General features: G+C 68.6%; 53 protein-coding genes (1 of these 53 running past the window's edge). 36 read left to right on the top strand and 17 right to left on the bottom strand.

Annotated elements, in window-relative coordinates; translation table 11 throughout:
• Both V6R91_RS02660 and V6R91_RS02665 read right to left on the bottom strand, forming a co-directional pair.
• Positions 1–567: chaplin family protein (locus V6R91_RS02660; RefSeq protein WP_336394037.1), on the bottom strand; the 567-nt coding region annotated here is incomplete at its 3' end.
• Positions 568–684: 117 nt separating this feature from the next.
• Positions 685–1,674, bottom strand: coding sequence for a hypothetical protein (locus V6R91_RS02665; protein ID WP_336394038.1), 990 nt, complete (start codon positions 1,672–1,674; stop codon positions 685–687).
• A 588-nt stretch (positions 1,675–2,262) separates the two neighbouring features.
• Here V6R91_RS02665 and dnaB point away from each other — a divergent pair.
• Positions 2,263–3,636: a replicative DNA helicase gene (gene dnaB, locus V6R91_RS02670; RefSeq protein ID WP_336394039.1), complete on the top strand. Its 1,374-nt coding sequence runs from the start codon at positions 2,263–2,265 to the stop codon at positions 3,634–3,636.
• 62 nt (positions 3,637–3,698) lie between these two features.
• Here the strand turns inward: dnaB and V6R91_RS02675 are convergent, their stop codons facing one another.
• Both V6R91_RS02675 and V6R91_RS02680 read right to left on the bottom strand, forming a co-directional pair.
• The gene (locus V6R91_RS02675) at positions 3,699–4,211 is read right to left on the bottom strand and encodes a putative immunity protein (protein ID WP_336394040.1); all 513 of its coding nucleotides are present in this window, start codon (positions 4,209–4,211) and stop codon (positions 3,699–3,701) included.
• A 17-nt stretch (positions 4,212–4,228) separates the two neighbouring features.
• Entirely contained in the window at positions 4,229–4,669 is a 441-nt protein-coding gene (locus V6R91_RS02680; RefSeq protein ID WP_336394041.1) for a DUF6194 family protein, read from the bottom strand.
• Positions 4,670–4,703: 34 nt separating this feature from the next.
• Here V6R91_RS02680 and V6R91_RS02685 point away from each other — a divergent pair, with 34 nt between their 5' ends.
• From V6R91_RS02685 to V6R91_RS02695, 3 genes are all read left to right on the top strand, one after another.
• The gene (locus V6R91_RS02685) at positions 4,704–5,465 is read left to right on the top strand and encodes a MerR family transcriptional regulator (protein ID WP_336394042.1); all 762 of its coding nucleotides are present in this window, start codon (positions 4,704–4,706) and stop codon (positions 5,463–5,465) included.
• A gap of 231 nt (positions 5,466–5,696) precedes the next feature.
• Positions 5,697–5,921 carry a hypothetical protein gene (locus V6R91_RS02690; protein WP_336394043.1) on the top strand — a complete coding sequence of 75 codons (225 nt, stop codon included), beginning with the start codon at positions 5,697–5,699 and terminating at the stop codon, positions 5,919–5,921.
• A 120-nt stretch (positions 5,922–6,041) separates the two neighbouring features.
• Entirely contained in the window at positions 6,042–6,458 is a 417-nt protein-coding gene (locus V6R91_RS02695; protein ID WP_336394044.1) for a hypothetical protein, read from the top strand.
• A 189-nt stretch (positions 6,459–6,647) separates the two neighbouring features.
• Here the strand turns inward: V6R91_RS02695 and V6R91_RS02700 are convergent, their stop codons facing one another.
• Positions 6,648–7,259, bottom strand: coding sequence for a hypothetical protein (locus V6R91_RS02700; RefSeq protein WP_336394045.1), 612 nt, complete (start codon positions 7,257–7,259; stop codon positions 6,648–6,650).
• 301 nt (positions 7,260–7,560) lie between these two features.
• On the opposite strand from V6R91_RS02700, the gene V6R91_RS02705 reads away from it, so the two are divergent.
• Positions 7,561–7,788 (top strand): hypothetical protein, encoded by a 228-nt coding sequence (locus V6R91_RS02705; RefSeq protein WP_336394046.1) that lies wholly within the window; start codon positions 7,561–7,563, stop codon positions 7,786–7,788.
• A gap of 409 nt (positions 7,789–8,197) precedes the next feature.
• On the opposite strand, the gene V6R91_RS02710 is transcribed toward V6R91_RS02705, so the two are convergent.
• The 4 genes from V6R91_RS02710 to V6R91_RS02725 all read right to left on the bottom strand — a co-directional run bounded on the left by V6R91_RS02710 (position 8,198) and on the right by V6R91_RS02725 (position 14,723).
• On the bottom strand, positions 8,198–9,667 hold the full coding sequence (locus tag V6R91_RS02710; RefSeq protein ID WP_336394047.1) for an AlbA family DNA-binding domain-containing protein: 1,470 nt from the start codon (positions 9,665–9,667) through the stop codon (positions 8,198–8,200).
• A 224-nt stretch (positions 9,668–9,891) separates the two neighbouring features.
• A complete protein-coding gene (locus V6R91_RS02715; RefSeq protein ID WP_336394048.1) occupies positions 9,892–11,148 on the bottom strand; it encodes a hypothetical protein in 1,257 nt (418 codons plus the stop codon).
• A 127-nt stretch (positions 11,149–11,275) separates the two neighbouring features.
• Entirely contained in the window at positions 11,276–13,084 is a 1,809-nt protein-coding gene (locus V6R91_RS02720; protein ID WP_336394049.1) for a hypothetical protein, read from the bottom strand.
• A gap of 646 nt (positions 13,085–13,730) precedes the next feature.
• Complete coding sequence (locus V6R91_RS02725; RefSeq protein WP_336394050.1) at positions 13,731–14,723, bottom strand: LacI family DNA-binding transcriptional regulator; 993 nt, start codon at positions 14,721–14,723, stop codon at positions 13,731–13,733.
• Positions 14,724–14,827: 104 nt separating this feature from the next.
• Here V6R91_RS02725 and V6R91_RS02730 point away from each other — a divergent pair, with 104 nt between their 5' ends.
• The 9 genes from V6R91_RS02730 to V6R91_RS02770 all read left to right on the top strand — a co-directional run bounded on the left by V6R91_RS02730 (position 14,828) and on the right by V6R91_RS02770 (position 28,060).
• A complete protein-coding gene (locus tag V6R91_RS02730) occupies positions 14,828–16,165 on the top strand; it encodes an MFS transporter (protein ID WP_336394051.1) in 1,338 nt (445 codons plus the stop codon).
• Positions 16,166–16,199: 34 nt separating this feature from the next.
• Positions 16,200–21,245 (top strand): family 78 glycoside hydrolase catalytic domain, encoded by a 5,046-nt coding sequence (locus V6R91_RS02735; protein ID WP_336394052.1) that lies wholly within the window; start codon positions 16,200–16,202, stop codon positions 21,243–21,245.
• 123 nt (positions 21,246–21,368) lie between these two features.
• A complete protein-coding gene (locus tag V6R91_RS02740) occupies positions 21,369–22,148 on the top strand; it encodes an SDR family NAD(P)-dependent oxidoreductase (protein ID WP_336394053.1) in 780 nt (259 codons plus the stop codon).
• 42 nt (positions 22,149–22,190) lie between these two features.
• Positions 22,191–23,075, top strand: coding sequence for an alpha/beta fold hydrolase (locus V6R91_RS02745; protein ID WP_336394054.1), 885 nt, complete (start codon positions 22,191–22,193; stop codon positions 23,073–23,075).
• Positions 23,076–23,092: 17 nt separating this feature from the next.
• The gene (locus tag V6R91_RS02750; protein WP_336394055.1) at positions 23,093–25,729 is read left to right on the top strand and encodes a family 78 glycoside hydrolase catalytic domain; all 2,637 of its coding nucleotides are present in this window, start codon (positions 23,093–23,095) and stop codon (positions 25,727–25,729) included.
• A gap of 361 nt (positions 25,730–26,090) precedes the next feature.
• The gene (locus tag V6R91_RS02755; protein WP_336394056.1) at positions 26,091–26,699 is read left to right on the top strand and encodes a recombinase family protein; all 609 of its coding nucleotides are present in this window, start codon (positions 26,091–26,093) and stop codon (positions 26,697–26,699) included.
• 77 nt (positions 26,700–26,776) lie between these two features.
• Positions 26,777–27,028 carry a ribbon-helix-helix domain-containing protein gene (locus V6R91_RS02760; protein WP_336394057.1) on the top strand — a complete coding sequence of 84 codons (252 nt, stop codon included), beginning with the start codon at positions 26,777–26,779 and terminating at the stop codon, positions 27,026–27,028.
• Positions 27,025–27,342, top strand: coding sequence for a type II toxin-antitoxin system RelE/ParE family toxin (locus tag V6R91_RS02765; RefSeq protein ID WP_336394058.1), 318 nt, complete (start codon positions 27,025–27,027; stop codon positions 27,340–27,342). The genes V6R91_RS02760 and V6R91_RS02765 overlap by 4 nt, the downstream gene beginning before the upstream one ends.
• A gap of 127 nt (positions 27,343–27,469) precedes the next feature.
• Positions 27,470–28,060: a hypothetical protein gene (locus tag V6R91_RS02770; RefSeq protein ID WP_336394059.1), complete on the top strand. Its 591-nt coding sequence runs from the start codon at positions 27,470–27,472 to the stop codon at positions 28,058–28,060.
• Positions 28,061–28,717: 657 nt separating this feature from the next.
• Here the strand turns inward: V6R91_RS02770 and V6R91_RS02775 are convergent.
• Positions 28,718–29,176: an MmcQ/YjbR family DNA-binding protein gene (locus V6R91_RS02775; RefSeq protein ID WP_336394060.1), complete on the bottom strand. Its 459-nt coding sequence runs from the start codon at positions 29,174–29,176 to the stop codon at positions 28,718–28,720.
• 139 nt (positions 29,177–29,315) lie between these two features.
• Between V6R91_RS02775 and V6R91_RS02780 the strand changes: the two genes are divergently transcribed.
• The 3 genes from V6R91_RS02780 (at position 29,316) to V6R91_RS02790 (ending at position 31,870) form a co-directional block, all read left to right on the top strand.
• Complete coding sequence (locus V6R91_RS02780; protein WP_336394061.1) at positions 29,316–29,951, top strand: DUF7255 family protein; 636 nt, start codon at positions 29,316–29,318, stop codon at positions 29,949–29,951.
• A 96-nt stretch (positions 29,952–30,047) separates the two neighbouring features.
• Positions 30,048–30,341, top strand: a complete 294-nt coding sequence (locus tag V6R91_RS02785; protein WP_336394062.1) for a hypothetical protein — start codon at positions 30,048–30,050, stop codon at positions 30,339–30,341.
• Positions 30,342–30,595: 254 nt separating this feature from the next.
• Positions 30,596–31,870, top strand: a complete 1,275-nt coding sequence (locus V6R91_RS02790) for an endo-1,4-beta-xylanase (RefSeq protein ID WP_336394063.1) — start codon at positions 30,596–30,598, stop codon at positions 31,868–31,870.
• 77 nt (positions 31,871–31,947) lie between these two features.
• On the opposite strand, the gene V6R91_RS02795 is transcribed toward V6R91_RS02790, so the two are convergent.
• A complete protein-coding gene (locus V6R91_RS02795) occupies positions 31,948–32,514 on the bottom strand; it encodes a hypothetical protein (protein ID WP_336394064.1) in 567 nt (188 codons plus the stop codon).
• Between the two features lie 131 nt (positions 32,515–32,645).
• On the opposite strand from V6R91_RS02795, the gene V6R91_RS02800 reads away from it, so the two are divergent.
• The 11 genes from V6R91_RS02800 to V6R91_RS02850 all read left to right on the top strand — a co-directional run bounded on the left by V6R91_RS02800 (position 32,646) and on the right by V6R91_RS02850 (position 42,732).
• Positions 32,646–33,500: a MerR family transcriptional regulator gene (locus V6R91_RS02800; protein WP_336394065.1), complete on the top strand. Its 855-nt coding sequence runs from the start codon at positions 32,646–32,648 to the stop codon at positions 33,498–33,500.
• A 247-nt stretch (positions 33,501–33,747) separates the two neighbouring features.
• Positions 33,748–34,044 carry a hypothetical protein gene (locus tag V6R91_RS02805; protein WP_336394066.1) on the top strand — a complete coding sequence of 99 codons (297 nt, stop codon included), beginning with the start codon at positions 33,748–33,750 and terminating at the stop codon, positions 34,042–34,044.
• 79 nt (positions 34,045–34,123) lie between these two features.
• A complete protein-coding gene (locus tag V6R91_RS02810) occupies positions 34,124–34,549 on the top strand; it encodes a hypothetical protein (RefSeq protein WP_336394067.1) in 426 nt (141 codons plus the stop codon).
• 131 nt (positions 34,550–34,680) lie between these two features.
• On the top strand, positions 34,681–35,358 hold the full coding sequence (locus V6R91_RS02815; protein WP_336394068.1) for a phosphatase PAP2 family protein: 678 nt from the start codon (positions 34,681–34,683) through the stop codon (positions 35,356–35,358).
• A 118-nt stretch (positions 35,359–35,476) separates the two neighbouring features.
• Positions 35,477–35,959, top strand: coding sequence for a DNA alkylation repair protein (locus V6R91_RS02820; protein ID WP_336394069.1), 483 nt, complete (start codon positions 35,477–35,479; stop codon positions 35,957–35,959).
• Between the two features lie 60 nt (positions 35,960–36,019).
• Positions 36,020–36,337: a hypothetical protein gene (locus V6R91_RS02825; RefSeq protein ID WP_336394070.1), complete on the top strand. Its 318-nt coding sequence runs from the start codon at positions 36,020–36,022 to the stop codon at positions 36,335–36,337.
• A gap of 123 nt (positions 36,338–36,460) precedes the next feature.
• Positions 36,461–37,213, top strand: coding sequence for an SDR family NAD(P)-dependent oxidoreductase (locus V6R91_RS02830; RefSeq protein WP_336394071.1), 753 nt, complete (start codon positions 36,461–36,463; stop codon positions 37,211–37,213).
• 76 nt (positions 37,214–37,289) lie between these two features.
• On the top strand, positions 37,290–38,528 hold the full coding sequence (locus V6R91_RS02835) for an amidohydrolase (protein ID WP_336394072.1): 1,239 nt from the start codon (positions 37,290–37,292) through the stop codon (positions 38,526–38,528).
• A gap of 16 nt (positions 38,529–38,544) precedes the next feature.
• A complete protein-coding gene (locus tag V6R91_RS02840; RefSeq protein ID WP_336394073.1) occupies positions 38,545–39,792 on the top strand; it encodes an MFS transporter in 1,248 nt (415 codons plus the stop codon).
• A 138-nt stretch (positions 39,793–39,930) separates the two neighbouring features.
• Positions 39,931–41,448, top strand: coding sequence for an MATE family efflux transporter (locus V6R91_RS02845; RefSeq protein ID WP_336394074.1), 1,518 nt, complete (start codon positions 39,931–39,933; stop codon positions 41,446–41,448).
• A 33-nt stretch (positions 41,449–41,481) separates the two neighbouring features.
• Entirely contained in the window at positions 41,482–42,732 is a 1,251-nt protein-coding gene (locus V6R91_RS02850; protein WP_336394075.1) for an alpha/beta fold hydrolase, read from the top strand.
• A 53-nt stretch (positions 42,733–42,785) separates the two neighbouring features.
• On the opposite strand, the gene V6R91_RS02855 is transcribed toward V6R91_RS02850, so the two are convergent.
• A complete protein-coding gene (locus V6R91_RS02855; RefSeq protein ID WP_336394076.1) occupies positions 42,786–45,068 on the bottom strand; it encodes an esterase-like activity of phytase family protein in 2,283 nt (760 codons plus the stop codon).
• A gap of 127 nt (positions 45,069–45,195) precedes the next feature.
• On the opposite strand from V6R91_RS02855, the gene V6R91_RS02860 reads away from it, so the two are divergent.
• On the top strand, positions 45,196–46,131 hold the full coding sequence (locus V6R91_RS02860) for an aldo/keto reductase (RefSeq protein ID WP_336394077.1): 936 nt from the start codon (positions 45,196–45,198) through the stop codon (positions 46,129–46,131).
• A 99-nt stretch (positions 46,132–46,230) separates the two neighbouring features.
• Here the strand turns inward: V6R91_RS02860 and V6R91_RS02865 are convergent, their stop codons facing one another.
• Together V6R91_RS02865 and V6R91_RS02870 are read right to left on the bottom strand one after the other, a co-directional pair.
• A complete protein-coding gene (locus tag V6R91_RS02865; protein WP_336394078.1) occupies positions 46,231–46,410 on the bottom strand; it encodes a CsbD family protein in 180 nt (59 codons plus the stop codon).
• Positions 46,411–46,473: 63 nt separating this feature from the next.
• Positions 46,474–47,259 carry a hypothetical protein gene (locus V6R91_RS02870; RefSeq protein WP_336394079.1) on the bottom strand — a complete coding sequence of 262 codons (786 nt, stop codon included), beginning with the start codon at positions 47,257–47,259 and terminating at the stop codon, positions 46,474–46,476.
• A 127-nt stretch (positions 47,260–47,386) separates the two neighbouring features.
• Between V6R91_RS02870 and V6R91_RS02875 the strand changes: the two genes are divergently transcribed.
• Entirely contained in the window at positions 47,387–48,184 is a 798-nt protein-coding gene (locus tag V6R91_RS02875) for an alpha/beta fold hydrolase (protein ID WP_336394080.1), read from the top strand.
• A gap of 25 nt (positions 48,185–48,209) precedes the next feature.
• On the opposite strand, the gene V6R91_RS02880 is transcribed toward V6R91_RS02875, so the two are convergent.
• Positions 48,210–48,650: a hypothetical protein gene (locus tag V6R91_RS02880; RefSeq protein WP_336394081.1), complete on the bottom strand. Its 441-nt coding sequence runs from the start codon at positions 48,648–48,650 to the stop codon at positions 48,210–48,212.
• A gap of 165 nt (positions 48,651–48,815) precedes the next feature.
• Between V6R91_RS02880 and V6R91_RS02885 the strand changes: the two genes are divergently transcribed.
• The 3 genes from V6R91_RS02885 to V6R91_RS02895 all read left to right on the top strand — a co-directional run bounded on the left by V6R91_RS02885 (position 48,816) and on the right by V6R91_RS02895 (position 51,350).
• Complete coding sequence (locus V6R91_RS02885) at positions 48,816–50,192, top strand: pyridoxal phosphate-dependent decarboxylase family protein (RefSeq protein ID WP_336394082.1); 1,377 nt, start codon at positions 48,816–48,818, stop codon at positions 50,190–50,192.
• Between the two features lie 103 nt (positions 50,193–50,295).
• A complete protein-coding gene (locus tag V6R91_RS02890) occupies positions 50,296–51,009 on the top strand; it encodes an acyl-CoA synthetase (protein ID WP_336394083.1) in 714 nt (237 codons plus the stop codon).
• Positions 51,006–51,350, top strand: a complete 345-nt coding sequence (locus tag V6R91_RS02895) for an amino acid transporter (protein WP_336394084.1) — start codon at positions 51,006–51,008, stop codon at positions 51,348–51,350. Before V6R91_RS02890 ends, V6R91_RS02895 begins: the two co-directional genes overlap by 4 nt.
• Positions 51,351–51,374: 24 nt before the next feature.
• Here the strand turns inward: V6R91_RS02895 and purB are convergent, their stop codons facing one another.
• Both purB and V6R91_RS02905 read right to left on the bottom strand, forming a co-directional pair.
• Positions 51,375–52,757 carry an adenylosuccinate lyase gene (gene purB, locus V6R91_RS02900; RefSeq protein ID WP_336394085.1) on the bottom strand — a complete coding sequence of 461 codons (1,383 nt, stop codon included), beginning with the start codon at positions 52,755–52,757 and terminating at the stop codon, positions 51,375–51,377.
• A 44-nt stretch (positions 52,758–52,801) separates the two neighbouring features.
• On the bottom strand, positions 52,802–53,308 hold the full coding sequence (locus V6R91_RS02905) for a low molecular weight protein-tyrosine-phosphatase (RefSeq protein ID WP_336394086.1): 507 nt from the start codon (positions 53,306–53,308) through the stop codon (positions 52,802–52,804).
• A gap of 166 nt (positions 53,309–53,474) precedes the next feature.
• Here V6R91_RS02905 and V6R91_RS02910 point away from each other — a divergent pair, with 166 nt between their 5' ends.
• The 3 genes from V6R91_RS02910 to V6R91_RS02920 form a co-directional block, all read left to right on the top strand.
• Complete coding sequence (locus V6R91_RS02910; RefSeq protein WP_336394087.1) at positions 53,475–56,720, top strand: ExeM/NucH family extracellular endonuclease; 3,246 nt, start codon at positions 53,475–53,477, stop codon at positions 56,718–56,720.
• Between the two features lie 154 nt (positions 56,721–56,874).
• The gene (locus V6R91_RS02915; protein ID WP_336394088.1) at positions 56,875–57,177 is read left to right on the top strand and encodes a hypothetical protein; all 303 of its coding nucleotides are present in this window, start codon (positions 56,875–56,877) and stop codon (positions 57,175–57,177) included.
• Positions 57,174–57,671: the beginning of a hypothetical protein gene (locus V6R91_RS02920; RefSeq protein ID WP_336394089.1), read on the top strand. It continues 1,110 nt past the right edge of the window; 498 of the gene's 1,608 nt are visible here — the first part of the coding sequence; its start codon is at positions 57,174–57,176; its stop codon lies beyond the right edge, outside the window. Before V6R91_RS02915 ends, V6R91_RS02920 begins: the two co-directional genes overlap by 4 nt.

Genomic DNA, 57,671 nt, shown 5'->3' on the forward strand with positions numbered 1-57,671 from the left:
GGTGCCGCTCGAGCTGCTCGGCGCGGGCGACGCGGTGGTCGCTCCCTCGCTCGAGCTGTCGCCGACGACCGAGATCGCGTTGCCCGAGACCGTGACGGGCGCGGCGACCGAGACGACTCCCTGCGTCCCCGAGAGGATGCCGTCGTCGCCGGACGTCTCGGCCGCAGCAGGCTGAGCAGCCGGTGCGGGTGCGGTCGTGGCATCCGACGACTCACTGTCGCCGGCTACCGACACCGCATTGCCGGCGACGGTCACCGGCACGTTCACCGAGACGAGCGCCTGCGTGCCCGACGCGGCGCCGTCCTGGCCGCCTGTCGTCGCGTCCGCGGGTGCGGGATCCGACGTGGGAGCGGCGGCGGTGCTGCCGTCGCTGTGGGAGTCGCCGATGACCGACAGCGACGTGCCGCTGACGGTGACCGGGAGTGTGACGTCGATGACGGCCTGGCTGCCGGAGAGCAGCCCGTCGTCACCGGTGGTCTCGGCCGCGGTCGCGGCCGTGGCGCCGAGCAGCGTGATGCCGCCGGCGAGAAGCGTGCCCCACAGGGCGCGCTTGCAGAAAGTACGCATTGGTGTTCCCCTTTGTGATCGATCGGATGCAGCGCGCGAAGAGGTGCTGCTCAGCGCGGGAGGCGCGCTGAATCTCTGCCGCACTGCGCTCGTGAGAGCGAGGCGGCGGAGAGCCGATCAGTCGGGGGAGACGTCGGTGGAACCGGCGGGCGCCGGCGGTGCGTGATCGTCCTCGGGACCTGCTCGGCGCACCCAGGCACGGTGTGCGGCGAGTGGAACGAGGGCGATGAACGCCCAGGCGCCGGGACCCGCACCACCGGGTCCCGCGGAGGTGGAGGGCAGGCAGAGCCCGCCCGGAGAGCTGGAGGGCCCGCTCGCGCTGAGCGCGGCGGACGAGACGTACAGCGCTTCCGCCGCAACAGCGGAGGCGACGGATGCCGCAGCCCAGGCGGCATGCAAGGCCGCTGCGGCGGTGGCGGAGGCGCTCGCAAGGAGCGTGACGGCGCCGGCCGCGATGGTGGGCGTCTCGCTCGGCCAGGCGCCGTCGGCGGGGTCTGAGAGTCCCGGCAGACCCGGTAGACCCGGTGTGGCGGGGGTCGAGGGGAGTTCGCCGACGGGCGGCAGACCGACCGTCGTGCCCGTCTCGACGACCACGCCCACGAGGTCGTCGAGCGTCTCATCGACCGTGCCGCCGAGGTCGGTGACGGCGTCGTCGAGGCCGACGGCGGTGGCGACGTCGCCGACCATGGGCACGGCGGTGACGACGTCGACCACGGGCTCGGTGATGCCGCTGACGACGCCACCCGACACCGCGTCCGAGACCGGCTGAGCGACGGTCGTGACCGCCGAGCCGACGACGTGCACGACCTGGCTCACCGGCTCCTGCACGGGCTCCGGCGTCGAGGCGACGACCGTGTTGACGGCGGTCGTCGCGCCTGTCGTGACGGTCGAGACCGTCTGGGTCACCGTCGCCGCTGTCGTGTCGACGGCGGCCGTCACGGTTCCGAGTGCACCCCCGAGCAGTCCCCCGTCGTCGGTCTCATCCGCCTGCGCGTGTCCCAGCCCGAAGCCGAGGACCAGTGAGAGGACGATCCAGGCGAACGCGGACACGGTCCCGATGAGGGCCAGCCGCACGATCCTCGGCAGCTGCGAGGTTGCGATCTCCACGTTCACCTCCCACGACGAAAGAGCCGCACGTTCCGGACGGATCGTGCGTGAGGGTGCCTGGATTAGAGAGGCTAGCGCGCGAGTGATGCGCTGTCCAGAGGATTCTCGAGCGGGTTGCGACCTGCTCATTTTGAGTGTGAGGGCTGTTGCGAGCGGGCCGGAATTGTGCACAGGGTGCCGTCGGAGACTCAACCTTCAACCCTGACTTCAAGCACGTCTCTCTCCACAGGTTGTGAATGAAGCACATCCAGGTCACACGTGCTTTCCAAGCCGGATCTGAAGGAATGACGCGAGGTTGTCCACAGGGGTTCTACACAACTGCGACGGCGTTTCGCGCAGGCTTTCCACACAGTTATCCACAGGCGCTGTTGCGAGTGTCGGAGGGGATCCATAGCGTTGGGGGCGGCCCATTCGGGAACGCGTGTCGCACGGCTGGGGGCAGTGCGACAGCCGGCGCAGTGCGACGCGAAGGTGAGCGGAAGAGGGTGTTCCGCTGCGCGTTCGTGCGTTGTCGGCGCGCCCGCGCCCACAGCACCAGACGACGAACAACGATGACCGTGACCGAACGGCAGGGAGGACGCGCAGCGTATGTCGATCGCCGACATCTCCGAAGAGCGCATGGGGGGTCCCCGCGACTTCGAGCGCACTCCCCCGCACGATGTGCTGGCGGAGCAGAGCGCGCTCGGCGGAATGCTGCTGTCGAAGGACGCGGTCGCCGACGTCATCGAGACGTTGCGCGGCGCCGACTTCTACATCCCGAAGCACGAGCTGATCTTCGAGGCGATCCTCACCCTCTACTCGCACGGCGAGCCCACCGACGTGGTCGCCGTCACCGATGAGCTCATCAAGACGGGCGAGCTGCAGCGCGCGGGCGGCGCCGACTACCTCCACACCCTGACGTCGATCGTCCCGACGGCCGCGAATGCCGGGTACTACGCCTCGATCGTCTCTGAGCGCGCCCTGCTGCGCCGTCTGGTCGAGGCCGGCACCCGCATCGTGCAGATGGGGTACTCCGGCCAGGGTGAGGCGCTCGACCTCGTCAACAACGCACAGGCCGAGATCTACTCGGTCACGGGGGCCGAGCAGGCCGAGGACTACGTGCCGCTCACGATCGCGGTCGACGCCGCCGTCGAAGAGATCGAGGCCGCGCGCGGGCGCGACGGCCAGATGACCGGAATCCCGACCGGATTCTCGGGTCTCGACCAGCTGACCAACGGCCTGCACCCGGGGCAGATGATCATCATCGCGGCGCGACCGGCGATGGGTAAGTCGACGCTGGCGCTCGACTTCGCGCGGTCGGCGGCCGTCAAGCACGACATGCCCACGATCTTCTTCTCGCTCGAGATGGGGCGCAGCGAGATCGCGATGCGCCTGCTCAGCGCCGAGGGAGCGATCCCCCTGCAGTCCATGCGCAAGGGCACGCTCGACTCGCGCGACTGGACGACCGTGGCCGCGACGCGCGGCCGCATCAACGATGCCCCGCTGTACATCGACGACAGCCCCAACATGACGCTCGTCGAGATCCGCGCGAAGTGCCGCAGGCTCAAGCAGCGCGCGGGCCTGAAGCTCGTCGTCATCGACTACCTCCAGCTCATGACGTCGGGCAAGCGGGTCGAGTCGCGTCAGCAGGAGGTGTCGGAGTTCTCACGAGCGCTCAAGCTGCTCGCGAAGGAGCTCGGGGTCCCGGTCATCGCGCTCTCGCAGCTGAACCGTGGCGCCGAGCAGCGCGCCGACAAGAAGCCCGCGCTGTCCGACCTGCGCGAGTCGGGCTCGATCGAGCAGGACGCCGACATGGTCGTGCTCCTGCACCGCGAGGCCGCCTACGAGAAGGACTCGCCGCGCGCCGGCGAGGCCGACCTCATCGTCGCCAAGCACCGCAACGGCCCGACCGACACCATCACCGTCGCCTTCCAGGGCCATTTCTCGCGCTTCACCGACATGGCCCCGGGCGACTTCGGGTAGGTGAATCTCGCGCTAACGTCTCCAATTCTCAATGCAGACGTCCTGATCGGCGCGGGGCGGGACTACGTCAGGCCAGCTTGGATGGCGCGGATGTTCGCTGCGAGGACGCCTCGACTGAGGAGACCAGGCCCGAGCGGGCCACTCGTGTCCTGACCGAGCAGCGGAAGCTGTCGTAGTGCGGTCTTGGCTTCCGGGCTCAGGTGGTTGAGCTGCCAGCAGATCTCTGCTCGGACTGCGTCCATCAGATCGGGTTTCGACAAGCCCACAGCTTTCGCCGCGTACGCGGCGGCCCCGAGGGCATGCGCGCCCATGTGGGCAACGCCGGCGGCTTGCGCCGCTGCGCGCGCGGCCGCGATGGCCGGCGGGCTCGCGACCCCGTGCGCAGCGCGTCCCGCAACGAAGCGGCGACGGATCTCACCCGCGGCATCGAGCTCGCCGCGCGCGAATGCCCGCGTGCGAGCGATCGCATCGCGTGGCCGCGAGTCGTCGGGTGACTCCGACTCGAAGATCGCGAGGACTCGTTCGGCGCAGTCAGCCGCCCACGATGCCACGATCCGGCGATCAGCCTCGCTCAACGCCTGCGGCGATCCCGTCACGCGCTGCCAGCACGACGAGATGCGCGAGCTCGTGCTGCTTCATGCGCGTCGTGCAGCAGCGAGATCACGTGCTCCGACGTCGCGGACGCCGGATTCACCACCGACACCCATCCGGCCGCCCCGTACAGAGGGTGCGAGACGAACACGTCGGCGTCGGCGGGGCTCGCACCGTCATCCGCGATCTGCGCTGCGCGATCGCGCCCGACGTGGATGTTCACGCGGAACCGACCAGACTCGTCCAGTCTCGATTCCTCGTCATCGGGATAGTTCTTCGTCACGATCGTCCCGTACGGCTGCGTCCGCTCCGGCATCGCTCCATCCGGGGCGTAGTAGAAGAACGCGTCACCCCACGCCACCTCCGGCGAACCGCTCCCCTCTCCGGGGATGACCACGAGCGCACCCTCGAAGCCGCTGACGGCATCGACAATCTCCTTCATCTCCATCCTTCCATCGTCACGTTGAAGTGCTTATGTGGACCTTGGCGAGATGGGAGCAAGCATGCCAGCCACAAAGTCTCAAGAGACGACGTTCACGACGGCCGCGGTCGCTCGAATGGTCGGCTATTCCACACAGCAAGTTCGCGACCTCGAACGGCTCGGAGTGCTCCCCGCCGCCGAGCGCACCCCCAACGGATACCGCTGTTACCAGGCGCGCCACATCGTCGCGCTCCGCGCCTATCGCGCACTGGTCGCCGCGATCGGATCCGTGCCGGCGCGACAGATGATGCCCACGCTGGTGCACGGCACCCTCGAAGCCGCTGCAGAGAAGATCGATGACCTGCACGCCCTGCTGGCGCGCAGTCGTGAAGACGTCCGCGAAGCAAGCCGCGGTCTCCAGGCGGTACTCGCCGACACCACCCTCGTCTTCGACGACCGCGACTCCATGACGATCAGCGAGCTCGCGGACGCCCTCGGTGTTCGCTCGTCGGCGCTGCGCCACTGGGAGCATGAAGGACTCGTCAACCCGGATCGGATCGGTCAGTCGCAGACCCGTCGATACAACGCTCGAGCGATCACGGAGGCACGTATCGTCGCAGCGCTCCGAAGCGGCGGACACCGCATCCCACCGATATCGCGCGTACTCGCCCAGCTTCGCGAGCACGGACTGACGTCAGAGGCTCAGGCGCTTCTCGACGAGCGGCTGTCGGATCTCAGCCACCGCAGCGTCGCGCTGCTCGCCGCATCAGGACAACTCCACGCACTCCTCAGCGATCGGAAGCAGACTGCCGCGTGAAGGTGGCAGTCGGCACGGGGATGGCCGTCGCACAACCGGCCGAGGAGTCCCGTCTGACCAGACCGTGATGTCGCGGTTGGCGTGCCCCTGCGGGCATCTTCATCGGGCGGGGTAAACGGGCCTCACCGATTCGAGCGCCTGCGAGACTCCTTGAGGCCGGGACATGGCGCGGTTGGACCGACGAACGCGCTGTTCCACCTCGCCGACCGCTAGACGCTCGGGACTCCGGTGATGGATGCCGGCGAGATGACCGATCGTGATCGTTCCCTGTCTTGGCGGGTTGCAGCGGTGGTCGGCAGGACACTCGCGAAGGCGCTTGGCTTCTTCCTCTCGGTCGTCAAGTTCTTCTCGGTCGTCAAATTCTTCTCGGTCGTCAAACCGCCCGAGCAGATGAATGCCCAGACGATGCTTCCGCCAGAGGCCTTTCCGCCCCGCGCGGACGAATATCGGCCCTAGAGCAGACGAGGTCAAACGCCTCACGCGCTCGAGGACCCTCAACCGACACCAACGACCGGCATGAGAGCGGCCAAAGAGCTCGGCCGCTTCACTGTCGGGGATCGGCGCTAGCGTCGATTCGTGATCGAGATTGCCCGAACCCGCCGCACGTCTAGTGCCTCGGCATCGCTGTTCTTCGAGCGCTGGTGCGCGATCGAAACACACCCCGAGTGGGCGCCGAGCATGGAGTATTTCAAGCTGTCAGAGCCCTTCGGATTGGGCGCCCGCGGAGTCCTGAAAGCGGTCGGTGGTCAAGAGTCACCGTTCCGCGTCACGACAGTGGGGCCGGGCTTTGTCTATGCCGACACCACCGAACTCGATGGGGCGGAGTTGACCGTGCACCACGAGGCCGTCGAGGGGCTCGACGGTACTGAGGTCACACTGTCTGCATGGCTCGACGGGCCAGCCGAAGCGCAACTGGCAAGGGGAATGTCTGCCGAGGTTCAGCACAGCCTGGAGCACGACCTGGCCGCGCTCGCAGCGCTACTCGAGGGCTAGCATCAGTCGGCGAGCCAGGCGTTAGTGCCCGCGCACGTGGAGACACGATCGAACGAGCGCTGCTTGGTTCCTGAGCGCGCAGGAGACCGTCTCCGGTTGCCCGTTCGCGGACCGGCATACGAGCGCAACGGATGGAGTCGGCGACGAAGGGTGCCGCTATCGATGCCCCAGCAGGACATACCGTGCTGACTAATCTTGCGAACCGTTCGGAATCTGATCGCGCGCGCGAGAACCTGAATCGGCCCGCTTGGACTTTCGTGGGGTGGGCCACTCCGAGCCGTCTGTTTCGACAATCTTCGAGCGGCCGTCCTCGACCATCACTGTGAACTTCCCCGGAGACATCAGACGTTCCACCATCCGGTCGCGACGTCGACGGATGGCCTGGTCGAGAACGAATGCCAGCCCCAGCGCATATGCCAGGCCGTAGGCAATCAACAGGATCCACATAGGGAGCCCGAAAGTGGTGACCCCACCTCCTGCCAGTCTCGCGAGGCCCCACCCCATCACGACGAGTGCGAGGGCCAGCCCGATCAGAAGCCAGATGAACATCGACATGGCCCTGCCGCCGATCTGCATGAGAGACATCGCGGCCAGGCGGTAAGCATCGAGGGAGGCCGCGGCATGGAGAGCGTGTCGGGGCCGCTCTCCATCGCTAAACGCTGATGACAATTCGAGCGACTCGCGGACCGACCGACGGAGCCGGGCCGCACGCGAATGCTGAACCATAAGAGTCAGGCCACCGATGAGGCCACTGCTGCCGACGACGGCCGCAATCAGCGCGATCCACGGGATGTCGTCCATCGCCGGATGCTATCGCGCCCGGGAAGCGAAGCGCGTAGCGACCCTCAGCCGATCAGTCCTCAGCTCAGCGGCGGTCACGGGCCTCAACCCCTCCAGACCGGCGGGCCCGACCCTGCATGCGCCGACACCCCCGATCCATCCCGCCGCCCGTCCAGCGGGTTCCCGCGACGGTTACACCCGAGAATGCCGCTTTCGAGCGATGCACGTAAGGACCGCCTTGCGAACCGTCATCACCGCGTAGGGCAGGCTTCAGACGGGGCTTCGCAGGTGCGGTGTCGGAGTCGAGCTCTACGTTCATCTCATGGACCCCATCCTCGTTGGTTTCCTGACGACCAGCGCCACGCTGTTCGTTACTGTCGCGTTGTTCGCCATCGACTATGTCCGGTGTTGGGTCGGTGACAATCGACGACATCGAGAGGCGATTGTCGGAGGCGTGCTGGCAACCGTTGAACGAGCATCACGCAGTGCGGTGCGCGCGCCGCTGTCCGATCTCTCGAACCCAAGTCACGTCGAGTACGCGCTTCCCTGACTCGTCTGCTCGCGCTGTCGCCAAAGAAAGACGAAGCGATCGGCTACTGGGCGGCGCGACAGGTTCAACTTCAACGTGCGGCGCCGAACCGCAAGGAAGCAACGCAGATCGGCTTCCGCATCGCGGCGGAAGTTGTCAAGTGGTCTCGGGGTGAACGGGGTCGCGATTGGTTCATTCAAGAGAACGACCGGGACCCCTGGGTGAAGGAGTTCAGGCCGAAGCGACAGTTGAGGCTTCGGCGACAGCTGAGCGATGGGTGGGACTGGGCGCGCTTTCGGAGCAGTTCTGACCTTAGCGGCTCTCGCCGCACGAGCGGTCGTTCGCGCCGCCGACTGATTCGTCTGACAGGACGCTGTTTGCCGGCGTTCGATGACCTGGAGGGACTGCACACCGCGAACCCGCGGGCGACTTACCTTGTTGGAATTGCCACACCTGGCCCCTCAATGCACCAGCTTGACCCGCCGCTCTCCGCGGCCAACTGGTCTATTGCGGCCGCAGCCTGCGCCATTTCCGTCGTCGCCCCGTCGTCAAGTTTGGTGCCGGGTGAGAAAGTGACGGCCCACACGCTCCTAGATTCGGGGATAGCGAGGCGATATACCCCAATCGGTAGGCGCACCGACAAGAGGCGCCGATTGAGACTCATCGTGCCGTGTAGCACCTCCGCGACGTGGTCCGCAGCGACGTCCGGGAGGTGCAGCAGCCCGACTTCGGGTTGGACGTTGCCGACCAGCCGGCGCGCGCTCAGGGGGTTCTGGAGATCTGCCGACAGATCAGGGGTCGACTTCATGTTGTTGAGCCAGTCAATGCCGAATGTGGGCGGAAGACCGTTGCGTCGCCAAATGACAGCGGCGACGAGGTCCGATGCGGCGTCCAACTCGAGTCGACGGTCCTCCCCAGCGCGGCGCAGGCTCCGGTACGCGGCCGACTCCGCGAGATTGTCCGGGTACGCGGCGAAGGGCGCCGCCTCGCCCAGGTGGTCGCTTACGAGTTCATCAATCAGGGCGACCCGCTCGGTCCCTACGATTGACGCGAATGTATGAACTGTGTGCAACCGCATCATCCGCGATCTCATGACCGTCCACCAGACGCTCTCGGCCGTCTCCGTCGTCGTGTTGTCGGCGGCGAAGGTCGCTTGGCCCAGCGTCTCCGCGATGGCCTCAATCGCTTCGTCGACCTTGGCCTCCACACCGTCAAGGGATTGCTGCAGGTGTTGCAGGAAGGACTCATTCGCATCCGGACTCGCGAGCGCGTGGTCCATCACAAGTGCAGATCCGTCGGAGAAACGCTCATACCTGAGGTCATCAATCGAGCTCCTCAATGCGGCTAGCGCTCGCTGCAGCGGGTCACTTTCCTCGAACTCGTCGATCCACGCGGCGAGTCGCTGGTTCTTGAAGATCTGGAGGGCCTCGTCCTGAGTGAGAGACCGCACGCCGCCAACCCCTCTTATGTGCCAGCGATCATCGACCACGTGTGGGGCAGACGTAGGGCGGACCTCCACCACAAGGATTGGTATCGTCGCGACGTTCTCCTGGTAGATCGAGAGGTTCGGTTGCGGTCGTACCTTTGCATGCACGATCTGCTCAATTTGCAGTTGAAGCGCGTCGAGGTCAGCAGGCCCGCCATCTTCCGAGCTCAAGCCCACGATGGATCCTGTGGTCGCTCCGGTGCCCTGGCTGTCCTCCTCCGCCACGCCGAAGATGATGGTGTGGACCCGAACGGCTGGCTGGAACGCGATGAAGTTGGCACCAGCCGCCACCTGCTTCGCCACTGCGCCTGGCACCACGATGCTCTTGAATTCGATATGGGGCTGCTCCCCTGCCTCGAGCAACTCGAGTGTCGATTCACGAACTGAGTCGTACCGGCGGCTTTCGGGAGGCATGACGCCTATCCTGTCGTCTTGTCGGTTGCCTCACCGCGATTATCCCCGTGGGTTGTCTAGACCATCGCAATAGCGCGGCCCGGACGACTGGATCGAAATGCTCGACCCCGACGAAGGAAGCGCGCGCTCAGCGACGAAGGCGACAGACTTTGGTCTGTCCGCCGTTCCCCAAGGGGTGATCCAGGGCGCCGAACCCTGCAGGCATTAACCTGCAGCGGGCGCCGCTACAGGAAGTCGGGCGACGCCGTGACGCGCACGGAACGCACTACCTGCATCAGTGAGCTCAGTGCCTCGAACACCCCGAAGGTCTCGCTGAGGAACTCCAGATAGGTGATGCCGCCCGGGTCCTTGTCGCTCACCACACGGCCCGACCTCAGATCGTGCCGCGCCGTGGCATGACCGATCGTGTTGCGACGCTGGTTGTTCAGGAGCTCAGGCAGCGAGTCCCAGCCGGGCACCTGCGCGGCATATGCGATCTTGTACGCATTCGGCAACTTGTCGAACTGGGCGAGTGTCCCCGCCTGCTTGTTGGAGGGCACCGCCGACGGGTGATCGCCGAACATGTTCGGATCAGCCCCCTTCACGGTGTTCTGCGCCGCAACCAGTATCCACAGGCACTTGCATGCCATCTCGAACCCCTGCTGATAGAGGTCACGGACCAGGGTGAACTCATCCCGGAACAGCACGAGCTTCTGCAGCTCTTCGGCCGCATCCCCTTCCGCGAACCGGGGAAGGCGCCCCATCGCCCACGACTCGTAGTTGTCGATGAAATGCTCGATGACTCCGAACATGTCCCGCTCGAGCTCGCCGGCGATCGCGTCCCGCGACCGAATCAACTGCAGATGAGCGTCCTTCGTGATCGCGGCTAGGTGCTTGCGGCCGTACCGCTGAATCAGCTTCTCGCCGCGATCGCCTGAGCTTCCGACGATCCCCACGGTGACGTTCCCGAGAGCCTGGTAGGCGATGGTGGCGCGCTCGTGTGCGGTCTTGCCGATCGAGTCGAGATCGAACCTCGACTTCGCGGTCCGCTCGAACAGATCCCACCGCGCCTGCAGGTAGTAGTTGAACAGCATGCGCGCGGGCGGCCAGAACTCCGTGACGACGTGGTGGGCGCGGCCACCGTCCTCGCCGAACGCTTGGAATCCTTCGAACCCGAGCAAATGGACCATCGTCATGGTGGGGAAGGTGCCGATGGCTGTTTCCGACGTCATCTTCATCGAGTCGGCGTCGTAGCGCGACGGGACGAACGGGTCCACCGTAACGACCAGCGGGTCAGTGGGCAGGTCGGATTCGTCGACGATTTCGCCGTCGATGACGACCTTGTGCTCGGTTGGTTCCTGCCCACTCATGCGACCGCGGATCGGCAGCTGGCAGTTCGGGCAAGGGAAGTAGAAGCGGGTGATGTCGGTTGGCTGGACTCCGATGCGTGCGACGAACGCTTCGTCGCAACCGGGGCAGCGAAGGCTGTAGCGAGAGATCACGCAGCCACCCTAGCGAAGGCCTGCGCTGCACCCGCCGCTCAGCGGTAGCGGCCAGTGTCCGACGCTCTCTGCCTGCCCGTACGGCGGCGCTCGGGATCCAGATAACACTCAGTGCCCTGCGGCACATTCATGCGACGTCCGTAAGTCCGTCAGACGGCTCAGCGAGCTTCCAGATCGGCCAGTCCTTCATCGTCGTGACGTCGTTCTCCGGCAGCTGCGCGAGGAGGTCGGCGACCTCGTCCGCGTCGCCGATCAGGATCGCGCACGCCACCTCGAGCGTATCGACGGTGCCGCCGTTGTTGACGGTGATCTGGCGCTTGAGCCGGCGGATGTCCCTCACAACGTCGGCCGCCAGCGGGCCCTGACGGGCGAGGATCTGCCAGCGGTTGAGGAGATTGGTGGGCGTCTCGCCTTCCTGAGCGATCAGCCATTCGTTGAGAGCCTCCGCGCCGCGAAGCAGATCCAGGCTGCGCACTGGCGAACTGTCGGCGGCCCTCGTGAGTTCGAGCACACGCTGGTTGGCGAGGGGGCGGGTCGTTTCGAAGTCCGCGATCTCCTCGTATGCGTTGACGATGCGGTCCAGTCGCATGTTGAGCACCGTCGTGAGGTATTCCGGCTCTACCGTGTCGTAGGCGGTGATAGGAATGGTCCGGCCGCCGCTCTCTTCGTCGGCCGACCAGCGGAACTGATGTCCGGTCTCGGGGGCGAACGGGTCCACCAGCCGCCAGTGACGATCATCGGCGCCCGGCGTCACCAGGAACATCAGATCCCACGCCCCCACTCGCTGAGTCGCCCGGGCGATTTCGCTGGAGGTGTCGACGATCTCCTCACCCTGCACGAATGCGCGGTAAAGGAAGTGAAGCTGCTTCGCCTGCGCGTCGTCGATGTCGTTGGGGTCGATGAGATCGATGTCGACGCCCAGGCGTTCGAGGAGTTCGACGAGCTGTTCGAGCGTGCGCAAGTGTGCACGCATATCGGTGGTGTCGTCGCCGCGCTTGACCTCGAACGGCATCCGGCGGCCGTCGAACTCGATCGCCCGGGTGTCCAACAACGCGGCGAAGAACTGCAGCGACTTCAGCCGGCCACGGAGCGTCGACTCCAACGTGACATTCACGTTCGTCGTGCCGTCGGGTCCGGTGCCGTGGACCACGAACCGCAGACCCTCGGACAACTCGACCGAGTACGACGTCGCGTCGAGACGCTGCGTGACGACGGAGTCGTATCTGACGTCTCCACTCCCCACCGACATCGCGACGCGGCGTGGAAGGTACTCCGGCGGCACCAGCTCGAGCATCCCGTCGAAGGGTACGGACATTCCATCGACGGTGTTGAGGACGAGGGCGAAGTCGTTCTGCACCGGCTTCAACGTGACCGGTTCAGTGAGGTCCAAGTCCACAGCTGGGAACACGGTGATGCTCTCGACCCGTTCGAACAGCGCTGGGTCAAACCCCGTGGAAACGTTCTGCTGCCTAGTCTTCAGCGCGACCTCGATGAGCCGGTGGATCTCGTTCGGGTCGTTCGGGAACTTTCGCACCGGGACCGAGATCGTCGCCTGATCGTCCGACGTGTCGCGGAACAGTTGGGCGATGGCGAACGGGGAGAGCAGCGCGTACATCGTCGCGGCTGCCTTTCCGGTCTTCGAGTTCACCCAGACGACGAAGTACAGTACGCCCGAATTTTGTTGATAGGCGAGCAGGTCGGTGCGGGAGATCGGGAACGTCTCGGGCGGGCGGCGCTTCGGGGCGAGAGAGCGCCCCTTCACCTGCACATCCACTCGGCCCGCCCAGTTCACCTTTGTCTTTTTCGGTTTGTGGTAGAGGTCGATGTGCCCGTCGGTGAACGGCGTCTTGTCGTTGGAGGTCACCGTCGGATGCAGGCGTGGGCAACGGCCGATCACGACGGTGACCCGGCTGACCGCCAGTCCCTCGATGTCCATGGGGATCATTCTGCACTGGGCTGAAGACGGCGTGGGTAGGCCGCTCGCGGGCAGAGTCACAATCTGGCCAGATGCGCGTGCGCTGACGGCTCAAGCCGATCAGAGGAACTCCGCCCGTGAGCGTTCTCGGCTGTGCCCGGCGGAGGCTCGTTATCGTGCTCGCCCCGGACGGTCTGGCCGCTTTGTCTGTCCATGACCATCTCGAAACGGCGGCCGGAGTCGTCCCGGCGCGTTCATCATCCCTAATCGTGCCGGTGCCCGTATACGGATGGCGACCGAACGCTCCGATGGCCGCCCGCGTCCGGCCGCTGCCGGGGAATGCTTGTTTGGGGTGCTCCGCTGCGGACGGACCTACTTCTTCCCGCCGAAGAGCCCGCCGAGAAGTCCGCCGATGTCAATGCCGCCCGCGGAGGATTCCCCGCCGGAGCCACCGCCGCTGAGCAATCCACCGATGATGTCCCCATGCCGCCTCCGCCCGCGGAGGTACCGGAGCCGGCCGGGCCTGCCGCGCCACTCTGCTTGTTGGCGATCAGACCGAGGACAAAGGGCGCCAGGATTGGCAGGAGCTTCCCGAACTCGACGCCAGGCCGTCTGAGGCTTCGCGGATCGACGCGGGCTAATGGGCGCGCCTTATGCGCCGTCTCGTTCAGGTCGTTTCGCGCACCACGAGGTGAGCGTCGGTCTCGGGACCGGCGAGCGGAGGAGCGGATCCGGTGGCTGCGCTGAGTGCCAGCTGGGCGAGGAATCGGCCGAGACCTGCATTGTCGACTCGCACGGTTGAAAGTGCGGGGACGAGGAGTCTGGCGAGGGGTGTGTCATCGTGTCCGACGATCGCCAGCCGTTCAGGTACCGCGATGTCGGACCGTAGCGCGGCGCCCAGCAGCATGGCCGCGATGTCGTCGTTGTAGGCGACTACGCCGTCGACGCTGCGGTCCATCCAGCCGCGCAGCTGGTCCGCGGCGGTGTCCTCGCTGATCGTGGCCTCGGCGACGAACCCCGAGCCCGTGTGTGCCTGCAGTGTCTGTCGTGCGAGGTCGCGTCGCTGTGCGACGAGATCCGCGATCCGCGGATCGCCCGACCCTGCGAAGGCGAGCCGTCGACGCCCTCGTGCAATGAGGTGCTCCACCTGCAGCCGTGGCCCGTCCACGAAGCCCAGCTCCCCGTCAGCACCTTCCTCGCCTGCGGCGACCGGCGGCATGATGTGTTGCACACCGCTTGCGCGGATCTCGGTGAGCTGTTCCCGGGTGAACGGCGCCATACCCATGATGACGTCAGGGCGGAGCGTTTCCCACAGCGGTCGCGCCTGCCCGCCGGGATGCGGGGTCATCGTGACGAGCGAGTAACCGGCTTCATCCAGCGCGAGCGAGGCCTCGTCGAGGTGCGTCCGCATGCTGTGGTCGAGTGGCCAATCCGGCAACACCAGCAGGACGATCCGGCTCCGGCCGCTCGCCAGAGCCTGCGCCGCACTGTTCGCGCGATAACCCAGCCGCTTCGCCTCCGCCAGAACGCGGTCCCGCGTCGCCGCCGGAATGGTCTGACCGGGGGTGTCGTTGAGCACGAATCCTACGGTCGCCCGTGACAGGCCCAGAGATCGGGCGACATCGGCCGCGGTGACTCGCTTGGCCTGTGCTCCGGGCATCTGATCTCCTCGTGCGACTTGCGCGTGCTAGTGGAGATACCGTAGCATCCTGAATCAGCAACTAGCACGCGCTAGCAACTCATCCTGACAATGGAGTCTTTGAAATGACCCCGAGCAACGAAGAACCGCTCATCACCCCTCTTCCTGCGACCATCCCCGCGCCGACGGCCAATGCCGTGGAGCTGGACGAGGCGGCCCACCCGGCTCCCGAGCTGCCGAAGGTGGGCGCTCGCTACATCTGGTTCATGGTGCTGGCGCAGTTCGGCGTCTTCATGGCCTTCATCACGCCGCTGGCGATCTCGCTCACCATCCGCGTCAACACGCTGGCCCCCGGCCACCCCGAGTACCTGGGGTACATCACCGGCGCCGGCGCGCTGTTCGTGATGCTCACCTCGCCGTTCATGGGCATCTGGAGCGACCGCACCCGCACCCGGATCGGGCGCCGCCGGCCCTTCATGGTGGGTGGGATGCTCGTGGGCGTGCTCTCGCTGATCGTGATGGCACTTGCGCCGAATGTCTTCATCGTGGGGTTGGGCTGGGTCCTCGCGCAGTGGGGTTGGGGCACCACGCTCAGCAACCTGCAGATCTCCACCGCCGACCGGCTGCCCGAGTCGCAGCGCGGCAAGGTCGCCGGCCTGACCAGCTTCGCGACGCAGATCGCCCCCGTCTTCGGCGTGATCCTCGCCCAGTTCTTCACCGGCGACCCGCTCCTGCTGTTCCTGGTCCCGGGTGCGGTGGGTGTGCTCTTTGTCCTGCTGTTCGTGATGCTCGTCCACGAGGACGACAGCCGGGCGCTGCCGAAGGATCCGATCACGGTCGTTCAGCTGCTGTCGAAGTACATCTACAACCCGCGCAAGCACCCCGACTTCTCGTGGAACTGGCTCGGCCGCTTCCTCTTCTACACCGGCATCACCTTGAACACGACCTACACGGCGTTCTTCTTCGCCGACCGCCTCGGCATCAGCGTCGAATCCATCGCGGGCATCATCGCCTCGCTCAGCCTGGGCGGCATCCTCGCGGTGACCCTCGGTGCCATCGGCGGAGGCTTCCTCTCCGACCGTCTGAAGCGGCGACGGCTGTTCGTGCTGCTGGGCGGGGTAATCATGGCGGCCGGGATGCTGCTGCAGGCGTTCGCCACCGACATCACCTTCCTCATCGCCGGGTCGCTGATCACCTCCGTCGGACTCGGCCTGTTCGCAGCCGTCGACCAGGCGCTGCTGCTCGATGTGCTGCCCGAGCGCGAGACCGACGCCGGCCGCTTCATGGGCATCACCGGCTTCGCGACCTCCATCCCGCAGTCGATCGCTCCGCTGGCGGCATCCGGAATCCTCCTGATCGGGGTGACCGGAGACGAGCGCAACTACACGCTGCTGTTCATCGTCGCCGCCGTCGCGGTGGTCCTCGCAGGCGCCGTCGTGCTCCGCATCCGCTCCGTCCGCTGACCCGATCGCTCCCTAGCAGAAAGCTTCGTTGCAGATGTCTCTCACCGTCGCACCCGTCCGATTCGAGCACCACCGTGATGCTTTCGGCATCGGCGACGCCCGTCCCCGGCTGTCGTGGATCACGACGGATGCCCCGGACGGCTGGTCGCAGGCCGCCTATGAGGTGCAGCAGCGCGGCGGTGAGAGCATCCGCGTCGACAGCGGCGAGTCCGTGCTCGTGCCGTGGCCGTTCGGCACGCTGAGCTCACGTGAGCGCCAGGAGATCCGCGTCCGCGTGCACGGCGACGACGGGTCCGTCAGCGGATGGAGCGACTGGGCGGTTGTCGAGGCGGGGCTGCTGGAAGCATCCGACTGGTCCGCGCAGTTGGTGGGTCCGGCTGATCACGACATCGCCTCACCCCTGGTGCGCGGGTCCTTCACCGCGCAGGGCGGCGAGGTGGTCCGGGCGCGGGTCTACGCGACTGGCCACGGGCTGTTCCAGCTCGAGATCAACGGGCAGCGGGTTGGTGATGACGAGCTGGCTCCCGGTTGGACTGCATATGAGTCGCGGATGCGGTACACCACCTACGACGTCACGGAACTGGTGCGCGCCGGCCGCAATGTGATTGGCGCCTGGCTGGGCGACGGGTGGTGGCGCGGTTACCTCGGCTGGGGTGAGAAGAAGGCGCTCTACGGCACCGATCTCGGGGTGCTCGTTCAGCTGGAGATCGACTTCGCGGATGGCAGCCGGCAGACCGTCGCCTCCGACTCGGAGTGGCTGGCCGGGACCGGCCCGATCCGGTCTGCCGACCTCTACAACGGGGAGGACTACGACGCCCGGGCATTCGACCCGGCATGGTCGACGACGGATGCCTCGGCCCTGGGCTGGGCGCCAGTGGCGGTGCGCGACCTCGGCGACGTGGAGCTGGTCGCACCGGACGGCTCGCCCGTGCGGGTCGTGGAGACCCGCGCGGTGCAGGATGTGCTCACCTCCCCATCGGGCGCCACCATCCTCGACTTCGGACAGAATCTCGTCGGCCGGCTGCGGATCACCGTCTCCGGCGAGTCTGGCACGACGATCACGCTCCGCCATGCAGAGGTCCTCGAGCACGGCGAACTCTCCCTCGAACCGCTGCGCGGTGCGAAGGCGACCGACACCTACACGCTCGCCGGAGCGGGCGAGGAGAGGTGGGCGCCGCGATTCACCTTCCACGGGTTCCGGTACGCCGAGATCACCGGCTGGCCCGGCGAGTTCGACCCCGCCGCGGTCACGGCAGAGGTGATCCACTCCGACATGCACCGGACCGGCTGGTTCGAAACCGACAACCCGCTGGTCGACCGGCTGCACGAGAACGTGGTCTGGGGGATGAAGGGCAACTTCGTCGACATCCCTACCGATTGCCCGCAGCGCGACGAGCGGCTCGGCTGGACCGGCGACCTCCAGGTCTTCGCCCCCACCGCAACGTATCTGTACGACTCCGCCGGATTCCTGGTCTCGTGGCTGAAGGACTTGGCCGTCGAGCAGCAGAAGTACGGCGGCACCCCGATGGTGGTCCCCGCGATCGTCACCGGCTACACCGGCCCCACCGCCGGCTGGGCGGACGCCGCCACCGTGGTGCCGTGGACCATCTACCAGGCGTACGGCGACCTCGGCGTGCTCGAGACCCAGTTCGACAGCATGGTCGCCTGGGTCGACGAGGTGACGGCGGCCGCCGGCGCGGACCGGGTCTGGAGTGCCGGGTTCCAGTTCGGTGACTGGCTCGACCCGACCGCGCCTGCTAACCGCCCCGAGCAGGCGCAGACCTACCCGGAGATCGTGGCCACCGCCTACTTCGCGCGCTCGGCCCGCATCGTGGCGGACGCCGCCGCGTTGCTCGGCCGCGCGGCAGAAGCCCAGAGGTACGGAGCGCTCGCCGACGAGGTGAAGCGGGCGTTCGTCCGCGAGTACGTCTCGGGCTCCGGACGCCTGCTCTCCGACTCGGCCACCGCGTACGCCCTCGCGATCACCTTCGACCTGCTCGACGACGCCGATCAGCGGCAGCGCGCCGCCGACCGGCTGGCGGAGATCGTCGCGGGCAACGGCTACAAGATCGCCACCGGGTTCATCGGCACGCCGATCATCACCGACGCCCTCAGCGCCACGGGCCACGCCGAGGTCGCCTATCGACTGATGCTGCAGACGGAGGCCCCGTCCTGGCTGTACACGGTCGAACAGGGTGCGACCACCATCTGGGAGCGGTGGGACTCGCTGCTGCCGGACGGCACCGTCAACCCGAGCGGCATGACCTCGTTCAACCACTACGCCTTCGGCGCCGTCGCGGACTGGATGCACCGTGTGGTGGCGGGTCTTGCGGCCGCGGCGCCCGGATACCGGCGCATCCGCGTGGCCCCACAGCCGCCGCGGCGCGGGCTGACGTCCGCCTCCGCCCGGCTCGAGACCCCCTACGGCACCGCGGCCGCGGGGTGGGCGCTGGCCGACGGTCATGTGCGGGTCTTCGCGACCGTGCCGGTCGGCAGCACGGCCGACGTCGTGCTTCCTTCCGGCCGGACCCTCGAGGTCTCCGCGGGGATGTACGAATGGACGGAGCCGTTCGAAGTCGGCCCGGAGGGTGTCCGCCAATTCACGGTGGACTCGCGGATGGCCGACATCGCGGACCACAAGCCGGCACTCGAGGTGCTGACCGGCGTGATCGCCAAATGGGTGCCCGGCGCGGCCGAGCACATGTCCGGCGGACTGCGCGGCCAGGACGAGGTCACACCGCGACAGATCACCGGCATGCTCCCCGACCCGGCCGGAGTGCTCGCCGACCTCGAACGCGGCTTCGCCGCCCTCAACGCCGGAGAGGAGATTCCTGCCGACATCTACACGGTGGCAGAGCCGACCGCGAACGACGCGGACCTGCAGGAGAAGGCCGCGCTGCTGTCCGGCCGCGATTTCTGGTCGACCCGGGACAGGGCGGGCGTGGCCTCGATGGTGATGGTCGACGGTCCGCACGGGGTGCGACGTCAGGACGGCACCGCCGACAACCTCGGCTTCAACGACTCGCTGCCCTCCACCTGCTTCCCGCCGGGGGTCGCGATGGGCTCCACCTGGGATCCCGCCCTCATCCGCGAGGTGGGCGTCGCGCTCGGGGAGGAGGCGCGCGCGCTGAACGTCAACATGATCCTGGGACCGGCGATCAACATCAAGCGGTCCCCGCTGGGCGGTCGCACCTTCGAGTACTTCTCCGAAGACCCGCTGCTGACCGGCGTCCTCGCCACCGAGTACGTCCACGGCGTGCAGTCCACTGGTGTGGGAACGTCGGTGAAGCACTTCGCCGTCAACAACCAGGAGACCGACCGCATGCGCGTGAGCGCCGAGGTCGACCCGCGAGCACTCCGTGAGATCTACCTGCCCGCGTTCGAGCGGGTCGTCAAGGACGCGTCGCCCACCTCGGTGATGAGCGCCTACAACGCGATCAACGGAGTGTTCGCTTCGGAGAACCGCTGGCTGCTCACCGAGCTGCTCCGCGACGAGTGGGGGTTCGACGGACTCGTCGTGTCCGACTGGGGCGCGATCAAGGACCGGGTGGAGGCGCTGCAGGCGGGCCTCGACCTCGAGATGCCGGGCACGGGTGACGAGGGCACCGACGCCATCCTCCAGGCCGTCCGCGACGGCCGCCTGGACCGTGCCGCCGTCGAGCAGGCCGCCGCGCGAGTCGCGGCACTGGTCGACCGCACCCTTCTGCCCGAGGAACCCTCCGCATTCGACGAGGACGCGCACCATGCGCTGGCCCGCCGGGCGGCGGCAGCCGGAGTGGTGCTCTTGCGAAACAAGAATCAGGCACTGCCGCTGCAGGCTGGCCAGAAGGTCGCCGTGCTCGGCGCCCTCGCCGCGGCGCCGCAGTACCAGGGTGGCGGCAGCTCGCACGTCAACCCGACCCGACTGGACATCCCGCTCGACGAGCTGCGCGCCGCCCTGGGCGACGAGAACGTCTCGTACGCCCCCGGATACGCCGACGAGGGCGACCCGGTGGAGCTGCTCACGGACGCCGTTGCTGCGGCCGCGGCGGCAGACGTCGCCGTGGTGTTCGTCGGCCTCTACGAGAAGGACCAGTCCGAGGGGTTCGACCGCACCAGCATCGACCTCCCCGCCGAGCACGTCGCTCTCATCGAAGCAGTCGCCGGCCGCGCCGGGCGCACCGTCGTCGTCCTCTCCAATGGCGGCGTCGTCACGCTGGAGCCGTGGCACGACTCCGTCGACGCGATCGTTGAAGGGTGGGCGCTCGGACAGGCCGTCGGCGGCGCGCTCGCCGACATCCTCACCGGCGCGGTGAACCCCTCCGGGCGGCTCGCCGAGTCCATCCCGCACCGCCTGCAGGATACCCCCTCGTTCCTCAACTTCCCGGGTGAGAACGAGGTCGTACGGTACGGCGAAGGGGTCTTCGTGGGGTACCGGTACTACACCACCGCCGAGCAGCCGGTGCGATACCCGTTCGGTCACGGACTGTCCTACACCACCTTCGCCCACGAACAGCTTGAGGTGGTCGCTACCGGACCCGACAGCGCGCTCGTCCGGGTCACCGTCCGCAACACGGGCGCCGTCGCGGGGGCCGATGTCGTCCAGGTATATGTCTCTCCTGCTGACTCACCCGTGCATCGCCCGGTCCGCGAGCTCGCCGCGTTCCAGAAGGTGCTGCTCGAGCCCGGCGAAGCTCGCACCCTGGAGCTGAGCTTGGAGCGGCGTGCTTTCGCCTACTGGGACACTGTGAAGGACCGCTGGCGCGTCCAGCCGGGGACGTACGGCGTCGAGCTCGGCCGATCCTCCGCCCACATCACCGCCTCCGCACCACTCGACCTGGAAGGCGACACCGATCGACCGGAGCCGCTGAGCCTGGGCTCCACCGTCGGAGAGTGGTTCGGCCACCCCACCGTCGGGCCGGCCCTGATGCAGGCGATGATGGCGAACGCGTCTCCGGAGCAGCTGGCCGCGGCCGAGGACAACGGCAACATGCTGAAGATGGTCGAGTCCATGCCGATGGGACAGTTCGCCCGATTCCCCGGCGTCGAGATCTCCGACGACGCGCTCAACGAACTTGTCGCCCTCAGCCTCACCCGCTAAGCGCGCCGCCACCCGCGCGCATTGTCCCCGGCTCCCTCCGGAGGTGTCCCATGCGCGGGAGCAGCGACCTTGCAGCCCAGGCCGCGCCCCTTCGGGTGCCGCTGCCGATCGAAAGAAGCAGAGATGAAAAGACTGAACGACCGGGTTGCCCTCGTCACCGGCGCCGCCTCCGGCATCGGCCGCGGCACGGCCCTGCGGCTCCTCGCAGAAGGTGCCGACGTCTACGCCGCCGATATCAACCACGACTCCCTCACCGCGCTGACGGGATCCGTCACGGATGATCACACCCGCGCGCGACTGCGCATCCGGCCCATCGACATCAGTGACGAGGCATCCGTCGCCGCAGGCGTCGCGGCGGTCGTGGAAGAGGCCGGCCGGCTGGACGCGCTCGTGAACGCTGCGGGAATCCTCACCGCTGGACACACCCACGAAACCAGCCTCGACACCTGGAACCGGATCCTTCAGGTCAACCTCACCGGCACCTTCCTGATGGTGCGGGAAGCTCTTCCTGCACTGTTGCGCTCCGCACATGGCGGCCGGGTGATCAACTTCAGCTCCACGTCCGCGTTCTACGCCCACCCCTACATGGCTGCGTACTCCGCCAGCAAGGGTGCGATCGCCTCCTTCACACACAGCATCGCGTTGGAGTACGCCAAGCAGGGGCTGCGCGCGGTCAACATCGTCCCTGGGGGCATCGAGAGCGGCATCACCGCCAGCACCCCGGGACTCCTTCCCGCCGACGCGGACTGGACACTGCTGTCCAAATTGTCCTCCGCACTCAAACCGGCGGGAGAGTTCGGCAAACCGGCCGACGTCGCGGCCATCATCGCTACCCTCGTCTCCGACGACGGCGCCTTCATCACCGGCACCGAGATTCGGGTCGACGGCGGCGCCCACATGTGACGGCGTCAAGCCGCTCCACCGACACACAGAACCAGGTATCTCATGTCGATTCGCGCACTGGCGATGGATGCCATCGTCAAGCGCCTCATCGCGCGATCCGGCAACGCGGACGTCTCCGCAGAGATCGCCCGTCGCTACGCCCAGGGACCGCCCGCCCCCGCCGCGGTACCGCCCTCGGTTCAGAAGCGCTTCCACGTCAGCGAAGAGCGAGTTGCCGGTTCGCCGGTCGTCACCCTCCGTCGCCGTGACGCGTCGCGCGGACGCGCCGTCATCTTTCTCGCCGGAGGCGGGTACGCGCATCCCATCTCGTCGGCGCACTGGCAAGCCGTCGCCCAGTATGCAACCGATGCCGAGATCGACGCCGTCGTTCCGCTTTACGAGGTCGCTCCCTTCGGTGACGCGTCGCGCGCCCACAGGTTCGTCGCCCGGGTCCTCGAAGATCAGATCGCGCAGCGCGGCGCGGGCGAGCTGTACCTCGCCGGCGATTCCGCCGGCGGAGGCCTGGCGCTGAGCGTTCTGCAGCGGCACCCGGAGGGCATCCGCGCCGCCATCCTCCTGAGTCCGTGGCTGGACGTCGAACTCGAACACCCCGCAGCGGACGTGCTCGAAAGATGGGACGCCATTCTCGATCCTGTCGAGCTGCGGCAGTGGGGTTCGGCATGGGCAGCCGACCTGCCGACGTCCGACCCGGCGGTCAGCCCGATCCACGGCCGACTGGTGGGGCTGCCGCCGGTGCACCTGGTCTCCGGAGGTCGCGATCTCCTGCTGCCGCAGGCGCTTGACGCCTACGGCAGGCTGCGAAAGGCCGGTAACGCCGGCAGCCTCACCTACTCTCCCGACGCCAATCACGCCGTGGGCCTCAGCGGCTCGGCTACGCCGGAAGCAAAGCGCGTGCGCGACGAAGTCGTCCGTGTCCTGCGATCCTGATCAGGAAGAAGCTCACCATGTCGACACTTGAGAGAACGTCACCGGCCGCCCATCTCGCCGGGGCGACTTGGATCACCACGCCGGAGCCCGCGCCGCCGGCCGGGCAGCGCCCCGCGCACGAGTTCCGACGGAGCTTCACCGTGACCGGCGCCGCGAGAAGGGCGACCTTGACAGTCACCGCGCACGGCGTCTACGAGGCATTCCTCAACGGAGAACGCGTCGGCGACCTTGAGCTCACGCCCGGGATCACCAGCTACCGCAAGACGCTCCAGGTGCAGCAGTACGACGTGACCGCGTCGACCGTCGAAGGCGACAACGAGCTGCTCATCGTCCTCAGCGACGGCTGGTTCCGCGGCCGCGTCGGCGCGCACCGGGTGCCCGACAGCTTCGGCACCCAGACCGCCTTCGTCGCCGCGCTTTCCATCGAGACGACAGAAGGCAGCCCGGAGGTCGTTACTGACGGTACGTGGGAGACGGGCATTGGGGCGATCATCCAGGCTGACCTGATGGACGGACAGACCAGCGATCTGCGCCGCCTCGGCGCTACCAAGTGGCGACGCGTTGTGACCGCTGATGATCCGCTGACACTCGATGAGGACCGGTTGGTGTGGTCGGTGGCCCCACCGGTGCGCAAAGCCGAATCCTTCACTCCCATCTCGATCGAGCGTCTGCCGTCTGGCCGGCAGATCGTCGACTTCGGACAGATCCTCAACGGCTGGGTCCGGCTCTCCCTGCTCGGCCCTTCGGGCACCACCGTCCACCTCACGCATGGGGAAGCGCTCGACCACGACGGTGACCTCACCCTTCGACACCTCGATATCACCGTCGCGCCCGGCCTGCCCAAGCTTCCGGTCGGACAGCGGGACACCGTCATCTCCCGCGGAGAACAGACCGACGTCTTCGAGCCCCGGCACACCAGCCACGGCTTCCGCTACGTCGCCGTCGACGGACTCGACGAGGACCTGACTGCGGATGACATCACCGCGTACCAAGTGCGAACCGACCTCCGCCACACCGGCACGTTCGCCTGCAGCGACCCTCGGCTCAACGAACTGCACCGCATCGCCGTCGCCAGCTGGCGAGCGAATACGCTCGACATCCCGACCGACTGCCCGCAGCGGGAACGATGGGGCTACACCGGCGACTTCCAGATCTTCGCCCGCAGCGCCGCGTTCCTCGACGACATCGCCGGGTTCGCCCGCAAATGGCTGACCTCGCTGGCGGACGACCAGCACGCAGACGGCAAGATCACCAATGTCGCACCCGACTGCGGCATCGAACCCGTCCCCGTCATCCCCATCTCCTTCGACGGCTCCGCCGGCTGGGGTGACGCCGCGACGATCGTCCCGTCGGAGCTGTACCGCGCCTACGGAGACCCGAGCATTCTCACCGAGACCGCACCCATGATGCGTCGCTGGGTGGACTACGCCGCCAGAACCGCAGCCGGCGACCGCCACCCCAGCCGCATCGCCAACCGGCCGGACCCTGCACCGCATGAGCGATACCTCTGGGACACCGGATGGCACTGGGGCGAATGGCTGGAACCAGACGTCCCCTTCAACCCCCAAGGCGACCCCGCCATCGTCGCCACCGCGTACTTAGCCCGCTCCGCACAGCTCACCGGTGACGCCGCCCAGGGGATCGGCGACCACGAGGCGGCCGAACACTACGCCGCGCTCGCGCAGAACGTCGCCGACGCGTGGCGGGCCGAATTCCTCAACACCGACGGGACCCTCACCGTTCCCACCCAGGCGAACTATGCCCGCGGCCTCGCCTTCGATCTCATCCCCACCGACCTTACGGCGGCCGCAGCGAATCACCTCGTGCGGCTGATTGAAGAGAACGGCACGCACCTCGCAACTGGATTCCTCTCCACCGGGATGCTGCTCCCTGTCCTCGCAGACCACGGCTATGCCGACGTGGCCTACAACCTGCTGTTCCGGACCGACGAACCTGGGTGGCTCGTCATGCTCGAACGCGGCGCGACAACCGTCTGGGAGTCGTGGTCGGGCATCGACGCGGACGGGAATCCGCACGAGTCGCTCAACCACTACTCCAAAGGTGCCGTCATCACCTTCCTGCACGAGTACGTCGCCGGCATCACCCCAGCCGAACCCGGCTACACCAAGCTCAATATCCGCCCCCACCTCGACCAGCGCCTGACATGGGCAGAAGCCACACTCGACACCAGACACGGCACCATCAGCAGCCGCTGGACGCGCGACGGACAGAACGCCACCCTCACCGTCAGCATCCCGGACGGCATCACCGGGACAGTGCATCTCCCCAACGGTGAGTCGCACGAAATCATCGCGAACAGCAGCACCTGGAGCTTCAGCGTGCCGGTGCGACGCGCGCGCAGGCCGCACGCCGATGTGCGCGCCTTAAACCGTCCGACGACTCTCGCGTCCTTGGAGGAACCGGAGGAACACCTTCACTGGGGTCGGATCGACCCGGACGTCACGACCCTCGGCGAACTCCTGGACGACCCGGCGTCACGCGAGGTGTTTGACCAGGTCGCGCCCGATGTCGCTGATAGCCCGATGATCGCGATGGCGAGACCGATTCCATTGAACACGTTCCTGGCGGTCGCGGCCGAATCCATCCCATCAGAGGACATCCGAAAGCTCCGCGTGCGGCTCTCCGAACTGTGACCGCCTCCACGTCTCATCGCCGCGAGCATGGCCGACTTCGACTGAGGTCGACCATATCTGATTGAGGCACCGCGGAGATCGCAGGTCTCGGCTTCCAGGCTTCAGCTGGCTCCCGGGCACGGCTTTGCCCCCTTACCGTGCGTCCTGCGAACCGGATGGTCGGGGCTTCCAGAGCCGCATATGCCGACCACTGCTGGGTCGGCAGGGTTCAATGCGCGACGGCGGTCCCGCTTTCGTTCGCTGTACGCTGACGGATCGCAATCGAACGCCATCACAGCGGCCCGGGATCTCCCTTCATCGGGCATTGCCCGTATACGGATCCGAGCGGAGTGCGACGTGACCCGGGTGGGACGCTGAGCGGATGGATGGGATACAGATTGGATACGCCAGGGTCTCGACCACCGATCAAGACCTCACGTCCCAACGTGACGCACTGCTGCGCATGGGAGTTCGCGATGCGAACATCTACGTCGATCACGGGTTGACCGGCACCAACCGCGCCAGACCCGGGCTCCGCGAAGCTCTCGCCGCCGTCCGCGAAGGCGACACCCTCGTCGTCACCAAGCTGGACAGGCTCACCCGGTCAGTGAAAGACGCGCGGGACATCGCCGACGAGTTGACGACAAAGGGCGTCGCGCTCAGCCTCGGCGGCAGCAGGTACGACCCCACCGATCCGGTCGGGCGACTGTTGTTCAACGTGCTCGCGATGGTCGCCGAGTTCGAACGCGACCTGATAAGCATGAGAACGAAGGAGGGGATGGCGGTCGCGAAGGCGAAGGGCAGGTTGAAGGGTAAGCAGCCGAAGCTGTCGCTGACGCAACGCAAGCTGCTGTTCGAGGTCCAGGACCGGGGTGAATACACCCAGGCGGAGGTCGCGGAGCTGTTCAGTGTCTCCCGCGCCACCGTCTACCGGGAACTGCAGAAGCGTCGCGCGGCATTGTTGGGCACTTGGGACGCTCACCTCTTCTGAAGCGACCGGCTCCGCCGGTCCTCCGCATGGCCCGATCGACCCTTGGCAATTCTTGCCAAGGGTCGTATCCTGACGTCATGGTGACGATGAATGTCTCCCTCCCCGATTCGCTGAAGCAGTTCGTCGATGAGCAGGTCTCCGAGCGAGGCTTCGGCACAACCAGCGAGTACGTGCGTGAGCTGATTCGATACGACCGCGACCGCTCCCTCCTCCGCGAACGCATCCTCGCGTCTGCGGATGCGGAGTTCTCCGAGACCATGGACGGTGCATACTTCGATCGGCTGCGCGGTGCGATCCGTGACGCCGGCGACGACGCTTCCACCCAGTGACCGGGAAGTGGGTACGGACCCGCGCCACCGCGGAAACGGAACTGCAGTCCGCGATCTCCCACTACTTGGACGAACGCGCGCTGGATGCGGCGCTCGGCCTGGTGGATGAGTTCGAAGCAGCGTTATGCGTAATCAGCGATCACCCCGCCATCGGATCTGCGCGGCTCGAGGTCGAGCTCGGCATCCCAGGTGTCCGAGTCTTCGCCCTGCGAACCAACCCGTACGTCATCATCTGCTTCGACACACCTGAGTTCGTCGACGTCCGGCATGTGCTTCACTCCAGCCGAGACATCCCCGCCCGAATGACGGAATGACCGCCCGCACGGGGTGACCCCTCCACCGCGCACTGCCCACATAAGGATCGACATGACAGACCGATGGGCAGGTCGGGGTCCGAGGTCCGCGGAGAACGGAGTGAGCAGGTGCCCCTAGAGTGGGCGGATGCGTCACCGCCTCACCTTCGCCGGAGCGGTTCTGGCCACCCTCGCCCTGACCGGATGCGCGACCGGTCAGGCGCCCGCAGGTGCGCCCGCGCCGACCGCGGGGACCACGCCAGAATCGACACCACCCCCCTCGGACGTGATCGCATCGGGAAGCGACGATGAGCAGGCGCGGGCGCAGGCTCGGGCCTGGCTGGACGATATCTCCCTCCCGCCGGGCACGACGACCGCCTCATCGAATGTCGCCTCGTTCTACTCGTACACCGGCTGGCCGTGCGGGCCCGTCTCCGAGCTTGAGGCGTTCTGGCTGGTCCCCGACGCCACCCTCAGCGACACCGTCGACTGGCTCGACGCGAACCCCGCCGGTGGCCTCATCTCCGTATGGGGAGACCACCGGCCCGACAACACGAACAGCGACGGGATGACCCTCGGCTACATCCCCGAGATGGGCGCCCAGGAGGGAATCGTGTATACCCTCCGGACGGTCTCCGGGGGCATCGCCGTGCGTGCAGAGATCGCAGCCCAGACCGCCGACGCCTCCTGCCCCGAGCTACCCGACGGAGCCCAGTACGGGGCGCCCGGGATGGGATGAGACTCCGACCGGAACTGGCGCAAGCACTGCTCCTCCGGGATGGGAATGCACGTTGCGGTTCCGCTATCGGTCGCCGCCTCAAAGGGATCGGTGCGACGCCAGCCTCAGAGGTGCCATCAGGACTGGGGTGACCTCTTGCCAGGCGCTAGTCCGTGGAGTCGCCGAGCGGCCACGGCTCATATTCCACGTCTGCGAACGAGGAGACTTCCCGTTCAAGGCGCGCTGCGATATCTGGACCCTGCAATCGCCGCGTCTCGCGATTGCGCTCGGTATCCCAGCCGTCGAACGGGTCGAAGCGCGACTCCCATAACGCGTTCCATGACGCCATGTCCCGCGCCAGCTCGTCTGGGAGCCCGTACATCTCGGGGTTGGTCGTGTATCCGACGTCCCAGGTGGGGGTCGAGTTCTCCCAGAGCGGCCAGTCGCGCGCGTAGTCCGGGAACAGGCGAATAACCCGTCGCGGGGCATCTCTCTCGGATAAGAGCACGACGATACGCCACGCCTCTCGAACGATTTCCGCATCGACGCAAATGACTCGCCCCGGTGGACGCCGACGCATCCTCGCCAGGTCCCACCAACGGGCAACGCGCGGATAGGGATCGGACGTGCCTCTCCGACGGGGTGATGGGCCAAGCTCGGGCAGTTCGGCTCGTGGCATCAAAGCTCGAGGCTTTCGCCCTCGTCCGCATACTCGTCGTGACTACTGTTGGGCCCGGTCGCCTGTGCGCCGAGAGCGACGGCATCGAGTTCGTGGCGAAGATACTTGGGAGCCTGAACGCGCCAGGCGTCGGTCACCAGCTCGGCCAGATGGTCCGCCTTGATCGCGGCCAGCCGGAAAGCCACTTTCGGCTCGCCCCAGGGCGTGGTCGTCCGCAGGAACACCTCGGGCTCCATCTGGACCAGAGCGAATCCATCCATCCGGTCCGCGACCTTGACGGCGACGACGAGCTCGGTTGCGAGGATCGCACGAATGTCGTCGGGGATGCTGGGCCATGGGTGGCACTCCCACGCATACAGCTTTCTCCGGACGAACCACGCGGTGCCACCCGTCGTCGCGCGCTCTTCGCTGCCGGGCAGGCTATTCGCGATCCTGCGCACGTCGTCGAGGGTGGCCACGGCGCGAGCCTACGCCGCCCGCGCGACATCGATGCCGCTCCTAGCGAGCGGACGAGTGCTCCCGAGGCAGCCGTATATGCGCATCGCGCGACTACGGATCCGGATCTGATGGCGAGCCGATCACTGCCAGGATGTTTGAATGGTCGCAACTGGCGCGAGAGCACGGGAACTCCTGTCGATCCTCGCCAAGGCGGGCCTCGCTCCTGCCGACCGTCCGGCAGCTCCTCGGCTCGCGACGATGCGTCCCGAAGCGGCTACGAGCATCATGACGCTCTACCGGGCTCTCGGCGGACACGCGGCCGAGCCATCGTTCGCCCCAGGCAGCTGGGACCTGTCGTTCTCGGGTGAACTCCTGGTCGAGCTAGACGAGTCGTTCCACTTCAATCGGTACCGTGACCTCACGCTCCAGACCGAGTGGGCTAACGCGCTTCCTTGGCGGGACGCATACCGCGAATACAGCCAGCAGTGGGAGCGCTACTCCGGCACCGGCGGCAAGCGGTGGTCAAACGATTCCGCGAAGCGCATGTTCGGCGGAGCGGACCCCGACGGCGTGTTCGGGGAGTTCGGTGCGCCCCGATGGAAGCAGCGCGCGCTCTACGACGCGATGAAGGACATTTCCGCGGCAACCGGAGGTGTTCGACTCGCCCGTGTCTCCATCTACGACAGCATCGACGGGATCTCCCTCGACGACATTCTCTACCGCAAGGCGCGAGTACCCGTCGAGTCCGTCGCAGCGCTCGTCGCTTCACGCGTCGCGAACCTGCAATCGAGCTGACACGACCGACCTCGAGATCGGTGCACCACCCCACTCGGGTCTGCTACCGACGACCCGCAGGGCATCCCGCCGCTCACCCGTCGATAGTGTCGACGCGTGAGCGAACGCAAGAGATCGACCCTGGCGTGGGTGATTGCCGGTGTCATCGTCGGCATCGGCTGCATCGTGCTGCTCATCGGGGTGCTGACTCCGGTGACGTTCGGCTGGTTCGCCTATCAGCCACTCGCCGATGCGACATTCGTGCCCGGCGGCGGCGGCGTCTTCCTGTCCCGCACGACGATCGCCGGCTGGGTGGTTCTCACGATCGGTCTCCTGGCGGTCGCCTTCCTCGCCGGCCGGCATGCGGTGCGAGCGCGCCCCAATCGACTTCACCCGGATTCCGCGGACTGACAGCTGGCCGCCGAGGCGGTCCCGTCGAACGCTCATTGCTCGCAAGCGGATCGAGATCCGCATCGAAGAAGGGACTACTCCTGGGGTTGTTGGCTGTAGGGAATGCGTGCGGGTGGCTGGCAGCTCGTCGGATCGATCCCGTGGTCCAACACCTGTTGATAGACACCCTGAGCGTCGCTGGCCGGTGGGACAAGACATGCGAATATGTCGGGAAGAGAAACAAAACACCTCGGCCCCTATCTGAAGGAGAGCGGATGTCGGCACCCGACCTCTCGCATCGGTTCCAGGAGATCTCCCTCAAGCTGATCGCCCCCGACGGCACCCCCCTCACCGATGGACCCGTCACAGTGGAGCAGACACGGCACGCGTTCGGCTTCGGGAACATCGGTTTCGACTTCGTCGAGCTGCTCGGTGGGCCGCCTCAAAGTGACGGTGGCGCTTCGCGGGTCTTCGGCGGCGCAGACACCGACCGGGCAGTGCAGCTCCTGGACGCCTGGCTCGATCTGTTCGACAGCGTCACCCTCCCGTTCTACTGGCGCGGCTTCGAGCCGCAGCCAGGGCATCCCGACACCGCTCGGCTCCTCACGACGGCTCGCTGGTTCGCGGACCGAGGCGTGCGGGTCAAGGGGCATCCGCTCGTCTGGCACACGCTCGCCCCGCGCTGGCTCCAGGAGCGGACCGATGCGGAGGTCGAGGCCACGATCCGAGACCGCATCGTCCGAGAGGTCACTGCCTTCACGGGGGTCATCGACCTGTGGGACGCAATCAACGAGGCGGTGATACTGCCGGTCTTCACGGCGGAGGACAACGCGGTCACCCGGCTCGCTCAGGCGAAGGGTCGCGTGGCGATGGTGCGTCTGGCGTTCGAGACGGCGCGCGAGGCGAATCCGTCCGCCCGGCTCGTGTTGAACGACTTCGACCTCAGCACGGACTACGAGCGGCTGATCGAGGAATGCCTCGACGCGGGGGTGCGGATCGACGCCCTCGGCCTGCAGACACATATGCACCAGGGCTTCCGCGGCGAGGAGAACATCTGGAACATCCTCGAGCGATTTGCCCGCTTCGGCCTGCCGCTCCAGCTCACCGAGACGACATTGCTCTCGGGCGACCTCATGCCGGCGGAGATCGTCGACTTGAACGACTATGTCGTCGACTCCTGGCCCTCCACGCCGGAGGGTGAGGCCCGACAGGCCGACGAGCTCGTGCGGCACTACCGCACGGTTGTGGCGCACCCCGCGGTGGAGTCGCTCACCTATTGGGGGCTGACCGACGAGGGGTCATGGCTGGGCGCACCGTCGGGGCTCCTCCGTTCCGACGCCTCACCCAAGCCCGCCTACGGTGCCCTGCGCGGCCTCATCCGCGGGGAGTGGTGGCACGCTCCCCAGGCGTTGCGTCCCGACGCGGACGGGCGCGTACGGGTGCGCGGCTTCGCTGGAGATTATCGCGTGACGGCACCCCAGGGCTCCGCGCACTTCTCGGTTCCGAGCGCGGCCGACGGCTCCACCGTGGAGACTCGCCTGCGCGGCTGATGCAAGCGGTCACCCCGGCTGCGCACTTGCGGACCGGCTCGAGGGCTAACCCTGGAAGACCCGCGCCGTATGGTCGCTCAGGGTCGCCCCGCGATCTCGATCGTCTCGGGCAGCTTGTCTCCCGTTTCCGTTGCCACACGGCGAGCGATGTCCCCGTCTACGAGGTACATCCCCGCATTCGATCCGGTGATGAAGAAGTCGTTGGCTGCATCGCCGTCCAGCATCGTCGGAGTCAGCCACAACGCGTACTCCTTGCCTGTTTCGAGGAGAGGCCGGGACGACGGATCCTGCCGGACAGCGACGGCGTCCCCGGCGCTGACTGGCTCAGCTTCTGGAGCAGCGGCTCCTAGCTGCGGAGACGCCGGCGCGCTCGACACATCGAGGGTGGAGATTGTCGTCTCGCCGTCGGTCCGCTGGTCAGTCACTGTGCCGATCACAATCGCCGTACTGTCGCTCGCGAGCCCGTCGATCGAGTCGTACAGCACCGCTCGACTGCCGTCACCGTCGGTGACGGAGCTGGCTGCGCATCCAACCTGCAGCGTCAGCAGCGTCGTGGCGACCGCGGCTAACCCGGCGCGTCCCAGCGCTTCCCGCTTCGTCTCGCGAAAAGCCAGAACCGATGATGACCTGCCGATCCGCATCATGAGCCGAGCATAGGACCGCGGCACACCGCCCAGCGAGCCGGAGGCCAGGCTCGTTGAGGGCGACAGCGCCCGCGGCCCATGCGGACCGCCATCCGCTCGGCCTTCTTGCGGTTCCGCTTGACCTTCTCACTGTGTCAGGGTCGATCGTGGTCTCCATCATGTACACCATCGGAGAGTTCGCGGCATACGGGCGTGTGAGCGCGCGAATGCTGCGGCACTACGACGCCATCGGGCTGCTCAAGCCCGCTCGGGTCGACCCGTCCACGGGATACCGGCGCTACGATTCCTTGCAGCTGTCGGACCTCCTCCGGATCGTCGACCTCCGCGGATTCGGGTGCTCGCTGGACGATGCCGAGGTGCTCTCGTCGAATGATCGGGATGCCGCCACTCGCGCGATCCTGGCCCGCCGACGCGAGGAGCTCACGGATTCGATCGCGGCAGATGCCGCACGCGTCGCCCGGATTGATGCGCGACTCTCCCGCTTGGAAGGAGCTCGCACCGTGAGCGGAATTACCTACACCTCCCTGCCCGCCGTCACCGTCTATGCGACAAGCGAGATTGCTCCCGGTAGCGGGCCCGAGAACGTCTCGCCCGTTGTCGATCGCATCCTGCCCCCGCTCCTTCGCGCGCTGCAGGAATCGGGCGTCGACTTCAAGGAGCCGGGAATCTTCTGGTACGAACCGGTCGACGGCAGTGACGACATGCGCGTGTGGGTTTCGTGGATCGCCGGTGGCGATCCCGTCGAGAATCCGGCGTGGGAGGTCGTCACACTTCCCGAGGTCCCGCACGCTGCCGTCTTCGACTACCGCGGCGACATGCCCGGAATCGGCGACGCCTGGCACGAGTTCATGACAGGCCTTGCTCAGGCTGGGGTGACGATGGCCGGCGCAGGACGCGAGGTCTACCTGGAGTCAGAACCGCTGCCGCAGTCGCAGTGGCTCACCCAGCTCCAGCAGCCGATCATCGGCATCCCCGCGACAACGTAACGAACCGGCACACGTCTCCCTGCGCTCAACGACGTCAAGCGCACAGACACGGCGACACCGGACTCGGCTTGTGTGAGCCGCTCAGACAATCGGCTCCGATGAGGGACCGGCCGCAGGCGGGCGGACACGCTGGGATCGGAGGTCGAGACCTGCAGCCGTGGGCCGACGTGTGGCATCCACACCTCACCGACCGGAAGACATGAAGGTGCGCGTTGCCAGGCCCGCCCGGCGGTGCAACACTTCACGCATGGCCGAGAGCACCGTGGCTGCGAAAGAGGCAGCCTCGGCAGGGGAAGCGGCGAACGCCCGACGCAACCCGTACATGGTCACCCTCGTGATCGTCGGCGCACTCGCATGGGTCGTCGCGTTCATGCTGTGGAACGTGCTCGTCCAAGTGACCGATTACACGACGTATGACCGGGAGACAGCTTCGGCGTTGGCGACGTGGATCAAAATCCTGCTCCTCAGCGGTGTGGCCGCCATCGTCGGGGCGGTCGTGATTGCGGGCATAGCTCGCGAACTTCGCAACATGACCGGCAGCTGACCCACGCCAAGCACCACACACTGCCAATCCCGCGCACGCAGAGCGAGAGACTGCCGCAACCCTTCGCTAGATTCGCGTGGTGACTCATCTTCGTCGCGCATCGTGCGGGCTCGTTGCGCTCGCGCTGTCAGTCGGGCTCACCGGCTGTTCGCTCGATTCGGTCATCTGGGGAACGGACGGCGCGCGCGTGATCCAGACGACCGAGGAGCTCATCGACGCAATGGCGGGTGGGAATCCGACCGATCTCGTCTGCGCCGACTCCGAGGCGGAGCTCGGAGGCCCGAGCGATTGGCTGGGCCTGTCGGCCGGCGAGCCGGAGCACTTCTTCGCAGACTATTGGGAAGCGCAGGTTCCGCTCGATCCTCAATGGAACATCAACCTCGAGGGCCCGCCGGAGGGTCTGGCACCCGGCTCAGCGTTCCCGGGTGATGTGTTCTACCGCGAGACCGACGACGGCCTCTGCGTGATCGACGTCGCATGGTCAACCCTCGTCGCCGAAGGCTGACAACCCGCCTGGCACACCGCAGGCGGAGATGACCGGAGTGTCGCGGCGGGCCGACCGTGGTGGCGTATCTCTATGGAGCGGTGGGAAGCTCCGACGTACTCCCCTCCGCGCAGCGCCATTACGATGCGGGCATGCCGTTGCTCCGAGCCGTCGTCTTGTCGGGGCTCGGCGCGGTCGTGGTGTTGACCGCGGCTGGGCGGGCGATGCGGCTTCTCGGCGGCGACGACCCACGCGAGGATCGGGCCGTGCGTGCGCTCCAGGACGCGTTCGGCCACGGGTCGGACGATGGCGCCGTCGCGGCTGACCCCGCCGTCCCGACTGGGCTACGCGAGCCGATCGACCGGGTCACCGAGCTGCTCTCGTGGTACTCCGGCGTGCCGCAGACCATCGCGAACGGTGCGATGTGGTGCGGAATCACCTGGTGGTTGACGCGGGACCGGCGCTCAGCGGTCGCGCCAGCGGCGGCGCTCGCACTTGAGACCGCGTGCTTCGTCGCGTCCGCGGCGCTCGTGGGACGGCCACGACCCCAGGGGGTGTGGCGCCCCGAGCAGCCACACGCGACGTCGTCGTTCCCCTCCGGGCACACCGCGGCAGCCTTCGCGCTCCACGGCACGCTCGCCGACCTGCTCGACAGCCACGGCGCCCGCGGCGCGCGGCTCCTCCGCCCCCTCCTTCGGTACGGCATTCCCGGCGCGATCGCGTTCTCGCGGGTCTACCGCGGCCAGCATCACATCTCGGACACCGTCGTAGGCACCATGCTGGGACGATGGAGCGCCGCTGTGGTGCGGCGGGAGCTGCTCTCGTCGTAGGCGGGCGGGATGCCGCCGCCCGACGGGCGCGCAGGCCTCGCAGGTCTTCCGTTCACGGATCGGCAAGCCGCACGCGATCACTGATCATCGGTAGATCGTCGTCGACGAGGATGGTGATGTGGAATCACCCGCCGCCGCCTTCATCGACCGCACGCTGCGGGCCGAGGCGTCGGAGTGGCGAACCTGGGCGGACGGCGATGAGTCGGTCGGCGGGCTGCGGGTCTACGGCGCCTCGGTCGGCGCGATCCGCGGCACCGTCCGCGACGCGCTGCGGCGACATCGCGGACTCGAGCACGACGACATCACCGCACTCGCGTCTGAGCTGTGGGCGACGCCCGTCTTCGAGCGCCGATTCGCGGCGATCGTGCTGCTGCAGGGGCAGGTGGACGCGCTCAGCGGCAACGACCTCACCCGCATCGAGGGGTTCCTCCGCGACGCCCGCGTTCCAGATCTCATCGAGCCGCTTGCCCTGGACGTCGTGCGACCGCTGCTCGCCCGCCTGACGGGCACCGAGGCCGATCGCGCCCGGCGCATCGTGGCCCGCTGGGCTTCGGCGGATGCTGAGGGCCTGCGTGCTGCTGCCGCCCTCCTGGCGGGATAGGCGCGAAGGGTGTCCGCGCACCCGGGTGCGCAGCATCCGATATCCGCGCACAATGGCGGCATGACGGCGCAGAAGGCCATCGTCCGGATGTGGCGAGGCAGTGTGCGGAGTGAAGACACCGACGAGTACGTCGCGTACATCGAACGCACCGGTATGAGGGAGTATCGCGAGACGCCCGGGAACCTCGACGCGTGGATGCTGACACGCGACCTCGGCGACGGCACGACCGAGATCGTGACGGTGTCGCGCTGGCAGAGCCTCGAGGCGATCAAGGGCTTCGCCGGCGCGGACATCGAGACCGCCGTCTACTACCCCGAGGACGACCGGTTCCTCGTGGATCGCGACGATGTGGTTCGCCACTGGACCCAGGTGTCGTAGCGCATGAATTCGCGCGCCCGCGGTCCGACATGCGCGCCGTCCTTCGAGCGGCCATTAGTGTCGGGCGGGACCGAAGGAAGGGCGCGAGGCGGCGCCCTCGGGAGCGGATGACTGAGGAGCGACATGGACTACTTCGATCTGACCGGCCGGCGAGCTCTAGTCACCGGAGGCAACCGCGGTCTCGGTCTTGCGATCGCGCACGCGCTCGCAGCCGCCGGTGCTCACGTGGTCCTGGGCGTCCGCGATCCGGACGGCGCGGAACAACCACTCCGGGCGATCCGGGCTGAGGGCGGTTCCGCATCCTCGATCACGCTCGATGTCACGCAGCTCGATGAGGCCCGAGCGTCGATCGACGCGGCATCCGATGATGGCGTGTTCGACATCCTCGTGAACAACGCCGGCGGTGGGGTGAACGCGCCGGCGATCGACGTCACGGAGGCCGATTTCGACGCGGTGTGGTCGCTGAACGTCCGTTCGGCACTGTTCCTCTCACAGCACGTCGCGCGCTCGATGCCGGCCGCGGGCGCGATCGTGAACATCGCGTCGCAAGCAGGCATCGTGGCGCTGCCCGGCGAGTCGTCGTACTGCATCGCAAAGGCGGCGATGCTGCACATGACTCGCTGTCATGCGGTCGAGTGGGGCGACCGGGGCATCCGCGTCAATGCGGTCGCCCCCACGTTCATCGAAACCGACGGCACGGCCGAGGCGCTGTCCGACCCCGAGTTCCACGCCGACGTCATCGACCGGATCGCGGCGCTGCATCGGATCGGCAAACCGACCGAGGTGGCCGGAGCCGTCGTGTTTCTCTGCTCTCCCGCGGCGTCGCTGATCACCGGCCACACGCTGGTCGTCGACGGCGGGTGGACCATCCGCTGAGCCTGACGCGGTGGTTCCACGAGAAGCTCAGCATCGCCCGCTGGGGTGTCTGAGGTCCCGGCGTAGGTTGGAGGGCATGGCTCGCATTCTCGCCGTCACCGGCGGCTACGTCGTCCCTGTCAGCGCTGACCCCATTCCGAACGGCACGGTGATCGTCACGGACGGCGTCGTGTCGGCCGTCGGCGGACCCGACACCGAGGTCCCCGACGGCGCGGAGGTGGTCGACGCGTCCGGCAGCTGGGTGCTTCCGGGATTCGTGGAGTCCCACGGTCACCTCGGGGTGCACGAGGAGGGCGAAGGGTGGTCCGGCAACGACACCAACGAGATGACGGATCCGAACGGGTCGCGCCTGCGCGCCCTCGACGGCATCGACATCGAGGAGATGGGCTTCCGCGACGCGCTGCGCGGCGGTGTGACGACCGCGGTCATCAAGCCGGGATCGGGCAACCCCATCGGCGGCCGCACCGTCGCCATCAAGACCTGGGGCGGCCGGACGGTCGATGAGCAGATCCTCGCCGCAGACGTGTCGGTGAAGGCGGCGCTGGGCGAGAACCCGAAGCGGGTCTACGGCGAGCTCAAGCAGACGCCGTCGACACGCCTGGGCGTGGCATCCGTCATCCGCAGCGCGTTCACGGCGGCACAGCACTATGCCGACAAGCGTGACGCCGCCCTCGCCAAGGACGAGCCGTTCGAGCGGGACCTCGGCAAGGAGACGCTGGCCGCCGTGCTGGCGGGCGACCTCCTCTGGGATCAGCACTGCCACCGGCACGACGACATCGCGACGGCGATCCGGCTCGCGGAGGAGTTCGGCTACACGCTGGTCGTCAACCACGGGACCGAGGCGCACAAGATCGCCGATGTCCTCGCCGAGAAGCAGATTCCCGTCATCTTCGGCCCGATGCTCACCTCGCGATCGAAGGTCGAGCTGCGCGACCGCGGCATCGGCCACCTCGCGCTCGTCGCGCAGGCGGGCGTCAAGGTGGCCATCACGACCGACCACCCGGTGGTCCCCATCGACCAGATCCGCCTGCAGGCGATCCTCGCGATGCGCGACGGCCTGCCCGCCGAGACGGCTCTCGCCGCGCTCACGGTCAATCCGGCTGAGATCCTGCGTCTGCACGATCGTGTCGGCGCCCTCGAGGTCGGGCGCGACGGCGATGTGGTCGTGTGGTCGGGCGACCCGCTCGCGGTCGAGTCGCGCGTGCAGCGGGTGTTCATCGAGGGGCGCGCGGTGCTCGAGCCGGCGGACGGCGCGGCGGACACGCGCGTCGTCGAGCGGTGGGAGCGCTTCGGCCGCACAGCGTGGATGGCGTGACCCCGACACGACCGTCGTGAGCGCGCACCCCGCTGACGCCGCGCCGCCGCCGCGCGGCTCGTTCGGACGGTACTGGACGGCGGCGGCGATCAGCTCGTTCGGCACAGCCGTCACGGCGGTCGCCATGCCGGTGCTCGTGGTGCAGCTGCTGAGCGCGACCCCGTTCGAGGTGGGCATCGTCAATGCCGCGCAGTTCGTGCCGTACGCCCTGCTCGGGCTGATCGCCGGCGCCTACACGGATCGCTGGCGCCGCAGGCCGATCCTGGTCTGGTCGAGCATCGGCCGAGCACTCTCGCTCGGCGCGATCCCGGTGCTCTGGCTGGCCGGCGTGCTCGAGATCTGGATGCTCGTGGTGCTTGTGCTGCTGTTCGGCTCCTTCTCGGTGTTCGGGTTCGCGGCCACGCAGTCCTTCCTCCCCCGGCTCGTGCCTCGGTCTTCACTGGTGGTGGCCAATGCGCGACTGGATCAGACGGATGCCGCGGCCCAGACAGTCGGCCCGGCGCTGGGTGGCGGACTCGTCGCGTTGCTGGGAGCGCCGATCGCGCTGGCCGTGGACGCGGTCAGCTATCTCGTCGATGCGCTGCTGAACGCGAGCATCCGCGTCGATGAGCGGCGGGAGCGCCGCCCCGAGCGCAACCTCCGCCGCGAGATCCTCGAGGGGCTGCGCTGGGCATACGCCCACCGGACGCTCGGACCGCTCGCGGTGTCGACGCATGTCTGGTTCTTCGCCAACGGGATCGCGTTCACGGTGCTCTCGCTGCTGGCGCTGCGATCCCTCGGCTTCACCGCCTTCACGTTCGGGCTGCTGCTGGCGGTCTCGGGATCGGCGGCTCTGCTCGGCGCGACCTTCGCGTCGGGATTCGGGTCGTGGCTGGGCACCGGGCCGGCGATCATCGTCGCCCGTGCGGCCTATCCGATCGCGTGGCTGGTGGTGGGGGCGACGGCGTGGCTGTGGGCGGAACCCGTGCTCCTCTATATAGCGCTCGCGATCCACGGGCTCGCCGCCGGCGTCGAGAACGCCAACGAGATGGGCCTGCGGCAGGCGGTCACGCCCGACTCCCTGCTCGGACGCGTGAACGCGAACATCCGCTCCGCCAACCGGACCGCGGCGGCGCTCGGCGCCCTCGCCGGCGGCGCGGCGGCAGGTCTCGTCGGTGACGCGTGGACGCTCGTCGTCGTGGCGATCGTCTTCGCCGTCGCCGCGATCGTCGCGGTGCTGTCGCCGCCGCTTAGGGCGATGAAGTCTTTCCCCGAATCGGACTGAGTCACGGTCATCGCCGGTATTCGGGCGTGAAGGATCCGAATCGATTCGATAGTATGGGAGGTCTGTCGCCGCACGGTCTTTCGCAGCCGCGGTCGCGGCATCCGCCCTCTTTCCGCACTCTCGTTCAAGAGCCGCCCCATGCCTACCGCCCTGACGACGGGCCGCCCCTGGCACGTCATCGTCCTGTTCTCCGTCCCGCTCCTCATCGGCAACGTGGTGCAGCAGCTGTACCACGTGATCGATGCGATCGTCGTCGGCCGCCACCTGGGCGTCGACGCGCTCGCCGCGGTCGGGGCCACGGGAAGCATGCTGTTCCTGCTGCTCGGGTTCGCCTGGGGTCTGACGTCCGGCTTCGCCATCCCCACCGCGCAGGCGTTCGGCGCCCGCGACTTCGCGGCGGTGCGGCGCTCGGTCGCGGCCGGCACGATCCTCACCGCAGCCTGCACGGTCGTGCTGACCGTCGGCGCGCCGCTCTTGAGCGAGCCGCTCCTCGTGATGCTGCAGACGCCCCCCGAGCTGATGGACGACGCCGTCGTCTTCGCGCAGATCAGCTTCCTCGGCGCGGGCGCGATGATGTTCTTCAACTACCTTTCGGCGATCATCCGGGCGATCGGCGACTCGCGCACCCCGCTGCTCTTCCTGTCGCTGGCGTGCGGGCTCAACGTCGGGCTCGTCATCCTCATGGTCGGCCCGCTGGCCTGGGGCGTCGCCGGGGCGGCGCTGGCGACCGTCGTGTCGCAGGCGATCTCGGTGCTCCTGTGCCTGGAGTTCATGCGGCGACGGATGCCGGTGCTCCACGTCCGCCGCGAGGACTGGCGGGTCAGCCGCGCAGAGCTCGCCGACCACCTGCGCCTCGGACTGCCGATGGGCTTCCAGGCGTCGATCATCGCGATCGGGACGCTGTCGGTGCAGGTCGCGCTGAACACGCTGGGCGCGGACGCCGTCGCGGCATACACCGCCGCGTCCCGGGTCGACGGCCTCGCCGTCGCGCTGCTGCAGTCGCTGGGCCTCGCGGTGTCGATGTTCGTCGCCCAGAACCACGGCGGCGGCCGCCCCGACCGCATCCGGCGCGGCGTCACGCAGGCGACGTGGATCGCCGTGGCCGCCTCGATCGTCCTCGGCGTGCTCCTCATCGCCTTCGGTGCGGCGCTCGTGCGGCTGTTCGTGGGCGAGGGTGCCGTCGAGGTCGTCGGCATGGCCGCGCAGATGCTGGCGATCAACGGCGCGACGTACTGGATCCTCGGCATCCTGTTCGTGCTGCGCGGCGCGCTGCAGGGGCTGGGCCACACGCTGATCCCGACCGTCACCGGCGTGATCGAGCTCGTGATGCGCGTGGGGGCGGCGGTCGTGCTCGGCGGCATCTTCGGCTTCATCGGGGTCGCAGCGAGCAATCCTCTCGCGTGGCTGGGTGCGGTGCTCGTCCTCGTGCCGGCGTACATCCACGCGCACCGGCAGCTCGCGCACGCGCCGGTCACGCCGATGGTCGCCACCCCCACCACGCCCATCCCGGTCATCGGCCCCACCGACGGCTCGATGGTCGTGGACGCGGTCGTCACGCAGCCGATCGTGCTCCCGGCGGCGGCGCGGCAGCCGGGCCGGCACCGGCGGCGGTTCCCGGTGCTCTCCGCGCGCGACCGGCGTCGCACCCGGGGCTGACCGCCGTCGGCGGGTGCCCTTAGGCTCGACCGCATGCCCGTGACGATGCGCCGCATGCAGGACCTGACCATCCACGACCACACGCTGACCGTTCCGCTGGTGTGGGACGACGCGGCCGACGGCCGCACGGTCGACATCCACGCGGCCGTCGTCGCGCGGGAGGGCGGCGAGAGCCTGCCCTACCTGGTGTTCCTCCAGGGGGGACCGGGGCACGAGGCACCCCGTCCCTTCCACTCGCCGTCGGGACCGTCGTGGCTCGACGAGGCCCTTGAGCACTACCGTGTCGTGCTCCTCGACCAGCGCGGCACCGGTCGATCGACACCCGTCGGCGACCGCGACCTCGAGCGCGGCACGGCCGATCTCGCCGAGTACATCACCCACCTCCGCGCGGACTCGATCGTGCGCGACGCCGAGGCCCTTCGCGAGCACCTCGGCACGCCGACGTGGAGCGTGCTGGGCCAGTCGTTCGGCGGGTTCACCACGTTGGCATACCTGTCGACGGATGCCGCCTCCCTCGCGGAGGTCTACATCACCGGCGGGCTCAGCGCGGTGGGCCGCCACCCCGACGACATCTACGCGCTCGCGTACGACAAGCTGCGCGACGCGTCGGAGCGGTACTACCGGCGCTTCCCCGGGCATCGCGACGCGATGCGGCGGGTGGTCGACCTCGCGGACCGCGGTGAGCTCGTGCTCCCGGGCGGCGAGGTCGCCTCGGTGTCACGGGTGCGGTCCGTCGGCTCGCTGCTGGGATCCAACGACGGCTGGCAGACGCTCTGGTCCCTCCTCGAGCTCGATCCGCGCACCAACGCGTTCCGGCACGATCTCCTCGCCGCCCTGCCGTTCGGCCCGCGCAACCCGCTGTACTACGTCTTCCACGAGTCCAGCTACGCCGACGGCCACGCCACGCGATGGTCGGCCGAGCGCACCGAGCCCGACGACTTCCGCGACGATCCGACGCTGCTCACCGGCGAGCACGTGCGGAGGGAGTGGGCCGACACCGTGCCCGGCCTTCAGCCGTGGCGCGACGTGACGCTCGAGCTCGCGGAGTTCGAATGGCCTCAGCTCTACGACGCCGCGGCGATCGCCGCGTCCGGCGCTCGCGGTGCGGCCGCCGTCTACGTCAACGATCTCTTCGTGCCGCTGGAGTTCTCGATGCAGACCGCCCGGCTGCTGCCGGGCGTCGCCACGTGGGTGACGAGCGAGCACGAGCACAACGGGCTGCGCTCAGGCGGCGGGGTCCTGTCGCGGCTGATCGACCTCGCCCACGATCGCGCCGTGCGCTGACACGCGCGAAGGGGCGGAGGACGCCGCCGGCATCCTCCGCCCCTCCGCGACGGTCAGCCGGCGAGCGTGACGGTGTCGATCGTCACCGCCGCGATGCCGGGGTGGTCGCTGAAGACCCCGTCCATGCCGGCGCCGACGAACGCCTTCAGCTCGCCGTCGAGGTCGCCGTATGCGCTCGGGTCGGCGCTGGAGCGGAAGTCGACGGGGAGGAACTGGTTCTCGGCGCGGAACGTCCAGCCGTGCACCGAGAGCCCCGCCGCGTGCGCGTCGGCGATGACCGGCGTGGGCGTGCCCAGGCGGCCGTCGGCGTTGCGCGGGATCATCACGGACTTCTCCAGTCCGACCCCGTCGGCGTAGATTGCGATCTCGGCGAGGCCGGACGGCGTGACGAGGTCCTCGTACGTGCGCGGGTCGCCCGAGACCGTGAAGTCGTACGGCCGGCCCGAGCCGCTGATGAGCTGCGCGAGCGTGACGTCGGTGAGCGCGTCGAGGTCGCGGAGATTGGCGGTCTCGAAGCTCTGCACGATCACCGGCGCGTCGGCCCGGTCCAGGCCGTTCGCGCGCAGCGCCTCGACGAGCGGCTCCTCCATCGACAGCCCGATCGAGTCGAAGTACGACGGATGCTTCGTCTCGGGGTACACGCCGACCGTGCGGCCGTCGCAGCTGATCGAGTGGCGGGCGAGGTCGATGACCTCGTCGAGCGTCGGGATGACGTACAGGCCGTCGAACGCCGTGTTCGCCGGGCGGGTCTGGGGCAGGCGCTCCTTGGCGCGCAGCGTCCGCAGCTCGGCGAAGGTGAAGTCCTCGGTGAACCAGCCGGTGACGGCGGATCCGTCGATGACCTTCGTCGCCTTGCGCGCGGCGAACTCCGGCCGGGTGGAGACATCCGTCGTCCCGCTGATCTCGTTCTCGTGGCGCGCGACGAGCACGCCGTCCTTCGTCGACACGACGTCGGGCTCGATGTAGTCCGCGCACTGCACGATCGCCGTCTCGTATGCGGCCAGGGTGTGCTCGGGACGCGACCCGCTCGCACCGCGGTGGCCGATGAGGCTCACCGTCGACGGCTCGATCTTGGTCTTGTCGAGGTCGATGACGGCGAACTCGGTGTCGTCCGGCGTGCCGGGGATGCGCGCGTCGTTGCCGGGGTAGTTGTTGTCGTTGCCGATCAGCAGGCTGCCGTCCTTCAGCTGCACGACGGTCTCGAACGACTGCACGGGCAGCGAGAAGACCTCGCCGGTGCCGTAGCCGTCGCCCGCGCCGATGCCGTACGGGTTGGCGATGCGCAGCGCGTCGAGCACGAGCGTCTTCTCGAGGTAGCCCTCGGCGTCGGTGCGGCGGAGGTCGACCTCGTACACGCGCTTGGTGACCGACTGCTCGCCCTCGAAGTCGTCGCGCTCGATGAGGATCAGCACGTCGCCCCGCACGGTGAACGCGTCGCCGATGACGTTCGGCTCCTGGTCGGTCTGGTAGCTCCACGTGCGGCCGGTGTACTGCCCGGCGCGCGTGTCGAACTCCAGGATCTCGCGGCGGCGCAGGTCGGCGTCGTCGGCGTAGGAGCGCTCGACCACGGGGTACAGGTAGCGTCCGTTGGCCGAGGCAGCCATCGCCTCGAACCCGCGGCTCGCCCGCACGCGGGGCGTCTCGCCCGGCTGCAGGTAGGGGTTCTGCGGCGACTTGGCGCCGTCCAGCGCGTACGGCTTCTCGAGCAGCGTGCCGTCGGCGTCGAAGTGGAGCAGGAAGGGGCCGAACTCCTCGCCGACCCAGAACGTGCCGTCCTTGGCCTTCACGACCGACTCGATGTCGAAGTCGTCGCCGGTGAGCAGGCGCTCGTCAGTGCCGTCGTTGACGATCGGGAAGTCGAGGACGCCGTTGCGGTCGTTGTACGAGATGAACCGCTCGACCTCGATCTCGCCGGCGCCGCCCTCGGCGGTCTGCCAGGCCGGACGCACGAGGTAGTTGCGCAGCAGGAAGTCGGCGGAGTTGCCCTTAGCGCCGAAGCCGTTGTCAGGCTGCGCCCAGAACGTGCCGTCGCCGTTGTCGATCGCAGCCGAGAAGCCGGGGATGACCTGGCCGTTCCAGGGTCCGGTGCGGCCGTTGGCCGGAGTCGCGAGCGCGCCCGAGACCGGGCCGGGCTCGAGGTGGTCGGCCGACAGAGTGGCGCGGGCGACGAGCGTCGGCACGTGCGTCTGCACGTACGGCGACTGCGACGCCGCGGGGGCAGCGGCGACGGGCTGGGCGGAGGCAGCGGTGGCGGGAAGGAGCGCGACGGCGGTGGCCGCCGCGGCTGCCGCGGCGAGAAGGCGCGGCAGGACGCGTCGTGTGGGGAATCGACTCATGGAGCCGACGCAATCGCGGCCGCCCGGCCTCCCGCTGACGTGCCGGCGACGAATCCGGGACGGATCGGTGAACGTGGAGGGATCGGGCGCCTTGGACATCCCTCTCCGCAGTGCCTAGCGTGAGTCCATGAAGACCATCCGACTCACCGGCATCGACCGCCCGGCACCCGACGTGGTGCTGGGGCTCATGCGCATCCAGGACCTCGACGACGACGCCGTCCGCACCCTCGTGCGCGCCGCCCGCGATGCGGGCATCGACTTCTTCGACCACGCCGACGTCTACGGCCGCGACATGCACGGCTGCGAACGCCGCTTCGCCGAGGCGATGCGGCTCTCGCCGTCGGAGCGCGAGCAGATCACGATCCAGACGAAGGCGGGCATCGTCCGCGAGGGGCCGTACTTCGACTTCTCGTACGAGCACCTCATCGAGGCCGTGGAGGGATCGCTGCGTGCGCTCGAGACCGACTACATCGACATCCTGCTGCTTCACCGGCCGGACGCCCTCGTCGAGCCGGACGAGGTGGCGCGCGCCTTCGATGAGCTCGAGGCCGCCGGAAAGGTGCGCGCCTTCGGCGTCTCGAACCACACGCCGCGTCAGATCGACCTGCTCAAGAAGTCGGTGCGGCAGCAGCTCGTCGCCAACCAGATCCAGCTGTCGATCACCCATGCGCCGTCGATCGCGCAGGGCGTGGCCGCCAACATGCAGGGCGAGCAGCAGTCGGTCACGCTCGACAGCGGCGGCATCATCGACTACTGCCGGCTGCACGACATCGCGATCCAGGCGTGGTCGCCGTTCCAGGCCGGGTTCTTCAACGGCGTCTTCCTGGGCTCTCCCGACTACGCCGATCTGAACGCCGTGATCGATCGGCTGGCCGCGGCGTACGACGTGCCGCCGATCGCCATCGCGGTGGCCTGGATCACACGTCACCCGGCGGCGATGCAGGTCGTGCTCGGCACGACGACGCCCGAGCGCGTGAGCGGTGCCGCGCAGGGATCCGACGTCGCCCTCACCCGTGCCGAGTGGTACGAGCTGTTCCGCGCGGCGGGCTACCGCGTGCCCTGAGCCCACGACGCTGGGCTGCGAGCCCACCTGTCGTGAGCCCCCGGGGTGACACGACGATGCCCCGGGATCCAAGGGATCCCGGGGCACCGGAGGGGCAGGTCACCGATCGCCGGTGAACGCGTCCTTCACGTCGTCGCCGGCCTTCTTCATCTTGGCGCTGAACTGCTCGCCCTGGCCTTCGCGTTCGAGGCGCTCGTTGTCCGTCGCGTCTCCGACGGCCTCCTTGGCCTTGCCCTTCAGGTCTTCTGCGTTGTGCTTCATGTCATCTCCGACGCCCATGGGCATCTCCTTTCCTTGTGGGTTCAGTCCCTTGCGGGTCGAGGTCGTCGCCCGGCGGCGACGTCAGTAGCGTTCTCCGGCGAGTCCGACGCGGTCGACGCGACGGTGGTACCGCATGCCGGCCATGCCGCCCAGCACCGCTCCGGCGAGGGCGATGACGGCGGCGCCGACGGCGGTGAGGATGCCGGTGAGGGTGGCGGTGTCGGCGCTGACCGGGATGCGCGGGAAGATGTCGACGTTCGCGAGGATGTCCCACTGGCTGCCGGCGATCGCGGTGATGAGGGCGATGAGGATCGCGATGACGATCGCCCACAGCCAGACGGCGAGACCCTGCTTGGCACCGCTGAAGCGCGCCATGCGCCCGGCGACATATCCGCCGGCGAAGTAGGCGACGAAGAGCACGAGGGCGATCGCGATGGCGCCGATGACGGTGGCGCCGCCGAGGTTCTCGCTCGCCGCTTCGGCCGCGTCCTCCACGACCTCCGGGGCGGTGAGGCCCGTCGCAGCGCCGATCGCCGCGACGACGGCGGTCAGGAGCACGAGCGCTCCGAGGGCGGTGAGCCACCCGAAGAACGCGGAGCCGAACTTCATTCCGCCGAAGCGCTCCTTCTCGCGCTGGACGACGGTGTCGTGCAGCGAGCCCTCGCGGGCATCGGCGACACCGTCGCGGTCCCGGTCCACAGCCTGCGCGCGTACCGGCTCCCGATCGTCGCGGATGCCGTTGCCGTTCGCGTCGCTCCCCTGGTAAAGGGGGCGAGTGCGATCGTCGCCCGGATCACGCGGCGTTGCTGCGGTCGACCCGGGCGGAACGGTGTTCCGGTTCGGGTCCCGAGGATTGTCGGTGCTCATGCTGCGAACGTATGCCGCCGACCCGGTGCGACTCAGCCGGTTGCCAACTGCGCGCGCGAGGCGTAGCCTATGCGGCCCTCGCGCAGGGGCGTGGCCGGGCGCCGTCGGTGCGGAGCAGAATGGGCGGATGGACGCACCCTCCCCGCTCGCACGCACCGAGATGCCGCCGCCCACGTACGTCATGTCGGCGGAGGGATACCGGGTCGCGACGTACACCTGGGGTGAGCCGGATGCCGAGACCGTCCTGTGCGTCCACGGCTTCGCGTCGAGCTGCCGCGACAACTGGGTCGAGACCGGCTGGGTGCGCGCGCTCACCCGCGCGGGCTACCGGGTCGTCGGGGTGGACCAGCGCGGGCACGGCGCGAGCGACAAGCCGCACGACCCGCTCGCCTACTCGATGTCCGCGTTCGTGGCCGACCTCGTCGCCGTGCTCGACACCTACCTCGTCGACGGCGCCCGCTACGTGGGGTACTCACTGGGAGCGCGCGTCGGCTGGCAGCTGGCGGTCGACGCGCCCGAGCACGTGAGCCGCGCCGTGCTCGGCGGCATCCCCGACGGCCGACCGCTGGGCCGGCTGCGGATCGAGCAGGCGCGCGCGTATGCCGAGCACGGCATACCGGTCGAGGATCCGGTGACACAGAACTACGTGCGGCTGGCCGAGCGGGTGCGCGACAACGACCTGCGCGCCCTGATCGCGCTCGCCGAGGGCATGCGATTCGGCGACGCGGACCCGGATCCCGAGCGGCCGCCGCAGCAGCAGGTGCTGTTCGCGACCGGGTCCGAGGACGCCATCCTGCAGCGTTCCCGGGCGCTGGCGTCGACGGCGCCGCACGGGACGTTCGTCGAGATCCCGGGGCGGCACCACTTCAACACACCCGGGTCGCGGGTGTTCCGAGAGGCGGCGCTGGCCTTCCTCTCTCCGTGAGCGGAGGACGCCGGCGGGCCCTGAGTCAGGCGACGGCCTGCGTCACGAGGTCGGTGATCCTCTTCTCCACGGCCGGTGTCCACGCGAGCACCGCGAAGCCCACGGGCCACATGTCGCCGTCGTCCAGGCGAGACGGCTCGTCGAAGTTGATCGTGGCGTAGCGCGTCTTGAACTTCGACGCCGGCTGGATGAACACCACCACCTTGCCGTCGGCATCGGCGAAGGCGGGGAACCCGTAGAACGTCTTGGGCACGAGGTCGGGCGCAGTCTCGGAGACGACCTTGTAGAAGCCCTCGGCCAGGACCCTGTCGGTGCCCTCGAGCTTGCCGATCGCCTCGAGCACCTGCTTCGTGCCCGCTTCCCGGCTCTTTCCGGCCTTCGCCTGGGCGCGCAGCTCCTTCGCGCGGTCCTTGACGGCTTCCCGCTCTTCCTGAGTCAGTCCGTCGGACGATGTCTTCCCGGCCATCTTTTTCTCCTTCATGTTCGTGGGGCCGCTTCGCGGCTCGTGATCCTCACGCTATGACGGGTGCCACCGCCCGCGCTTCTCCATTCCTGCCCGATCGGCCGAGTGTTGAACAGCGGGCGCTGCGCCCCTACCGTGAGGTGTCGACCCGAACCCAGGAGCACTCCCATGACCGCGCCCGCCGACATGCACCGGATCTCACCCGACACCACGCGCACCGTCGACGACGTGCTCGACTACGCCCGGCGGCGCGCGCTGTACCAGGACATTCCGCTGGACAAGCCCATGACACCGCGGGAGCTGCAGCGCCTGGCGTCCGGCTCGATCACCCCCGACGGGATCGGCGCGCGCCGCGCGATCGCCCTCTTCGAGAACGTCCTGGCGCCGGCGTGCGTGTCCACGGATCACCCCGGCTACCTCTCGTTCATCCCGTCGGCGCCGAGCAAGGCGTCGCTGGCCTTCGACCTCGTGGTGTCGGCATCCGCCATCTACGGAGGCTCGTGGATGGAGGGCGCCGGAGCCGTCTACGCCGAGAACGAGGTGCTGCACTGGCTCGCGCGGGAGTTCGGGCTCCCCGAGACCGCGGGCGGCGTGTTCGTGCAGGGCGGCACCGTCGGCAACCTCTCGGCACTGGTGACGGCGCGGGATGCCGCGCGCCGGCGACTCGTGGACGAGGGGCGCCCCGCGCCCACGAGGTGGGTCGTCGTGTGCAGTGCCGAGGCGCACTCCTCGATCGCCTCGGCGGCGGCGGTCATGGACGTCGACATCGCGCCCGCCGCGGTCGACTCGGACGGACGCCTGCGCGCCGACGCGGTCGCGCGGGCGCTGGATGCCCACGGGGACGCCGTCTTCGCGGTCGTCGCGACCGCCGGCACGACCAACTTCGGGATCGTCGACGACATCGCCGGCGTCGGCGCGGTCGCGAAGGAGCGCGGCGTCTGGTTCCACGTCGACGGCGCGTACGGTCTCGCAGCGATACTCGTGGAGCGCATGCGGCCGGCGTTCGCGGGCGTCGAGCTGGCCGACTCGGTCATCGTCGATCCGCACAAGTGGCTGTTCGCGCCGTTCGACGCGTGCGCCCTCATATACCGCGAGCCGGCGCTGGCGCTCTCGGCCCACACGCAGAAGGCCGAATACCTCGACACGCTCACCGGCAAGCCGGACTGGAACCCGTCCGACCTCGCCGTCCAGCTCACCCGCCGGGCCCGAGGGCTGCCGCTGTGGTTCTCCCTCGCCACGCACGGCACCGCGCAGTACCGCGCCGCGATCGAGTACGGCATCGACCTCGCGCGGCGCATCGCCGACGAGATCGAGGGGCGCGACGGGCTCTCGCTCGTGCGCGATCCGCAGCTGTCGGTCGTGGTGTTCCGCCGGGACGGATGGTCGCTCGCGGACTACGCGGCGTGGTCGGAGCACCTCCTCGAGGAGCAGCTGGCCTTCGTGGTGCCGAGCTCCCACGCCGGCGAGCCGGTGCTGCGCTTCGCGATCATCTCGCCGCTGACGACGTTCGAGCTGCTCACCGAGATCCTCGACACGCTCGCGTGAGGCGCGCCCGCCCGCCCGCGCCCCGGATGCCTCCCGCCGGGAGCCACGTAGACTGGGTGCATCCGTTCTCGCTTCTGAGAACCCGCCGCCTCGCAGGATCACCGTGACCTCAGCCGATTCCCGCACGTTCGCCGTGCGGCATGTGCAGCTCGCACGTGCCGCCTTCGCGGCGCTCGCGGCGCTCATGATCACGTTCTCGCCCGACCACTCCGCCGGCGTCGGCGGCGCGGTCTTCAGCGGCTTCGCGATCGCCACCGGCCTGGTGCTCCTCGTATCGGTCTGGCTCGTCTACCCCGCCGGACGCCGCTGGCCTGCCGCCGCGCTCGGCGGTGCGACGATCGTGGCCGGCATGGCCGCCGGCCTCTATCCGCTGCGCACCCCGACGGGCTTCTTCGCCATCGTCATCGTCTGGGCCCTCGTCAGCGGGGCGCTCGAGATCATCGCCGGCTGGCGCGGACTCACCGCGCGCGGCGAGCGGCGCGAGATCGCCCCCGGAGTCGCCGATGCCCGCCCCGCCGCCCCGGTCGGGCCGCGCTCGGAGAGCCGCGACGCCGTCGTCGTCGGAGCCGTCACCGTCCTGCTCGGCGCGGCCATGCTGTTCGTCCAGCCCGCGTACGCCCTGGACTACACGATCGAAGAGGCCCGCGCCACGTACACCCTCACCGGCGTGACGATCGGAGTGGGGCTTTTCGGCGCCTACGCCGCGATCGTCGCCGTCTACCTCGGGATCGCCGGGTTCTCCCCGCGCGCCGCAGCACCCGTCATCGCGGATGAGCCCGTATCCGCCGCCCCGACCCCGCAGAAGGACTCCGCGTGAGCCACGAAAGCCCCACCCGCCGCGACCTCATGAAGCCCCTCCAGCTGCTGGGGCTCGCCTTCGCGGCCGCGCTCTTCGCGGGCGTCGTGACGCTCGTGTCGATGGGCTTCTTCCAGCAGCGCACCGCCGAAGAGGCGCAGGCCGCCGTGATGACGGCGCTCGTCATCGCGGGCGTGAGCTTCATCGCCGTGCTGCTCATCGTCTCGCTTCTGCTGCTGGCCGTCGACCCCGCCCAGGTCACGAAGACGATCGACAAGCCCGTCCTGTTCGACGACGACACCGCCGACGGCGAGCAGGGGCAGAAACCGGATGCCGCGGCATCCGGCGATCCGAAGCCCTGACGCCGCCCCTGCCCGGGCCCGGAGTCAGCGCAGCTCGTCGACCAGCCGCGAGGCCAGACCGTCGTAGGTCGACGGCGTGAGCGCGAGGAGGCGCTCCTTCGCCTCGTCGCCGATGTCGAGGCCGCGGACGAACTCGGCGAGCTCGGGGGCGCCCACGCGGCGGCCGCGGGTGAGGTCCTTCAGGAGCGCGTAGGGGTCGCTGATCTGCGAGCGGCCGGCCGCGATCTCGGCGCGCACCACGGTCTGGATCGCCTCGGCGAGCACCTCCCAGTTCGCGTCGAGGTCGGCCCGCAGCACGTCCTCGGCGAGCGAGATCTCCTTGAGGCCGCGCTGCAGGTTGTCGAGGGCGAGCAGCGAGTGCCCGAGGGCGACGCCGATGTTGCGCTGCGTCGTGGAGTCGGTGAGATCGCGCTGAAGGCGGCTCGTGACGAGGGTCTGGGAGAGGGTCGACAGCAGCCCGCCCGAGATCTCGAGGTTCGCCTCGGCGTTCTCGAAGCGGATGGGGTTGATCTTGTGCGGCATCGTCGAGGACCCGGTCGCACCGGCGACGGGGATCTGGGTGAAGTACCCGATCGAGATGTACGTCCAGATGTCGGTGGCGAGGTTGTGAAGGATGCCGCCCGCGTGACGCACGCGGTCGTACAGCTCGACCTGCCAGTCGTGCGACTCGATCTGGGTCGTCAGGATGTTGAAGTCCAGCCCCAGGCCCTCGATGAAGGCCCGGGAGACCTCCGGCCAGTCCACGTCGGGAGCGGCCGAGAGGTGGGCGGACCAGGTGCCCGTGGCGCCGGAGAACTTCGCGAGGTACTCGCCGCGGTCGATCTGGTCGGCGACGCGGGTGAGGCGCCAGGCGAACACGCCCAGCTCCTTGCCCATGGTCGAGGGGGTCGCCGGCTGGCCGTGCGTGCGCGAGAGCATCGCGGCGTCGCGGTGCCGCACGGCGAGCTCGGTGAGGGCGGCGATGACCTCGCGCAGCTTCGGCAGCCACACGCGCTGCACCGCGCGCTGCACCGTGAGCGCGTAGGAGGTCGAGTTGATGTCCTCGCTCGTGCACGCGAAGTGGGTGAGCTCGGCGATGCCGTCGAGGCCCAGCGCCGACAGGCGGTCACGCACCAGGTACTCGATCGCCTTGACGTCGTGGCGGGTCACCGCCTCCTTCTCGGCGAGCCAGTCGATCTCGGCCTGGCCGAACTCGAGGTACAGGGCGCGCAGCCGGGCCTTGTCGCCGTCGGCGAGCGGAGAGGTGCCGAACAGCGAGCGGTCGGTGAGGGCGATCAGCCACTCCACCTCGACCTCGACGCGGGCGCGGTTGAGTCCCGCCTCGGAAAGGTACTCGCCGAGCTCGCCGACCGCGGGCCGGTATCGGCCGTCGAGGGGGCTCAGGGGCTGGGGCGGCAGAGAGGTCACGGTGGCTCCCGTCGATCACGTCGAAGGCGACCTTCGCGCCGGCGTCAGGGCGCCGGGCGGATCGCGGGTTCGAGTTGCCGGAAGAGCGCCCGGCTCGCACTCTCGATCATACCGAGCACCTCGTCGAACATTCCGGGCCCGGCATAGTACGGGTCCGGCACGTCGAGGGTCGGGGCGGCCGCGTCGAACGACATCAGCAGCGCGATCTTGTCGGCGTCGGCCTCGCTGCGCGCCCAGCCCCGCAGGATGCGCTCGTGGCTGCGGTCGAGAGCGACGATGAGGTCGCTGCGCGTGAAGTCGCCGTGGGTGAACTGCCGGGCGCGGTGGTGCGTGCCGTCGTAGCCCGCGCGGTGGAGCGCGTCGATCGTCCGCTGATCGGCGCGCTCGCCGACATGCCAGTCGCCCGTGCCGGCGCTCGTCGAGGCCACCCGGGACCCGAAGCCCGAGGCATCCGCGTATCCCCGGAAGACCACCTCCGCCATCGGAGAGCGGCAGATGTTGCCGGTGCATACGAAGACGACGCGGAAGGGCGCCACGTCGCTCGCGGTCATGGGTTCCATTCTGGACCGAGCCGACACCGAACGTTAAGGATCTCTCCTTCCGGACTCTTCCCGTGAGGGATGCCCCTCGCCTAGCTTTGCAGTCAACGGGCGGGCGACCGGCCTGCCCGTGTTCTCATGCGCGGCCACCAGACCGCGCGATGCCCGTGGAGGTTCCGTGTCCCCATCACCCCGCAGACTCCCCGCCGCGCTCGCGGCCGCCGCGCTGGCAGCGACAGGCATCGTGGCCTTCGCCGCGCCCGCCGCCGCGGCAGACGGAGACCTGCTGATCAGCGAATACGTCGAAGGATCGTCCAACAACAAGGCCATCGAGATCTACAACCCATCGGACGCCGCGGTGGATCTCGAGGCCGCCGGCTACCAGCTTCGGCAGTACTCGAACGGCGGTGCGACCGCCGGCCTCACGATCAACCTGATCGGGACCGTCGCGCCCGGCGACGTGTTCGTGCTGGCGCACGGCGCCGCCGCTGAGGCGGTCCGCAACGCCGCCGACCAGCTCACCGGCACCACGACGGGCCTCTTCAACGGCAACGACGCGCTGGCGCTGGTCAAGGGCGGTTCTGCGGTCGACGTCTTCGGACAGATCGGCCTCGACCCCGGCGTCGCGGGCTGGGGCGCGGGAACATCCACCGCGACGACCAACAACACCCTGCGCCGCAGCGCGGATGTCTGCGTCGGCGACCCGGACGGCGGCGACGCGTTCGACCCCTCCGCCGGGTGGACCGGCCATGGTCAGGACGCTTTCGACGGTCTCGGCAGCCACACCGCGAACTGCGGCGGTGAGCCTCCCGCCGCGCGCGTGGTGATCAACGAGTTCTCAGCCGACACCACGGGCGCGGCCGACGTCGAGTACGTCGAGCTGCTCGCGAGCCCCGCGACGACCGACCTGTCGGCGTACCGCGTGCTCGAGATCGAGGGCGACTTCAGCGGCACGGCGACCGGCACGGTCGACGAGGTCATCTCGTTCCCGGCGGCCGACGCGTCGGGGCGCAGCCTCGCAACGCTCGCCGGCGGCGCGCTGGAGAACGGCACGGTCAGCCTCCTGCTGGTGATCGGCACCTTCCCCGCCGTCGGGACCGACATCGACACCGATGACGACGGCGTCATCGACGACGGCCTCGGCTTCACCGTGGTGGACGCCGTCGCGGTGAAGGACGCCGACACGGATCTCGCATACGGCGGCGTCGTGCTCGGCGTCTCGTACGACGGCCTTGCGTTCGATCCGGGCGGGGCCTCCCGCATCCCGGACGGCACCGACACCAACGCGCCGGCCGACTGGGTGCGCAACGACTTCGAGCTCGCCGGGTACCAGGGCACGGCCGGCACCCCCGTCTTCGGGGAGGCGTTCAACACCCCGGGTGCCGCCAACGGAGCCGTTCCGCCGCCCCCGCCGATCGAAGCGGGCTGCGACCTGGAGCTGGTCCCCATCGGATCGGTGCAGGGTTCGGGCGCGGCCTCCGAGCGCGACGGCGACAGCCTGCGCGTGACGGGCACTGTCGTCGGCGACTTCCAGACGGGTGGCTTCGACGGGTTCTACGTCCAGGACGCGGGCGACGACCTCGCCGACACTTCGGACGGGATCTTCGTGTACTTCCCCGGCGGGCCCGAGGTCTCGGTCGGCGACGTGGTCAACGTGGCGGGCGAGGTCGACGAGTTCTTCGGCCTCACGCAGATCAAGGCCGTCGACCTGGAGGTCTGCGCGACCGGTCAGACGCTGCCCGAGGCCGTCGAGCTGACGCTGCCGGCCACCCCGGAGCAGCGCGAGGCGCTCGAGGGCATGTACGTGACCCTGCCGCAGCAGCTGGCGATCGGCGAGACGTTCGACTTCGGGCGCTTCGGCACGATCAGCCTGACGCTCGGCCGCCAGTATCAGCCGACGGGGCTCTACGACGCGGGCTCGGCGGACGCGATCGCGCTCGCCGCGAAGAACGGCGCCGAGAGCATCGGCGTGGACGACGGGCGCAGCATCCAGAATCCGGACCCGGCGATCCACCCGAACGGCGAGGAGTTCACCCTGGCGAACACCTTCCGCAGCGGCGACCTCGTCGAGAACACCACCGGCGTCCTCGACTACCGCTTCGACACGTGGGGTGTGCAGGCCACGCAGGGCGCCGACTTCGAGGTCGGCAACCCGCGTCCCGAGGCGCCCGAGGTGGGCGGCGACCTGAAGATCGCGAGCTTCAACGTGCTCAACTACTTCACGACGCTCACGGGCTCCGATGCGCGCGGCGCGAACGACCCGGTGGAGTTCGAGCGACAGGAGGCGAAGATCGTCACGGCGCTGGCCGAGATCGACGCCGACGTCTTCGGGCTCATCGAGATCGAGAACAACGGCACGGCGGTCGCGACCCTCACCGAGGCCCTCAACGAGCGCATCGGCGAGGACGTCTACGACTACGTCGACACCGGCGTGATCGGGGACGACGTCATCACCACGGCGCTCATCTACAAGCCCGCGTCGGTCACGCCCGACGGCGAGCACCAGCTGATGGACCAGTCCGTCGACGCGCGCTGGCTGGACGAGTACAACCGTCCGGGCCTGACGCAGACCTTCGTGGACGCCGACGGTGCGAAGGTCACCGTCGTGGTCAACCACCTGAAGTCCAAGGGCTCCGACTGCAACGACGTCGGCGATCCGACGGACCCGAACGGCCAGGGCAACTGCAACGGCGTGCGCACCCAGGCGGCGGCGGCGCTCGCCGACTGGCTCGCGACCGACCCGACGGGTGCCGGCGCCGGGCGCGAGCTCATCATCGGCGACCTGAACGCCTACGCCCAGGAGGACCCCATCCAGGTGCTCACGCAGGCCGGGTACACCGACCTGCTGGCGGAGTTCCAGGGGACGGATGCCTACTCGTACGTGTTCGACGGGCAGCTCGGCTACCTCGACTACGCGCTGGCGGGTCAGGACGTGCTGGACGAGGTCACCGGCGCGGCGACCTGGAACGTCAACGCCGATGAGGCGAGCCTCATCGACTACGACATGACGTTCAAGGCGGACGCGCAGGACGCCATCTACGCGCCGGACGCCTACCGGTCGAGCGATCACGACCCCGTGATCGTCGGCCTCTCCCTGACGCCCCCGGACGTGACGCCGCCCACCATCGACGTCGAGGCCGACCCGTCGTTCATCCTGGCGCCGAACAACAAGATGCGCACCATCGAGTTCGACGTCGACGCCGCCGATGATCGCGGCGACGTCACGGTGGAGCTCACCGCGGTGACCGCGACGGGCTCCGACCGGGCCGAGTGGGAGATCACGGGCGATCGCACCGTCGAGGTCAAGGCGGTCAACGGCACCGTCTACGAGTTCACCTGGACGGCGACGGATGCCGCGGGCAACACCGCGACCGACACCGCCATCGTGGTCGTGGGCCTGAAGGGCCTCCTTCCGCAGCGGTGACCCCGTCGCGGGGATGCCACCCCGCGTGCGCGACCGGGAGGGGCGTCGTCCGTCGGGACGGCGCCCCTCCTCCCCATCCGGTGAGAGGGCCGCGCTCTGCACGGATCCCCGGCGGCGCGCTCCGCGGGCCCGCCTCTCCCGTGACGATCGAGAGGTGACAGTTCCACCGGCCGCCGGCTCGTCGGCCTCCCGTCTGCAGTTCGTCGCCGGTGCGCTCTCGCGCCTCATCGACCGGATCGCGGATGCCTCTCTCGTCGCGCGGGGACTGGCCGACGCCGTCGACTGGCAGGCACGGGCGGCGCGCGTGTTCCACGACCGCGCCACCGTCTGGGCGGGCGATGTCTCGGGACTCGCGTGCGTGGCCGAGACGGTGCGGCTCGACGTCCTGCGTGCACGGGATCGTGCCGCGTTCGCGGAGGCCCTGCCGGGTCTGCCGCTCACCGCGGAGCACCCGTGAGCGGCGCGCCGTCGGCGGACGGGCCGTGGGACCCGGAACGGGCGGTGCGGGTCGACTCGATGGACCCGTACGGGGGTCTCATCAGCGTGCTGGGCGAGAGCTGGCCCCGCACCGACCGGGGCCTGCAGCTCCAGGCCGGCGGCGCCGTCGCCGTCGACACCGCGACGCTCCGTGCCGCCGCCGAGCGGTTCGCGCACGCCGACGCCGAACTGGAGGAGATCGCGGCGACACTGGCCGGGCTGCGGCGGGAGCTGCGGAGCGAGCCCGCGCACACCGGCGACGCCGAGCTGTCGGCATCCGTCCTCTCCTCGAGGATCGATGCCGCACAGGCGGAGGCGCGGCGGATCGCCGGGGCGCTGCGCGACGCTGCGCTCGCTTACGAGATGGTCGAGATCCAGGCCGAGCACCGCGCCGCCGTGCTGGCCGGGGACGCCCTTCGGGCAGAGCGGCTGGACGCGCGGTTGAGCGCGCTGGTCGCCGCGCATCCGGGCGCC

It is taken from the genome of Microbacterium sp. CCNWLW41, from assembly GCF_037083505.1.

Excerpts from the sequence above, each read along its gene's own strand:
- V6R91_RS02755 (WP_336394056.1), top strand. The coding sequence starts at position 26,091 with ATGGATGGGATACAGATTGGATACGCCAGGGTCTCGACCACCGATCAA.
- V6R91_RS02770 (WP_336394059.1), top strand. The coding sequence starts at position 27,470 with ATGCGTCACCGCCTCACCTTCGCCGGAGCGGTTCTGGCCACCCTCGCC.
- V6R91_RS02780 (WP_336394061.1), top strand. The coding sequence starts at position 29,316 with ATGGTCGCAACTGGCGCGAGAGCACGGGAACTCCTGTCGATCCTCGCC.
- V6R91_RS02745 (WP_336394054.1), top strand. The coding sequence starts at position 22,191 with ATGTCGATTCGCGCACTGGCGATGGATGCCATCGTCAAGCGCCTCATC.
- V6R91_RS02790 (WP_336394063.1), top strand. The coding sequence starts at position 30,596 with ATGTCGGCACCCGACCTCTCGCATCGGTTCCAGGAGATCTCCCTCAAG.
- V6R91_RS02870 (WP_336394079.1), bottom strand. The coding sequence starts at position 47,259 with ATGAGCACCGACAATCCTCGGGACCCGAACCGGAACACCGTTCCGCCC.
- V6R91_RS02805 (WP_336394066.1), top strand. The coding sequence starts at position 33,748 with ATGGCCGAGAGCACCGTGGCTGCGAAAGAGGCAGCCTCGGCAGGGGAA.
- V6R91_RS02850 (WP_336394075.1), top strand. The coding sequence starts at position 41,482 with ATGCCCGTGACGATGCGCCGCATGCAGGACCTGACCATCCACGACCAC.
- V6R91_RS02880 (WP_336394081.1), bottom strand. The coding sequence starts at position 48,650 with ATGGCCGGGAAGACATCGTCCGACGGACTGACTCAGGAAGAGCGGGAA.
- V6R91_RS02830 (WP_336394071.1), top strand. The coding sequence starts at position 36,461 with ATGGACTACTTCGATCTGACCGGCCGGCGAGCTCTAGTCACCGGAGGC.
- V6R91_RS02835 (WP_336394072.1), top strand. The coding sequence starts at position 37,290 with ATGGCTCGCATTCTCGCCGTCACCGGCGGCTACGTCGTCCCTGTCAGC.
- V6R91_RS02690 (WP_336394043.1), top strand. The coding sequence starts at position 5,697 with ATGGATGCCGGCGAGATGACCGATCGTGATCGTTCCCTGTCTTGGCGG.
- V6R91_RS02740 (WP_336394053.1), top strand. The coding sequence starts at position 21,369 with ATGAAAAGACTGAACGACCGGGTTGCCCTCGTCACCGGCGCCGCCTCC.
- V6R91_RS02815 (WP_336394068.1), top strand. The coding sequence starts at position 34,681 with ATGCCGTTGCTCCGAGCCGTCGTCTTGTCGGGGCTCGGCGCGGTCGTG.
- V6R91_RS02865 (WP_336394078.1), bottom strand. The coding sequence starts at position 46,410 with ATGGGCGTCGGAGATGACATGAAGCACAACGCAGAAGACCTGAAGGGC.
- V6R91_RS02710 (WP_336394047.1), bottom strand. The coding sequence starts at position 9,667 with ATGCCTCCCGAAAGCCGCCGGTACGACTCAGTTCGTGAATCGACACTC.
- V6R91_RS02760 (WP_336394057.1), top strand. The coding sequence starts at position 26,777 with ATGGTGACGATGAATGTCTCCCTCCCCGATTCGCTGAAGCAGTTCGTC.
- V6R91_RS02725 (WP_336394050.1), bottom strand. The coding sequence starts at position 14,723 with ATGCCCGGAGCACAGGCCAAGCGAGTCACCGCGGCCGATGTCGCCCGA.
- V6R91_RS02720 (WP_336394049.1), bottom strand. The coding sequence starts at position 13,084 with ATGGACATCGAGGGACTGGCGGTCAGCCGGGTCACCGTCGTGATCGGC.
- V6R91_RS02795 (WP_336394064.1), bottom strand. The coding sequence starts at position 32,514 with ATGATGCGGATCGGCAGGTCATCATCGGTTCTGGCTTTTCGCGAGACG.
- V6R91_RS02860 (WP_336394077.1), top strand. The coding sequence starts at position 45,196 with ATGAAGACCATCCGACTCACCGGCATCGACCGCCCGGCACCCGACGTG.
- V6R91_RS02735 (WP_336394052.1), top strand. The coding sequence starts at position 16,200 with ATGTCTCTCACCGTCGCACCCGTCCGATTCGAGCACCACCGTGATGCT.
- V6R91_RS02885 (WP_336394082.1), top strand. The coding sequence starts at position 48,816 with ATGACCGCGCCCGCCGACATGCACCGGATCTCACCCGACACCACGCGC.
- V6R91_RS02730 (WP_336394051.1), top strand. The coding sequence starts at position 14,828 with ATGACCCCGAGCAACGAAGAACCGCTCATCACCCCTCTTCCTGCGACC.
- V6R91_RS02750 (WP_336394055.1), top strand. The coding sequence starts at position 23,093 with ATGTCGACACTTGAGAGAACGTCACCGGCCGCCCATCTCGCCGGGGCG.
- V6R91_RS02845 (WP_336394074.1), top strand. The coding sequence starts at position 39,931 with ATGCCTACCGCCCTGACGACGGGCCGCCCCTGGCACGTCATCGTCCTG.
- V6R91_RS02855 (WP_336394076.1), bottom strand. The coding sequence starts at position 45,068 with ATGAGTCGATTCCCCACACGACGCGTCCTGCCGCGCCTTCTCGCCGCG.
- V6R91_RS02875 (WP_336394080.1), top strand. The coding sequence starts at position 47,387 with ATGGACGCACCCTCCCCGCTCGCACGCACCGAGATGCCGCCGCCCACG.
- dnaB (WP_336394039.1), top strand. The coding sequence starts at position 2,263 with ATGTCGATCGCCGACATCTCCGAAGAGCGCATGGGGGGTCCCCGCGAC.
- V6R91_RS02700 (WP_336394045.1), bottom strand. The coding sequence starts at position 7,259 with ATGGACGACATCCCGTGGATCGCGCTGATTGCGGCCGTCGTCGGCAGC.
- V6R91_RS02705 (WP_336394046.1), top strand. The coding sequence starts at position 7,561 with ATGGACCCCATCCTCGTTGGTTTCCTGACGACCAGCGCCACGCTGTTC.
- V6R91_RS02825 (WP_336394070.1), top strand. The coding sequence starts at position 36,020 with ATGACGGCGCAGAAGGCCATCGTCCGGATGTGGCGAGGCAGTGTGCGG.
- V6R91_RS02905 (WP_336394086.1), bottom strand. The coding sequence starts at position 53,308 with ATGACCGCGAGCGACGTGGCGCCCTTCCGCGTCGTCTTCGTATGCACC.
- V6R91_RS02680 (WP_336394041.1), bottom strand. The coding sequence starts at position 4,669 with ATGAAGGAGATTGTCGATGCCGTCAGCGGCTTCGAGGGTGCGCTCGTG.